General features: G+C 56.4%; 41 protein-coding genes (1 of these 41 only partly in view). 35 read left to right on the forward strand and 6 right to left on the reverse strand.

Annotated features, from left to right (window positions below; all coding sequences use genetic code 11):
- Together AC3WRR_RS18140 and AC3WRR_RS18145 are read left to right on the forward strand one after the other, a co-directional pair.
- Positions 1-279 carry the 3' portion of a dihydrodipicolinate synthase family protein gene (locus AC3WRR_RS18140; RefSeq protein WP_492297686.1) on the forward strand. It extends 636 nt beyond the left edge of the window, so only the last 279 of its 915 coding nucleotides appear in the window; its start codon lies beyond the left edge, outside the window; the stop codon is at positions 277-279.
- A gap of 113 nt (positions 280-392) precedes the next feature.
- Positions 393-1070, forward strand: a complete 678-nt coding sequence (locus AC3WRR_RS18145; protein WP_492297688.1) for a DsbA family oxidoreductase — start codon at positions 393-395, stop codon at positions 1068-1070.
- A gap of 569 nt (positions 1071-1639) precedes the next feature.
- On the opposite strand, the gene AC3WRR_RS18150 is transcribed toward AC3WRR_RS18145, so the two are convergent.
- Entirely contained in the window at positions 1640-2206 is a 567-nt protein-coding gene (locus tag AC3WRR_RS18150) for a helix-turn-helix domain-containing protein (protein WP_492297690.1), read from the reverse strand.
- A gap of 222 nt (positions 2207-2428) precedes the next feature.
- Here AC3WRR_RS18150 and AC3WRR_RS18155 point away from each other — a divergent pair, with 222 nt between their 5' ends.
- The 9 genes from AC3WRR_RS18155 to AC3WRR_RS18195 all read left to right on the forward strand — a co-directional run bounded on the left by AC3WRR_RS18155 (position 2429) and on the right by AC3WRR_RS18195 (position 11266).
- Positions 2429-3799, forward strand: coding sequence for an LLM class flavin-dependent oxidoreductase (locus AC3WRR_RS18155; RefSeq protein WP_492297692.1), 1371 nt, complete (start codon positions 2429-2431; stop codon positions 3797-3799).
- A gap of 45 nt (positions 3800-3844) precedes the next feature.
- Entirely contained in the window at positions 3845-4354 is a 510-nt protein-coding gene (locus tag AC3WRR_RS18160) for a flavin reductase (RefSeq protein ID WP_492297694.1), read from the forward strand.
- 14 nt (positions 4355-4368) lie between these two features.
- Entirely contained in the window at positions 4369-5613 is a 1245-nt protein-coding gene (locus AC3WRR_RS18165; RefSeq protein ID WP_492297696.1) for an MFS transporter, read from the forward strand.
- 39 nt (positions 5614-5652) lie between these two features.
- Positions 5653-7086, forward strand: a complete 1434-nt coding sequence (locus tag AC3WRR_RS18170) for an NAD-dependent succinate-semialdehyde dehydrogenase (RefSeq protein WP_492297698.1) — start codon at positions 5653-5655, stop codon at positions 7084-7086.
- A gap of 128 nt (positions 7087-7214) precedes the next feature.
- Positions 7215-7439: a DUF3311 domain-containing protein gene (locus AC3WRR_RS18175; protein ID WP_492297700.1), complete on the forward strand. Its 225-nt coding sequence runs from the start codon at positions 7215-7217 to the stop codon at positions 7437-7439.
- Positions 7436-8911, forward strand: a complete 1476-nt coding sequence (locus AC3WRR_RS18180) for a sodium:solute symporter family protein (protein WP_492297701.1) — start codon at positions 7436-7438, stop codon at positions 8909-8911. The genes AC3WRR_RS18175 and AC3WRR_RS18180 overlap by 4 nt, the downstream gene beginning before the upstream one ends.
- Before the next feature lie 90 nt (positions 8912-9001).
- On the forward strand, positions 9002-9496 hold the full coding sequence (locus AC3WRR_RS18185; RefSeq protein WP_492297703.1) for a 6,7-dimethyl-8-ribityllumazine synthase: 495 nt from the start codon (positions 9002-9004) through the stop codon (positions 9494-9496).
- Positions 9489-10721: a M20 aminoacylase family protein gene (locus tag AC3WRR_RS18190; RefSeq protein ID WP_492297704.1), complete on the forward strand. Its 1233-nt coding sequence runs from the start codon at positions 9489-9491 to the stop codon at positions 10719-10721. The genes AC3WRR_RS18185 and AC3WRR_RS18190 overlap by 8 nt, the downstream gene beginning before the upstream one ends.
- The gene (locus AC3WRR_RS18195; protein ID WP_492297706.1) at positions 10718-11266 is read left to right on the forward strand and encodes a GNAT family N-acetyltransferase; all 549 of its coding nucleotides are present in this window, start codon (positions 10718-10720) and stop codon (positions 11264-11266) included. Before AC3WRR_RS18190 ends, AC3WRR_RS18195 begins: the two co-directional genes overlap by 4 nt.
- A gap of 134 nt (positions 11267-11400) precedes the next feature.
- Here AC3WRR_RS18195 and AC3WRR_RS18200 read toward each other — a convergent pair whose 3' ends face one another.
- Positions 11401-12516, reverse strand: a complete 1116-nt coding sequence (locus AC3WRR_RS18200) for a helix-turn-helix domain-containing protein (protein ID WP_492297708.1) — start codon at positions 12514-12516, stop codon at positions 11401-11403.
- A 564-nt stretch (positions 12517-13080) separates the two neighbouring features.
- On the opposite strand from AC3WRR_RS18200, the gene AC3WRR_RS18205 reads away from it, so the two are divergent.
- From AC3WRR_RS18205 to adk, 13 genes are all read left to right on the forward strand, one after another.
- Positions 13081-13872, forward strand: coding sequence for a crotonase/enoyl-CoA hydratase family protein (locus AC3WRR_RS18205; protein WP_492297709.1), 792 nt, complete (start codon positions 13081-13083; stop codon positions 13870-13872).
- 298 nt (positions 13873-14170) lie between these two features.
- Positions 14171-15169, forward strand: a complete 999-nt coding sequence (gene acuI, locus AC3WRR_RS18210; RefSeq protein ID WP_492297711.1) for an acrylyl-CoA reductase (NADPH) — start codon at positions 14171-14173, stop codon at positions 15167-15169.
- 47 nt (positions 15170-15216) lie between these two features.
- Positions 15217-16047, forward strand: coding sequence for an enoyl-CoA hydratase/isomerase family protein (locus tag AC3WRR_RS18215; protein ID WP_492297713.1), 831 nt, complete (start codon positions 15217-15219; stop codon positions 16045-16047).
- A gap of 41 nt (positions 16048-16088) precedes the next feature.
- Positions 16089-17702, forward strand: coding sequence for a long-chain-fatty-acid--CoA ligase (locus AC3WRR_RS18220; protein ID WP_492297715.1), 1614 nt, complete (start codon positions 16089-16091; stop codon positions 17700-17702).
- Between the two features lie 76 nt (positions 17703-17778).
- Positions 17779-18330 (forward strand): OsmC family protein, encoded by a 552-nt coding sequence (locus AC3WRR_RS18225; RefSeq protein WP_492297717.1) that lies wholly within the window; start codon positions 17779-17781, stop codon positions 18328-18330.
- A 453-nt stretch (positions 18331-18783) separates the two neighbouring features.
- Positions 18784-20196: a TIGR00366 family protein gene (locus tag AC3WRR_RS18230; protein WP_492297719.1), complete on the forward strand. Its 1413-nt coding sequence runs from the start codon at positions 18784-18786 to the stop codon at positions 20194-20196.
- Between the two features lie 73 nt (positions 20197-20269).
- Positions 20270-21829, forward strand: a complete 1560-nt coding sequence (locus tag AC3WRR_RS18235) for a class I adenylate-forming enzyme family protein (protein ID WP_492297720.1) — start codon at positions 20270-20272, stop codon at positions 21827-21829.
- A gap of 28 nt (positions 21830-21857) precedes the next feature.
- Positions 21858-22688 carry an enoyl-CoA hydratase/isomerase family protein gene (locus AC3WRR_RS18240; protein ID WP_492297722.1) on the forward strand — a complete coding sequence of 277 codons (831 nt, stop codon included), beginning with the start codon at positions 21858-21860 and terminating at the stop codon, positions 22686-22688.
- On the forward strand, positions 22685-23878 hold the full coding sequence (locus AC3WRR_RS18245; protein ID WP_492297724.1) for an MFS transporter: 1194 nt from the start codon (positions 22685-22687) through the stop codon (positions 23876-23878). The genes AC3WRR_RS18240 and AC3WRR_RS18245 overlap by 4 nt, the downstream gene beginning before the upstream one ends.
- Positions 23879-24079: 201 nt before the next feature.
- Positions 24080-24799, forward strand: coding sequence for a TetR/AcrR family transcriptional regulator (locus AC3WRR_RS18250; protein WP_492297726.1), 720 nt, complete (start codon positions 24080-24082; stop codon positions 24797-24799).
- A gap of 321 nt (positions 24800-25120) precedes the next feature.
- Complete coding sequence (soxC, locus tag AC3WRR_RS18255) at positions 25121-26524, forward strand: sulfite dehydrogenase (protein ID WP_492297728.1); 1404 nt, start codon at positions 25121-25123, stop codon at positions 26522-26524.
- Positions 26508-27077, forward strand: coding sequence for a c-type cytochrome (locus tag AC3WRR_RS18260; RefSeq protein WP_492297730.1), 570 nt, complete (start codon positions 26508-26510; stop codon positions 27075-27077). The genes soxC and AC3WRR_RS18260 overlap by 17 nt, the downstream gene beginning before the upstream one ends.
- Positions 27078-27133: 56 nt before the next feature.
- Entirely contained in the window at positions 27134-27799 is a 666-nt protein-coding gene (gene adk, locus AC3WRR_RS18265) for an adenylate kinase (RefSeq protein ID WP_492297731.1), read from the forward strand.
- A 297-nt stretch (positions 27800-28096) separates the two neighbouring features.
- Here adk and AC3WRR_RS18270 read toward each other — a convergent pair whose 3' ends face one another.
- On the reverse strand, positions 28097-28585 hold the full coding sequence (locus tag AC3WRR_RS18270; RefSeq protein ID WP_492297733.1) for an Lrp/AsnC family transcriptional regulator: 489 nt from the start codon (positions 28583-28585) through the stop codon (positions 28097-28099).
- A 616-nt stretch (positions 28586-29201) separates the two neighbouring features.
- Between AC3WRR_RS18270 and AC3WRR_RS18275 the strand changes: the two genes are divergently transcribed.
- The 4 genes from AC3WRR_RS18275 (at position 29202) to AC3WRR_RS18290 (ending at position 33210) form a co-directional block, all read left to right on the forward strand.
- Entirely contained in the window at positions 29202-30794 is a 1593-nt protein-coding gene (locus tag AC3WRR_RS18275; protein WP_492297735.1) for a flavin monoamine oxidase family protein, read from the forward strand.
- A gap of 20 nt (positions 30795-30814) precedes the next feature.
- Positions 30815-31225 carry a c-type cytochrome gene (locus AC3WRR_RS18280; RefSeq protein WP_492297736.1) on the forward strand — a complete coding sequence of 137 codons (411 nt, stop codon included), beginning with the start codon at positions 30815-30817 and terminating at the stop codon, positions 31223-31225.
- A 3-nt stretch (positions 31226-31228) separates the two neighbouring features.
- A complete protein-coding gene (locus AC3WRR_RS18285; protein WP_492297738.1) occupies positions 31229-31825 on the forward strand; it encodes a RidA family protein in 597 nt (198 codons plus the stop codon).
- Positions 31826-32898: 1073 nt separating this feature from the next.
- Positions 32899-33210 (forward strand): H-NS histone family protein, encoded by a 312-nt coding sequence (locus AC3WRR_RS18290; RefSeq protein ID WP_492297740.1) that lies wholly within the window; start codon positions 32899-32901, stop codon positions 33208-33210.
- A gap of 718 nt (positions 33211-33928) precedes the next feature.
- Here the strand turns inward: AC3WRR_RS18290 and AC3WRR_RS18295 are convergent.
- A complete protein-coding gene (locus AC3WRR_RS18295; protein ID WP_492297742.1) occupies positions 33929-34483 on the reverse strand; it encodes a DUF6471 domain-containing protein in 555 nt (184 codons plus the stop codon).
- Between the two features lie 163 nt (positions 34484-34646).
- On the opposite strand from AC3WRR_RS18295, the gene AC3WRR_RS18300 reads away from it, so the two are divergent.
- The 6 genes from AC3WRR_RS18300 (at position 34647) to AC3WRR_RS18325 (ending at position 42974) form a co-directional block, all read left to right on the forward strand.
- Positions 34647-35198, forward strand: coding sequence for an HAD domain-containing protein (locus AC3WRR_RS18300; protein WP_492297744.1), 552 nt, complete (start codon positions 34647-34649; stop codon positions 35196-35198).
- 383 nt (positions 35199-35581) lie between these two features.
- A complete protein-coding gene (locus tag AC3WRR_RS18305) occupies positions 35582-36841 on the forward strand; it encodes a hypothetical protein (protein ID WP_492297746.1) in 1260 nt (419 codons plus the stop codon).
- Positions 36842-37377: 536 nt separating this feature from the next.
- Positions 37378-38415, forward strand: coding sequence for a TnsD family Tn7-like transposition protein (locus AC3WRR_RS18310; RefSeq protein ID WP_492297747.1), 1038 nt, complete (start codon positions 37378-37380; stop codon positions 38413-38415).
- Between the two features lie 27 nt (positions 38416-38442).
- Entirely contained in the window at positions 38443-39924 is a 1482-nt protein-coding gene (locus AC3WRR_RS18315) for a TniQ family protein (RefSeq protein WP_492297749.1), read from the forward strand.
- Complete coding sequence (locus tag AC3WRR_RS18320) at positions 39908-40663, forward strand: hypothetical protein (RefSeq protein ID WP_492297751.1); 756 nt, start codon at positions 39908-39910, stop codon at positions 40661-40663. The genes AC3WRR_RS18315 and AC3WRR_RS18320 overlap by 17 nt, the downstream gene beginning before the upstream one ends.
- Before the next feature lie 25 nt (positions 40664-40688).
- Entirely contained in the window at positions 40689-42974 is a 2286-nt protein-coding gene (locus AC3WRR_RS18325) for a TnsB C-terminal domain-containing protein (RefSeq protein ID WP_492297753.1), read from the forward strand.
- 505 nt (positions 42975-43479) lie between these two features.
- On the opposite strand, the gene AC3WRR_RS18330 is transcribed toward AC3WRR_RS18325, so the two are convergent.
- Positions 43480-43974 carry a hypothetical protein gene (locus AC3WRR_RS18330; RefSeq protein WP_041687915.1) on the reverse strand — a complete coding sequence of 165 codons (495 nt, stop codon included), beginning with the start codon at positions 43972-43974 and terminating at the stop codon, positions 43480-43482.
- A gap of 366 nt (positions 43975-44340) precedes the next feature.
- On the opposite strand from AC3WRR_RS18330, the gene AC3WRR_RS18335 reads away from it, so the two are divergent.
- A complete protein-coding gene (locus tag AC3WRR_RS18335) occupies positions 44341-44748 on the forward strand; it encodes a PPC domain-containing DNA-binding protein (RefSeq protein WP_011616453.1) in 408 nt (135 codons plus the stop codon).
- A 96-nt stretch (positions 44749-44844) separates the two neighbouring features.
- Here AC3WRR_RS18335 and AC3WRR_RS18340 read toward each other — a convergent pair whose 3' ends face one another.
- On the reverse strand, positions 44845-45363 hold the full coding sequence (locus AC3WRR_RS18340) for a DUF1697 domain-containing protein (RefSeq protein ID WP_081050322.1): 519 nt from the start codon (positions 45361-45363) through the stop codon (positions 44845-44847).
- Between the last annotated feature and the right edge of the window lie 456 nt (positions 45364-45819).

The raw sequence follows: 45819 nt of genomic DNA on the forward strand, positions 1-45819 counted from the left end.
GCTGCAAGTTGCGTCCTGCCGCGTGAGCAAAGTCGGATATTCGACTTGATTCAGCAAGGAAACGTGGAAGAGGCGAGGGAAATTTTCTATGAGACAGTCTGCCCACTGAATGCCGTGGCTTTCGCTAACGTACTGCAATATCCCCAGTGCTACAAGCGGGCCCTAAAGTGGATGGGTGTAATTGAGCACGACACCTGCAAGGTGGCTATGGAACCGTTGGATGAAGTTCGCACGTCTGAATTGAAAGCGGTGTTGCATCGCATTGGGATACTTCACTAGACGTGGCCTTGTGGAGAAGACTGGGCGTCGCGCGAGAGTCTGGTACTGAATTCGACGAGGGCGCTGGAAGCTGCTTGCTCTCGTTAAGGAACGATTTTCCTAAGGAGTGATGGATGAAGCGAGTTGAGGTAGAGGTTTGGTCTGACTTTGTTTGCCCGTGGTGTTGGATAGCCACGAGGCGCCTGGAGAAGGCGGCGAAGTCCTTGTCGAAAGAGGTGAAACTTGTTGTCTCATATAGGGCATATCGCCTCGCTCGCGGGATGGTCCCGGAAAATTTCAAGCTTGCGCTTTACAACAAGTTCGGAAGTCGTGTGGCGGCCGAAGGAATGATGGATGCCGTTGCTGCGAACGGAGCGATGGAAGACTTGGTATATAACTTCGATAGCATGCGGTTTGGCGACACGACAGATGCTCACGTGTTGGTAAAGTCAATTAGCTCAGGGGAAGCAAGGAACCGGCTCATCGAGCGCCTATTCGCTGCAAGCACTACCGAGGGACTCGATATATTCGATAGAGGCGTTCTGCGTACTATCGCCGGAAGCGTCGGATTTTCCGAAATGCCCATTGATTTCGATGATGCCGCGCTGGTGTCGGAGGTGGCGCGAGACGAGAGGCGATTGGGCGCGGTTGGTAGTGGGGTGCCGCTATTTGTTTTTAATGGGAAATCGTTCGTATCGGGTGCGCAAAGGGAGGAGGTGTTCAGAAGAGCCTTGCAGCAAGCTGCCGTTGACGCTGATGATATGAATGAGGAGTCGGCGGCAAGCTGTAGCATCGACGGATGCTGCAACTAACTCTGCTGGAACGATGCGGGGAGGGAAGGGGCCTGGCTCCAGAGTCTCTTACGAAGGCTTTAATGTTGTCGTCCCTTCGTAGTTTGCTCCTTTGCTCCTGCCAGGTGCCCTGCTAGGCCGTCAGGTCAAAGGTAAGGCGTCTCACATAGCGGCGGGGAGCAGTCAGGTCGGGACGAATCACTCTGCGATTCTTTACGAAGGCGGCTCCACACACCGGCATCAACGCGCTAGCGCAGGCTCATCGGTCTGATTGACGGTGAGCCTTTTTTGCGTTGTCGCCCCCGCCAAAAGGGCCTATAGATTCCCATCATTGTGTCATGGTAGTTCACGCCTAGCTTCAACTATGACGCTGCAGAGTGGCCGTTGACATAGCTCCTTCTGCAGAGTACGTAATTCTACTCGAGGGCGGAACGTCAAAGTAGTCCTGCTGCTATTGCCGAATCCCTGCATTGCATAGCTCTGATGCTAGCTCGATTGCTACGGTAGCCGCTCAGCGAGAGTGGCGAGTAGCGGCAGGAACCCCTGCCACATGGTTTGACAGAAGTTGAATTCCGCCACCGGGGTGTCCATCATCGCCGGACTAATGCAACCACATAGACGCACCGCTCTGCTCCCGGATTAAAGAACGTGCATGGGGCCGGAGGCCCCAGTTGCAGACAGTCTCCAGCCTCTAGCCGGTGGGTTAATTCGCCCTCCTCGAATACGAGAGTGCCGTTGCGTACCCAGATTTGCTGGTGCTGAAACGAAAAGGCTGACGATGGGTACGAAACTCGTACTTGGGCGGGCAGAGTGACCTCCAGCAACTCCAGCATACCGCCAGTGCGCGGTGACACAGCGCGCCGCGTATAGCCGGTTTCGGGGTCTTCCCAAACCGGCTGGTCCGCCAGACGGCTCAGCCGCTCCCCAGTTTGTTCGGCCAACGCAAGCAACATCGATAACTGAAGCCCGAAAGCGCCGGAAAGCCGGCCGAGGACCGTGGCCGTGGGACTAGCTTCGCCTCGCTCGATTTTGCTAATCATGGCCTTTGAGACGCCGGAGCGCTCAGCCAGGTCGGCCAAAGACCAGCCTCGCGATTCGCGTTCGACGCGCACGCGAGCAGAAATGGCGTTCGTCGGGTCGGTGGGTGTTCGGGACATGCTGTGGGCGGCAGATGTGGTGGGGTGTGACATGAACGCCATTATAAGAGCGACATTTCAATACTCGGCGGCTGAGGTGCGCCGAGCGTCTCGTACTGGTCTCTTTCGACCTCCGTGTTAACCCTAGTCATTTTTCTCTTTTTTGGTAGTCGAGCGTCCACTATAGTAAACGACATGCGCGGGATGTTCCCGCAACCCTTCTTCGCCAGAACAGGAGTCGACATGCCACGTGAAATCCATCTGAACGCTTTTGACATGAACTGCGTGGGCCATATCCAGCAAGGTCTGTGGACGCACCCGCGCGACCAGTCGAGCCGCTACAGCGAACTGCAATACTGGGCCGACTATGCGAAGAAGCTGGAACGGGGCTTGTTCGATGGCATCTTTTTCGCCGACGTGGTCGGCGTGTACGACGTCTACGGCGGTAATGCTGACGCAGCGCTGCGTAGTGCAGTCCAGGTGCCAGTCAATGACCCAATGCTTGTAATCCCTGCTATGGCTGCGGTCACCCGGCATCTCGGCTTCGGTGTTACGGCAAACCTCACGTACGAACAACCGTTCCTGTTTGCACGACGTATGTCAACGCTCGACCACCTGACTGGCGGGCGTGTCGGGTGGAATATTGTTACCGGCTATCTGGATAGCGCGGCTCGAGCCATCGGCATCGAAGGGCAAATCGCACACGACGACCGCTACGACTTGGCCGACGAGTACATGTCTCTCATGTACAAGCTGTGGGAAGGAAGCTGGGATGATGATGCAGTTCGCAAGGACCGCGCTGAAGGTATCTATTCTGACCCTTCCAAGGTGCGAGTAATTCGTCATCACGGCCCGCAGTACAAGGTCGAGGCAATGCACCTGTGCGAGCCTTCGCCGCAGCGCACGCCGGTTTTGTATCAAGCCGGTTCCTCCACACGTGGCCGGCTCTTTGCCGCAACCCATGCCGAATGCGTGTTTGTGAATGGTCAAAAGAAGGAAGGCGTGAAAGAAATCGTTGACGACATTCGTGCGCAAGCTGTCGGGTTGGGCCGCAGCGCTAATGATGTCAAGGTCTTCCTCGGCGCCACACCAATTATTGGCCGCACGGAAGCGGAAGCGAAGGAGAAATTTGAGGAGTACCGGCGCTATGTTAGCTCGGAGGGCGCACTGGCGCATGCCGCTGCCTCTCTGGGCATCGACTTCGCACGCTACGACATCGACGAGCCCATCGAGACGGGTAAGAGCCAGGCAATCGTATCAAACGTAGAAGCCATGACCCGAGCGGCTGGACCGCAATGGACACGCCGCAAGCTCCTGGAGCAGTTGGTCCTCGGCAGCCGGCAGACACCGTGGGTCGGGTCGGCCGAGCAGGTGGCCGACCTAATGATGGCGTGGAGTGAAGAGACTGGGGTTGACGGGTTCAACCTGTCTCGAACTGTCGTTCCCGAGTGCTTCGACGACGTGATTGACCTCGTGGTGCCAATCCTCCAGGAGCGGGGTGCGTACAAAACCTCCTATCGCGAAGGCAGCTATCGCGAAAAGCTTTTTGGTCACGCTCGGCTCCCCGCTACGCACGCCGCTGCGCAGTATCGGTCCGGCGGCTCTCAGCGCTAAGGCAACGGATATCCCTGACAAGGAACCCTGCACAGGGTCAATACCATGGTAGACAAGATTACTTTCCGAGATGCAATGGCGGGCCTCGGGGCGGCCGTTAACGTCATCACCACTGATGGGGAAAGCGGGTTGGCTGGATTCACTGCCTCCGCCGTGTGCGGGGTCACCGATGAGCCGCCGACCCTGCTGGTTTGCATCAATCGAGCAAGCCGTAACAACACCGTTATGCGTGAGAATGGCCGACTGTGCGTGAACGTCTTGGCCGCTGACCAGCAGGATGTGGCAATGCGTTTTGCCACCAAGGACATCGCCATCGAAGAGCGGTTTGCAAGCGCGAACTGGGAGCGGCTGGAAACGGGGGCGCCTGTGTTGCGCGGTGCCGTAAGCGCACTCGATTGCGAGATTGTATCCGTCAACGAGGTCGGCACGCATACGGTGTTCTATTGCGAAATCAAGGCTGCGTGCACTAGCGGAAATCGGGATGGGCTCATTTATTTCGCCCGCGACTTCCATCGCGTCACCACGCCGGCGCGCACGCTACCTTCCGCGGCATGACGAACTCGCCTCCCGTGGACACATCTCGCACGACGCTGAAGCCCGATGCGCTTGGCGGGCGCAGCAAAGTTGCTTCCCTATGCATCTTGCTGCTGGCCGAAGTGGCAGCAATGGGCGTCTGGTTCTCGTCGAGCAGCGCTGTTGCCATTATCAAGCAAGCTCACGCCATTCGCCCCTTCGATGAAGCTCTGCTCACTAGCGCTGTGCAGCTTGGCTTCGTGGCGGGAACGGTCGCGTCCGCTTTGCTCTCGTTGGCCGACCGCTACGATTTGCGCCGCTTGTTCGCAGGGTCGGCACTCGTGGCCGCAGTGGCTACCGGCGCGTTGGCGCTCTTGCCTCCTACCGGCGCGGCCGTCGTATCGCTGCGTTTCCTGACTGGCATGTGCATGGCGGGTGTGTATCCGGTGGGCATGCGACTTGCCGCGACGTGGGCTCAGGGTGATATGGGGCTGCTGATTGGTTTGCTTGTAGGAGCCCTGACACTCGGCTCTGCGAGTCCGCACCTTGTTGCGGGGATGGAGGGGTTGGACTGGCGTGCCATATATGGTCTAGCCGCCTTGTGTGCAGTCCTTGCGGCCGGCGGGATTTGCCTTGCTGGCATTGGCCCGAACATCCGGCGAGCTGCGCGCATAGATATATCCGCAGTTGCACAAGCCTGGCGGAATCCAGCGGTGAGGCTGGCGAACCTTGGCTATCTCGGCCATATGTGGGAACTGTACGCAATGTGGGCATGGCTTGCGCTGTTCTTACAGCAGACTCTCGCAGACCATGGCGTGGCCGAGCCTCGTTTGGCCGCCGAGTGGATGACTTTTGGCGTCATCGCGTTCGGCGGGGTTGGCGCTTGGTTTGGCGGTTGGCTGGCAGACCGAGTAGGACGCACTGCCGTCACGATGGGGGCCATGGCCGTTAGCGCATCTTGCGCCACGCTAATCGGTTGGCTTACCAGCGGTCCCATCGAGGTGCTGGTTGCCATTGCATTGGTTTGGGGGTTCTCCGTCATAGCAGACTCAGCACAGTTTTCGGCAAGCGTGGCAGAGCTCGCAGAGCCTTCGTCGGTGGGCACATTAATGACGGCTCAAACCTGTGCTGGCTTCCTGCTGACGCTGGTGAGTATCCATCTTGTTCCAGATGTGGTGGCCCATCTCGGCTGGCGAGGTGGCTTCGGCATGTTGGCTATCGGACCCGCATTGGGTTGCCTTGCAATGTGGCAGTTGCGCCGCCATCCGGAGGCGGTTCGTATGGCAGGCGGCCGGCGCTAGGGTCATCTCCTTCTTTCATCGCAAGTATCAGGACACGTAATGAGCTTATATCCCGAAATCCGCATGCTGATAGGCGGCGATTGGCGAGGCGCACAAGGCCGGCCCATCATAAATCCGTCGGACGAAAGCACAATCGGCACGGTTCCGCTGGCGGGCATTGTTGACCTCGATGATGCACTGGCAGCCGCCGCGAAGGGTCAGCGCACATGGCGATACACTCCGCCGGCCAAGCGGGCGGAAATCATGCTGCGTGCTATCGACCTCTTGACGGAACGCGTCGAACCTATCGCCACCGCTATTGCCATGGAGCAGGGTAAGACGTTGGCCCAGGCCCGCGCTGAGGTACTCCGTGGTTGCGACCTTATGCGATGGGACGCCAACGAGGGCAAGCGGCTATATGGCAGGGTGATTCCCGGCGAGTTCGGTATGCGCCATACCGTGGTACGTGAACCGGTCGGCGTGATTGCCGCCTTCACACCGTGGAATTTTCCCTTGAGTTCGCCTGCTCGCAAAGTCGGAGGTGCGCTCGCCGCAGGCTGCGCCATCATCCTGAAGGCCGCGGAAGAGACCCCGGCTGGCGCGGTACTCCTGGCTCAGGCCTTTCAGGATGCGGGTCTACCGGCCGGGGTTCTGAACGTGGTCTTCGGCGACCCCGCCATGGTTTCTTCTCACCTGATAGCAAGCCCGGTTGTGCGCGCCATCACGTTTACGGGTTCGACGCCAGTAGGGAAGCACTTAGCCGGACTTGCGGCACAGCAAATGAAACCGGCCATCCTCGAATTGGGCGGCCACGCCCCGGTGATTGTTTGCGAGGACGCCGACCCGGAAGCGGCCGCACTAGCCTGTGTCAAAGGTAAGCTGAACAACGGGGGGCAGGTGTGTGTCGCTCCGACGCGCTTCTTTGTGCAGCGTGATGTGTACGAACCGTTTGTTGAGGCGTTCGCGCGCCATGGCGCGGCCATTCGCACGGGACATGCCTTGGAGCGTGGCAATGATATCGGCCCGGTCGCAAACCAGCGTCGGCTTGACTCGCTCGGTGAACTGGTACGAGACGCTTTGGACCACGGCGCACGCTTACTGTGTGGAGGTGAGCGCTTGGAAGGGTCAGGCTACCTATTCCCCTTTACAGCGTTGGCCGATGTCCCGCAGGCCGCGCGTGCTATGCACGAGGAGCCATTCGGTCCGCTGAGTCTCATCGCGCCTGTCGACAGCGTCGACGAAGCTATCGCTCGCGCTAACGGTGTCCCATATGGCCTCGCAGGCTATGCGTTTACGCGGTCCGCAGAGAATGCCTTCCGTATTAGCGACGAACTGGAAGTTGGCAACCTCGCCATCAATCACTTGGTATCCGCCGTATCGGAAACTCCATTCGGTGGAGTCAAGGAAAGTGGCTATGGACGCGAGGGCGGCGTGGAAGGCCTGGAGTGCTACACGGTCGTCAAGAACATCTCCCATCTGATGACCTGGCGCTAGCCTAAACAATTCGCGGTGTCAGGCTCACCTAGCCGCACCGCATTTCGCGACGAGTATCGATAGTACGGTGCCTCTAAAGAGGCGCCGCGGAGGTGCTCGTCTTTTCAATCGCTGCAAAGAGACAAGCTATGCGCCCCATTCACGCACTTGCATTGCTGCCGTTCGCCGCCGTCCTCGTCGGTCCGTTCTTTCTTAATCGGGTCACGCCTTACATTCTCGGCATGCCATTTTTGCTAGGGTGGCTCTCCCTCACGCTGGTCATTACCTCAGCAGTAATGTTTCTAATCTACCGAGCAGATAGCGTGCAGCTCGACGTCACTCGCGACCCTGAGTACACCGGGGGTCAAGTATGAATAGCGCACTCATTTTCATCTTTGCCGCCATGGCGTTGGCTCTGGGGCTTGGCATTCGCGCCCGGCGAGGCAAAGACATGAGCCTGGAACAATGGGCCGTTGGCGGTCGTGGATTTGGCACGGCAATTGTGTTTCTCCTCATGGCGGGGGAAATTTACACCACCTTTGTGTTTCTTGGCGGCAGCGGTTATGCCTATGGGCACGGCGGGCCTGCCTACTATATGCTTGGTTATGGCAGCCTTTGCTACGTGCTTTCCTACTGGTTGCTGCCACCAATCTGGCGCTATGCCAAAGAGCGAGGACTGATATCGCAGCCAGACTTCTTTGCAGCAAAGTACCAGAGCCCCGCGCTAGGCATGCTGGTAGCTGTGGTCGGCATCATCGCACTGATGCCATACCTTGTACTCCAACTCAAGGGCCTGGGCATTATCGTCAGCGTCGCTTCGTACTCTGCTTTGTCGGCGACACAAGGAGTCTGGATTGGCGCTTTTGTGGTCGCACTGTATGTTGCCCTATCCGGCGTTCATGGCTCGGCGTGGACCTCAGTGGTCAAAGACATCCTCGTGATGTTTGTGGCCATCTTCCTGGGCTTGTATCTGCCCTATCACTACTATGGTGGCATCGGCAACATGTTTGCCGCCATTGAAGCGGCCAAACCAGGTTTCCTGGCCTTGCGCCCTTCTGGCGAAAGTCCGGTGTGGATGGTATCCACCGTACTACTGTCGACCCTGGGCTTCTACATGTGGCCGCACATGTTCATGGCGACCTATACCGCCAAGCGTGAGGAAGTCCTGCGCAAGAATGCCTTCGTGTTGCCCATTTACCAGCTGATGTTGCTTTTCATCTTCTTTGTCGGCTTCGCTGCTGTATTGCAGGTGCCGGGCCTGCAGGGCAGCGAAATTGACCTAGCGTTGTTCAAGATATCCTTGCAGACTTTTGACCCATGGTTCATCGGCGTTATCGGCGCGGCCGGGGTGCTAACCGCATTGGTTCCCGGCTCGATGATTCTGATGACCGCAGCGACGCTGATTGCCAACAATGTCTACCGACCACTACGGCCGCAGGCAGATACCGTCCACATCGCCCGCGTTGCCAAGTGGATGGCGCCTTGCGTAATGGCCGTTGCAATCTTCTTCACGCTGCAAGGCGGAAAGACAATTGTTTCCCTGTTGCTGATGGCGTATGCCTTCGTTACACAGCTGTTTCCAGTACTTGTGGCGAGCTTGCTGCGCAACAACCCGGTCACTCGACCGGCTGCCTTTGCAAGCATTCTGGTCGGGGTGGCGACGGTGGCGTGGGTGTCGCTGACGAAATCGTCGGTTGCTGCTCTGTTTCCCTTTTTGCCTGAGCCGCTCAAAGACCTAAACGTAGGCATCGTGGCGCTGTCTCTCAATCTGATTACGCTCGTGCTTGTCTCAGTTCTCACACGAAAGACGGAGAACTCCTCCAACGTACAAGTCAGCGTTTCCTGAGTCTTTGGTTAGTACATCGGCCGGTTGGTAGGCGGTCCCTACTGTCGTCCTACCGGCTCATGAAATACGTAATCGCGCATTCTTTCGAGTATGAACCATCCCGTTGAAGTCCCGGTCGCTGGGCGACTGGCTCTTATCAAGTCCTGTTGGCATGCCGAGCTGCTTGCCGGCGCGCATGACGCTTTTGTCGCTCGTCTTGGGGAGTACGGCATCGGTCCGGACCGGATTGACTGCTTCGAGGTGCCAGGGGCATTCGAAATACCACTGTTCGCACGTCGTCTTGCGCGGAGCAGCCGTTATGCGGCGGTTGCAGGTGCTGCGCTTGTGGTGGACGGTGGCATCTACCGACATGAGTTCGTGGCCCAGACGGTGGTGGACGCGTTGATGCGTGTGCAACTGGAAACGGACGTCCCTGCGTTCTCCATGGTGCTGACGCCTCACCACTTTCGTGAGGAGGGCGAATCGCACGCATTCTTCGCACAGCATTTGGTCATAAAAGGTCAAGAGCTGGCCGATGCATGCGTACGCACACTAGCGGCATTGGATGCTTTGCGACCTCAGTGTGTCGGAGTCGGCCATGAGTGATATTGAACATGCCTTGGAAGCCGGGCGCGCGTACTGGTGCGAACTCCGCCGGGACCTGCACTCTCACCCAGAACTTCGCTTCCAGGAGTATCGCACTAGCGACATCGTGGCACGAGAACTGGAAAGCCTAGGCTACACCGTTTCACGTGGCCTTGGCGGGACCGGAGTGGTGGCAAGCCTTCCCGGCGCCAACCCTGACCACGCCATCATGTTGCGAGCGGATTTGGATGCGCTTCCCATTCACGAAGCAAATGATTTTGGTTATGCCTCTGCAAATCCTGGGGTAATGCACGCCTGCGGTCACGATGGCCATACCGTGATGCTTCTTGGTGCTGCCCGTGTGCTAAAAAGCCTTCCCACCTTGCCGGGCACCGTACATTTTGTGTTTCAACCTGGCGAGGAGGGTGGGGCAGGTGCCAAGAAAATGATTGATGACGGCTTGTTCGAACGGTTTCCAGCGCAGGCTGTCTTCGGTATGCACAATTGGCCGGGCTTGCCGGCCGGCGAATTTGGCTTCCGAACCGGAGCCATTATGGCCGCCGGCGTGCGGTTTCGCATCACAGTCACTGGAAAGGGCGCACACGCCGCACAACCGCAGAATGGCTTGGACCCTGTTCCACTTGCCTGTAGCGTCGTGCTGCAATGTCAGACACTGGCCGCTCGACACAAGAATCCAGTCGAGCCTGCAGTTATTTCCGTCTGCATGATGCGCGCTGGCGATACTGACAACGTCATTCCGGACTCAGTGGAGCTTCGCGGCACTATCCGAACGCTGTCTTCGACCGTTCTCGATAAGCTGCAAGAGGATTTGCGTCGTATGTGTGATGGCATGGGTGCCGCCTATGGGGCGAACATTGCTGTGGAGTTCTTTCAGTACTATCCGGCGACTGTGAATACGCCGGCAGAAACCGCCCTGTGCGAGTCGGTCATCAGTGCGACCTTTGGCGATGACCGGACCCACGGCAACGTACCCCCAAACATGACGTCCGAAGACTTTGGGTTCATGTTGGAGGCCCGCCCCGGAGCTTATGTGCTAATTGGAAACGGGCGGCACGATGAAGCTGCTGTAGGGCTGCATCATCCGTCCTATGATTTCAATGACGAAATAATTCCGACAGGCGTACGATATTGGGTGGCTTTGGCGCATGGGTATTTCAAGCAATCCCCCGCTCAATCATCCGCTATCGACCCTGAAGACGTTGCAAGTAAGAAGGAGTTCAAATGAGTTCAGCTGACTCGAATGATGATGTGCGATTGGTCGACTGTAATGAAGCCGAACATGCATCCACCATTCTCGACATCTTGAATGAGGCTATTGTTAATTCAACGGCGCTGTACGACTATGTGCCGCGGCCTCCAGAATCAATGGCGACGTGGTTCGCCGCCAAGCGTGCCGGTGGCTTTCCGGTCGTGGGTGCTTTTGATACGTCAGGCAAACTGCTTGGCTTCGCAACCTGGGGAACATTTCGCGCATTTCCCGCTTACAAGTACACTGTCGAGCATAGTGTGTATGTGCACCATGAACATCGCGGACGCGGTCTCGGCGAGCGTTTGATGCGGGAGGTCATTCGGCGGGCACGCGAAGCACAGGTGCATGTTGTTGTGGGTTGCATCGATGCGGCCAACGCAGGTAGCGTTGCACTGCATACACGGTTGGGCTTTGTCCACGCGGGTACCATTTCCCAAGCTGGGTTCAAATTCGGCCGTTGGCTGGACGCGGCGTTCTACCAGCTGACCCTCGAAACTCCTGAGCATCCAGTGGATGGCTGAGCGTTGTCGAGAGTGCACCCGGCTGATATAACGGCGCGCTAGCCGGCGCAGACAGCAAGCACGTGGCGGTCTGCCGGTGGCGTGCGCCCCTTGGTGAGAAAGTGGTTCCAATGTCCTGATGGCGGCAGACGCTGTCAGGCACCTTCTGGTTCCACGCTCGCCTCTAGTGGAGACCCTATCAGTTGCTGCTGCGCAGTGCGATACACGCCCGGAGTCATGCCTGTCCAATGGCGAAAGGCGCGGTGGAACACGGCTGGTGTGCTGAATCTCAAGGCATAGGAAATCTCAGCTAACGATATATCGTGGCGCGCAAGGCTCTGGATAGCCAAGTCCCTGCGTAGCTCATCCTTAATTCCTTGAAAGGACAAGTTCTCGTCTTGCAATCTGCGAATTAGCGTCCGCTCGGACATGTGAAGCTGCCCCGCGACGTCGTTCAGTGTGCGACGCAAGTCCACGTACAGAAGTTCACGGACCTTTAGTCGCATTGCATGCTCGCGATAGGAGGTAAAAATCCAATCGCGGGGCGCGCGTTCCAGGAAGGCGCGTACCTCAGTTGCGGTACGGCCCGGTCGGACCTTCCCAAGGTCGGTTCCGAACGAGATTTTCGAGATTGCTCCTCCAAACTCAATTGGCGCAGGAAAGAGAATTGGGTAGTCGGTTGCGAAGTGTGGACGTGGGAAGGCGAACACGACTCTCTGGACCGGGACTTCACGACCTACCAGCCATGAGACGATGCCGTGCGTAAGTTTCAGAATCAACGCATGGCCGAAGCGGTTCACGCTCGCTGTCGCGGTACGGCGAATCAGCTCCACACTCATTGTGTTTTCACCTTGAGCAAGATTCAGCCGGTAATCGTCCAGCAGCAGATTCCAGACCTGTGTGAATCGGTACAACGCTACATTGATTGTGGGCGCATCCATCACTGCCCGCACAATGTATTTCAAAGAGCCGGTCCGTATGGGGCGGCTCCACAAGCCCATCATCTCGTCACCGGTTGCTGCAGCACATTCCTTGTAGAGCCTGACGAGTTGGTCGTGCGTCAAACGAGAGGCAGGATGGTCAATGAACTCCTTGACGATGCCCGCTTGTTTCAGGCAATCGTCCAAAACACGGCTTGAGCACGATGCGCGCAGGCTGGTTAGCAAGTCTTGCACCAATCCTATCGAGACTGTCGCCGCCGAGAAGGTTTGAGCAGGCCCGTTCGTCCCGCCTTCATCAATTGCCAAGGTTGTGTTGTCCTTCGAGCGCATGTCTCAATCGAGCAACTGATGGAGTCCTAGGCGCGTCCGCTGTAGCAAAAGGGAAGTGCGCCTGTAAGGGGCCACGTGTCACGCGAACAAGTGTCCTCCCTCCCACGTGTGTCTCTACTTGCCGAATGAGGCGACATCTACATACGTAAGCCGGAAGTGTACGTTGGGTGACATTCCCGCCAACAGTTTACCCAAAGCTCCTCGGCAGGTCACTTTCATTGTGGCAGTTTTTGCATACTGGAAGTCTCCATTGGCAATTGGGATGGGTGGTGAAGTCACGTATAAAGAAGCCAGACTGAAACGAGACATGAAAGGCAGCGCACCAGTATGGGATGACCAGGCTGGCTCACGGCGTAGGCATTCGAAGAGCTGAAAAACAAGCCGTGCTCCTGCATGGCCCCCCAAGCAAATCTGGTCGGCGCGTGGCGATTTTTGCATCTTTATCGGTCTGCGCGAGCGAGCGCACGCGTCCAAGAGCGCGCGCCCATAGGGCCGTGACTCGTCGCGGTAGGCGATTTCTACCGTCCTAGCTGTCCCTCCGTTCAATTCAAGGGAGTAGACCAAGTGAGTCCGTTTTTATTGACGTCCGAGCAGGGCAACATCGGCATCATCACTCTCAATAGGCCGCACAAGCGTAATGCGCTGGACGAGCGGGCAATAGAGGAAATAGACGCGTACTTTTCAAACGTCCCGGGACACATCCGCGCCGTTCTCATGACTGCGGAAGGGGAGCATTTCTGTGCCGGTTTGGACCTGAAAGAACACCACGAGAAGGAACGGAGCGCAGTTGAATTTCTGCGTGTGTGCCAGGGATGGCATCGCGCTTTCGACAAGATTCAGCACAGTGGCATTCCTGTCATCGCTTGCTTGCAGGGCGCCGTCGTGGGCGGAGGCCTCGAACTGGCGAGCGCTGCGCATGTACGAGTAGCTGACAAGAGTACTTTCTTTGCGTTGCCTGAAGGAACGCGGGGCATCTTCACGGGCGGAGGAGCCACGGTGCGCACCGCCAAAATTATCTCGGCCGCTCGGATGGTGGAAATGATGCTGACGGGACGCGTGTTGAATGCCATAGAGGGAGAGCGACTTGGTTTGGCGCACTACGTTTGCAATACCGATGGCAATCCCAAATCCGCGTACGACCTCAGCATGGAACTTGCGCAGAAAATCGCCAGCAATGCGGCGCTGTCCAACTACGCCATCGTAAGCTCTATCAACCGTATCGCGGAAATGGCGCCTACCGAAGGCTTGTTCGCGGAAGGATTGATGGCTGCTGTGGTGCAGACTGGGCGCGACGTGCAAGAACGCTTGGGCGAATTTGTTAGCAAGAAGGCGTACAAGGTTCGGCCAGGCTGTTGAGCGCTGGCCACTGAACTCCGGGGCCCACACCGCGTAAACCCGGGGTTCTTTCTGCCTTGACGCTAGGATGGTCAGCCAATATAGTTGACTGACTGTCTGGAAAAACGCTTCTGAGGCGCTGCGATTGCGAGCAAGGCAGGGAGGGTCGATGGGCTTGAGCCTGCGGACCCCCTGAAGATAGTTGACTGGCCATCTAGTTAGCCTCGCACCCAGCCGAATACGCTGCGTTATCGGTCTGGACCAAGCCACTTTTCATGAATGTCCGCTCGTTCAGCGGCTCAACCCAAGGATGCCCTATATGTCCATCGAACAGTTCCGTGCCCTGGTTCTCCGGGAAGAAGAGCGAAAGACCAAAGCGTCCATTGAGACACTCGGACGCCAGGACCTTCCGAACGAAGACACGCTGGTGAAGATTGACTATTCGACGCTCAACTTTAAGGACGCGTTGGCCGTCACCGGGCGCGGAAAAATCGTCAAGGCTTGGCCTCTTGTGCCCGGAATCGACTTCGCTGGGACCGTGGTGGAGTCGTCCAATCCGCAGTTCAAGGCAGGGACGAAAGTTGTCCTGACGGGTTGGAGTGTCGGGGAAAAATACTGGGGTGGGTATTCGCAATACCAACGTGTCAACAGCGATTGGCTCGTCCCGCTGCCGGAGGGGCTCAGCACCCGCCAGGCAATGATGGTGGGTACGGCCGGCTTCACAGGGATGTTGTGTGTAAACGCACTTGAGCGCGCTGGCGTGAACCCGAAGAGCGGTCCTGTCCTGGTGACCGGTGCAGCGGGCGGCGTGGGCAGTGTCGCGGTGGCCATCTTGAACAAGCTGGGCTATCGCGTGACTGCGCTGACAGGAGACCCAGCGAAGCACGATTACGTTGCAACCCTGGGTGCCGCTGAGTTCGTCGACGGTCCGCAATGGGCAGACAACCCACGTCCCCTGGAGGGACAGCGGTGGGCCGCGGCTATCGATACGGTGGGGTCCAAGGTCCTGGCTCGCGTTCTGGCAGAAATGAACTACGGCGGTGTGGTTGCAGCGTGCGGCCTGGCAGGCGGTGCAGACCTGCCTACTACCGTCATGCCGTTCATTCTGCGCAACGTCAACCTGATTGGCGTGGACTCGGTGATGTTGCCCACGCCCGAACGCGTGATGACCTGGAAACGAGTTGTTTACGACCTCCCCATTCAGATGCTGGAAGGTATCACAGCGACCACCGTTTCCCTGGAACAGGTAATGGGTGCGGCCGAGCGAATGCTCGACGGCAAGTTGAAAGGCCGAGTCCTGGTCGACGTCAACGCCTAGTACCCGCACATAAGCGAACTCGAACCAAACTACAAAAGGAGACTGACATGAGTGAAGCCGTTGTCAAAGTTGAGCTGCGAGGTCCCATCGCATGGGTGACGATTAATCGGCCGAGCAAGTTGAATGCGCTCTCGTCGGAAGTGGTAAAGACGATGACCAACACCATTCGCGAGCTAGAGGCGAACGATGAAGTTCGCGTCATCGTACTCACGGGTGAAGGGAAGAACTTCTCAGTCGGGTACGACATCGCCGAGGAGGTGGACGCAGGAATCGCTCGACCCGAGGACTGGCACGGGGCACTGACACGAAATGTCGGTCTCTCGATGGCCGTGTGGTCTGTGACGAAGCCGACCATCGCCGCAGTGGACGGCTGGTGCCTCGCCGGTGCATGCGAGCTGGCCATGGCCTGCGACATGATTATCGCGACGGACAGGGCAAACTTCGGGGAGCCGGAAATCCGTTTCGGGTCGGGGCCCGTCACACTGCTGATGCCCTTCCTGATTGGACAGAAGAAGACGAACGAGCTGCTCTTGACCGGCGATGTCATCACGTCGCAAGAGGCAGAGCGCCTCGGCATGGTGAATCGGGTTACAGCACCCGAGGACCTGCGAGCAACGGTGACGCACCTGGCAGAGCGCATCGCTATCACTCCTCCCATCACCCTGAAGCTGACGAAGATTGCGCTGACGCGGGCATACGAAGCGATGGGGCTGCGGAACGCTGTCAACGTGAACCTCGACCTGGCTGCGACCCTCAACGCCGCATACTCGCCCGAAAAGGCGGAGTTTGGCGAGCGAGTGAAGAACGATGGACTTCGCAGCGCGCTGAACTGGCGGGATTCCCGCTACGGGAAACTCGAAGCCGGCTCGAAAGAGTAACGGAACTAGCGCGAGCATCATTCGTGGAACGGAGAAACCAAATGCAATCCACGATGCAAGCGCAGCAGCTTGGCGTCCCCCTGCTGTTGCGCCACATCCAGCGCGTCACCGGCCGCTCGCGAGTCTACACACCGCAGAAGGCTGATGGCGTTCCGTTTACTATCATCGCCGAGCGAGCCGGGCGCCTTGCCAATGCGCTAAGCGGTCTCGGTTGTCCCAGCGATGCTGTTGTAGGCACGCTGTGTGCGGCAACTCAAGAACACCTAGAGGCATATCTGGGGGTTCCTGGGTCCGGGCGTGTACTCCATACGATTAACGTCCGGTTGCATGATGACCAAGTTCAGTACGTGATTAATCACGGTGGCGACGAGGTTATCATTTGCGACGCCGCTCAAGTAGAGCGTCTGCTTCAAATTCTTCCCACGTGCCCAACGGTCAAAGCGGTCATCGTTGTGGGTGCCCAGGCACAGGACCTACCGAAGGCGTCCGGAATCATCGTGCGCGACTACGAGGCATTGCTGGCAACGGCCTCGCCTCGAGTAGAGTGGGATGATGTGAAGGAAGATTGTGCTGCAATCGTCTGCTACACCGGTGGCACGACCGGTATGCCAAAGGGCGTTGCGTACAGCCATCGCTCACTTTGGCTTCAGGCAATGTCGCTGTGCACGGCCAACTCCTTGGCCATCGGAGCAGCCACCCGCATCCTGCCAGCCGTCCCGCTTTACCACGTCAACGGTTGGGGAATTCCTTTCGCTGCACTGATGGGTGGCGCTGAGATGGTTCTGCCAGGTCAATCGCTGCACGCGAAGGACCTGCTCACGCTCATCGAACGCCACGCTCCCACTTTGGCTGCGGGTGTGCCAACAATCTGGGCGGACGTCCTGGAAGCACTTCGGTCGCGGGGCTGGAAGGACTTGGGAAGTATCAAGGCCATCAGCTGCGGTGGCGCCCAAGTACCTACGAGCCTAGCATCCGCCTACGCCGAGTTGGGTGTCGAGATGTACCAGGCATGGGGGATGACGGAGACATCATCGATGTCTGCTATCTGCAAGACACCCCCTTGGGCAAACTGCGACACGGAGCGGGAGCGCTATCGCGCAACGCAAGGCCGCATTGTTTGCGGTCTGGAGGTCCGCGTTGCGGAGCTGGGCGGAGGTGCTCTTCCTAATGACGGGAAGACCGTCGGCGAAATCCAGATTCGTGGCCCGTGGGTAACCGCGAGCTATTTGGGCAGCGACGACCGCGAAAGCTTCGATGGCGAATGGCTACGTACCGGCGACCTCGGCACCTTGGACTCGGATGGCTATGTTTGTCTCTCCGACCGGGCGAAGGATGCCATCAAGTCCGGTGGCGAGTGGATTCCGTCCCTTGCCCTTGAGGAGGCTATCAGGTCGCACCCTTCCATCGATGACGTGGCAGTTGTCGCAGTGGAGGACTCTCGGTGGCAGGAGCGGCCCGCAGCGGTAATTGTTCTCAAGTCCGGCGTCACGGCGAACTCTGAAGAACTGTCCGGCTGGCTGCAAACAGTGGTTGCCCGTTGGTGGGTGCCAAGCCAGTGGGTAGTCACGGAAGCACTGCCGCGTACTTCGGTAGGAAAAATTGACAAGAAGCGCATTCGTCAGATGCTGAGCCAAGGTGAATTTGCAAACTGCTAGTGGGGTGCTGAGTGCGTAACTCCCGAGCTACGCACGGACGAGCGCCTTCCTTTTTCTAATCTTCTGGAGAGTTCCAATGAGCAATCAACCCTATCTGGACCCCAAAGCCCTTTCCGAAACGGTTGCCGCTGTGCGCGAGAACCCTAAGCTAGGGAAAGTTACCTTCTCGCTGGAAAGCACGTCCAACGGTGGCCTGCGCATGCAATCGCAAACCGGTGCATTGAGTCAAGCTGGCGAGGCTGACAAGAGCCGCCAAGGAAAATTCAGTCTTCAGACGGACGAGCCGGTTTCTCTGCTGGGCACCGACCAGGCGGTCAGCCCGGCGGAGTATGTGCTGCAGGGGCTCGCTGGTTGTTACGGCGTCACGCTGGCGGCTTGCGCAGCAACCCGCGGAATCCAACTCAAGCGTATCGACCTCGACCTCGAGTTCGACATCGACCTGGTTGGCTTCCTTGGCATCGACAAATCTGTGCGCCCCGGTGCCCAGGAAATCAAGGTGAAGGTTCGCCTCGATTGCCCCGAAGCATCGCAAGCACAGCAGCAGGAACTCATCGCGGCTCTCGAAGCAGCGTCGCCAATCCGCGACACGCTCGCAAATCCGGTGAAGGTTACGACGCTGCTTGCATAACTGATGCAAGAAGCCAGTGGACTAGGTGGCGCCATTCCTAGTCCACAATGGGCTTATCTTCATCTACCGAGTCCAAGAGACTCACCGCTCGTGTCCAAGGCACGGGTAAGCCATCAAAATAATAAACCAGGAGACAAACATGTACGTAACCGCAAGGGTTCCCCGGCAGCGCAGAGGCGTAGTGATTCGGACAGCTTCCTTCGACTAAACCTGCATTAGGACGACGATAGAAGCTGCCCTCAGTGCGAGGTGACAGATGCATCGGCTGCTCTTACGCTGATGTAAGCCTTTCCATACGGGCAAGGAACTATAGGATTGCCCGATTTCTTGAGTGAAAAATGCCTTTGGTGGTCCTCTGTTTCAGAAAAAATAGATGACTAGTCAACTGGTGACATCGGGTTGCCTGTCAAATTAGCAGGCACTGATGTCTACTGCGCTAAATGGAGACAAGCGATGGCCTTTTCCGATTCGAACTCACACGCCGGAATACCCACAGATTCTGAGGCGATTGTTGGAGGTAGCTTCATTCGGCGTCTAAGCCGACTATGCGTGCGCCTGGTAGAGCAGGTCATGCCCGACCCATATGTCATTGCTGTGCTGCTCACCGCGGTGACTTGCGTGTTGGCTTATGCAATTGCCCCTAAGGGCACTGTCCCAGAAATCCTCACGGGCTGGTACGACGGTGTCTTCAAAATTGCCAGCTTCGCCTTTCTTGTCGCTCTGACTTTGGTTACCGGGCATGCGTTGTCCACTTCAAAGCCGGTGGCAAAATTGCTGTCTGCAACCGCAGATAGGGCTACTACTCCGGCGGGAGCGATGGTCCTGACGTTCTTCGTCTCCTTGGTTAGCACCCTGTTGAACTGGGCGTTTGGGCTGGTGGTCACGGCGCTGTTTGCCCGAGAGGTTGCCAAACGAGTTCGAGTTGATTTCGCCTGGTTGGTGGCAGCGGCATACGCAGGGTGGTCGTTCTACGTGTGTGGTATTTCGAGTTCCATTGCGCTGCTGAGCGCAAGTAGTGGTTCTCCGATGAACATCATTGAGAAGCTCACCGGCAAGGTACTTCCGATGAAGGACTTTCTGTTGTCGCCGCTTAACTACATCCCGCTTCTGGTGCTTGCGGTCCTCATCCCGCTCGTCTTCTGGCTGATGATGCCCAACGCGAAGGAAGCCGTCCCCGCAGACCCGGAGAAGCTGAAGAGGGAAGACACCATCGCAGCGGACCCCCCGGCACCGAAGTCCATCGCTGGCTGGTTGAACCACAGCCGGCTGGTCAACCTCCTGCTTGTGGGCGTTGGTGCATGGTATATCGGCATGAAGGCAGCGAGCGGTTCTTTCAAGCTCGACCTCAACATGCTTGTACTGATTTTCCTGCTGCTGGGACTGCTGATGCACGGCTCGTCACATGCATACCTTAAGGCTGTCAACAATGCTGCTCGGGTTGCCGGCCCGATTCTGCTGCAGTTTCCCCTGTATGGCGGGATTATGGGAATCATGACCGCCACTGGGCTGGCGGACTGGATGTCAGAAATCTTTGTCCAGTACTCCTCGACTAATACGCTGTCGTTCTGGACGTTCATCTCGTCTCTCATCGTCAGCGTATTCGTGCCAAGCGCTGGCGGTCACTGGGTTGTGCAAGCTCCCTTTGCAGTCCCGGCAGCGACCAGCCTGGGAGTGCCGCCGGCGGCTGTAGCTATCGCGGTTGCACTAGGCGAGGGTGCTGCGGATATGATTCAGCCGATGTGGGCAATCCCGCTGCTCGCCATTGCTGGCGTGGGCCTCGGCCGGGTTATGGGCTACACGCTAATCATCTTCTTTGTCATGTGTGCTGTAATGGGCGGCGTGCTACTCGCGCTTCCGCACGGCTAGTCCGCACTCGGACTACGGGCATTGCTCCAGCGTGGGCTTCGGGTTGCATACGGGAAGGAATTCTTGCTACAGGATGTTCCTGCGTACCCGCCTGAGGTCCCAACTGAAACTCATCGAATCGGTGACAATAGTGGACAGAAATCTCGCAACCAGTCTCGAGAAAGCCGCCCTCGCAAACGGAGACCGTATGGCGCTATGCGGTGAGGGATACAAACTCACCTATGCGCAGTTCCTGGCTCAGTCTCGCGAAGTAGCTACACAACTACGCGAAGTCGGAATCGAGGCATATGACCCAGTAATGGTGAAGTGCTCGAACCATCCACTGGATTTCGTAGCATTTTTCGGAGTTTGGATGGCCGGAGGGGTTGTCGCACCGGTACATCGCACCACACCTGAAGCGGTAACGGCCGCCATGCAAGGTAAGGCGAAGTGCCGCTTTGCGTTGGACCTCCTATCCGACAGCGATAGCCTCGTCAACTTGTGGCAACGCGGCGAGGCACCCAATGCAGACGAAAGCCGGGGAAAGACGCTTCGGGATGGTGCGCTGATTATCTTCACGTCGGGCTCGACTGGACTGCCAAAGGCTGCTGTGCTTTCGCACACTGCTTTCTCTGGAAAGCTCGACCAAAACCAGCGGCAGTTCTCTCTGTCACCTGAGACAGTGACCATGCTGGTGCTGAACAATACTTTCAGTTTTGGCATATGGGTGGCGCTGCTGACTCTGTTGGCTGGCGGCCGGTTGGTAACTCAGGCGCGATTCTCGCCGGCTGAGTTCCTCGACGCGCTGGCACGCGAGCGGGTCTCCTTTCTAGGCGTCGTGCCAACCATGGTGCGAGCAACTTTTAGCGCCCTGACGGATGAGCAGCTTGCACACGCGAAAGCCCGCCTACAGGATGTAAGAAGTTTGAGCGCCATGGTCATCGGCGGCGAGCCGCTCGGGAAGGACCTTTCGGTCGCGCTGCGCGCCTTCATTCAGCCCGCATCTCTCTATGATGTCTACGGCCTGACGGAAACATCAACAAGCGACTTTGTTCTCGAGCCTAGGGACTATCAGTCGCACGAGGGAACCATTGGCAAGCCATTCCCGGGAATTTCGTTCCGCGTCGTTAGCAGCGATGGGGAGGGCGCAGAAGATGCGCCGGGCGAACTACAGTTAATGAGCCCCTACCTGATGAACGGCTATCTTGGCGATGAGGAGCTCACGGCCGCAGCTTTCGAGGACGGTTGGTTCCGTACCGGTGACTTGGCAATTCGTCACGACGACGGATTCGTATCCATCGTTGGCCGCTTGAAGGACGTTATCGTCCGCGGCGGAAACAAGGTAACGCCCGTCGAGGTGGAGCGCGCGCTGACCAGTTGCACCGGCATCGCAGCTGCCCTAGTAACGGGCACCACTGACCCAGTGATGGGCCAGCGAATCCAGGCACTGTTGATACCCAAAGCAGGTGTTAACCTTGACGCAAGGGTGATGCGAAGCGAACTCTCATGCGTGCTTGAGAAGTTCAAGCATCCCGACATCTGCTACGTCGGTACGGAATTGCCTACGGGACGTACCGGCAAGGTCGACCGTGGCCAACTCTCAAAATGGCTGGCAACTCAGCCGGTCCAGCAACTTCCCTTCTGGAGCGCCTGAACGGGTTCTCCTACTACGCCACGACATCATGAACTCTATCGGTCAGTTCGAATCAATCCAGGTTGAAGTAAGCGATGGCGGTGTCGCTCACTTGGTGCTCAATCGACCACAACGGCTCAACGCATTGTCCAAAAGCATGCTGCTTGAAATCTGCGACGCGATGACGCAGTTTGAGAGTGACCAGCGCGTGCGAGTGATTGTCCTTAGTGGAGCAGGCAACGGCTTCTCCTCCGGCTTTGACTTGAAGGACCAAATGGAGCGACAGCCGAAGGGGCCTCAGGTCTGGAGAGAAATCTTGGACCTGGATTTCACCGCGACGATGAAGTTCTGGCGTAGTACAAAACCCACCATCGCGGCAGTGCATGGTCCGTGCGTGGCCGGTGCCTTTGAGATGGCGCTAGCTTGCGACATGACCATCGCCGCGGAAGACTCGTTTTTTGGCGAGCCTGAGTTGCGGTTCGGCGCTGGCATCGTCACGATGCTGCTGCCATGGATGACGTCTCCAAAGCATGCCAAGAGAATCATCCTCAGCGGTCAGGACCGGGTCAGCGCAAAGCTGGCGATGGAAATGGGCTTAGTCAGTGAGGTCACTCCTCCTGGTGAGCATCTGAACTGTGCTCTGCGAATCGCGCGAAACATCGCGCGGATGGACCCTGACCTAGTTCAGCAGACGAAGAAGGCTATCCAACGGACCTATGACATCCAGGGATTGGAAGCTGCTCTCGCAACAGCTCTGGATATCGACCACACCATTGAGTCGCACGGCTCGCCCGATAAAGCTAAGTTCATGGATATTGCCCGTAGCGGCGGATTGAAGGCTGCTTTGGAGTGGCGCGCTCAGCGCTTCGAAGAAGAATGAGACGTCTCTCCGAATACCCTATCGCGGTCATTGTCCTTGCTCAGCTCTTGGGGACGTCCCTCTGGTTCAGTCCAAACAGTGCGGCGGAGGACTTGGTGCGAGCCTGGTCGCTGTCGACCTCACAACTAGGTCAGCTGACGAGCGCAGTGCAAGTTGGCTTTATCGTAGGGACGCTTCTTCTGTCCACCTCTGGGCTTGCTGACCGCTTCCCTGCTAGCCGAATTTTCTGCATTTCTTCCCTCCTTGGCGCTGGATTCAACGCATTGTTTGCGCTAGCACCCTTGTCGTTCCACCAAGCACTGTTGGCCCGGTGTGCCGTTGGCGTATGTCTCGCCGGCATTTACCCGCTTGGCATGAAGATGGTCATCTCTTGGTCTAAGGAGAATGCTGGCCATACCCTTGGACTCCTGGTCGCGATGCTTACCATGGGAACGGCACTGCCACACGCCGTCCGGGCAATGGGTGGCGGCTGGTCTTGGCAAGCGGTTGTCCTCACATCTTCCGTTTTGGCTGTATTCGGCGGTGCAGTCATTGCAGCCCTTGGAGAGGGGCCATATCTAGTCCGGGGGCAGGCTGGTCGTAAGGCATGTTGGGGTCAAGCACTATCCGTATTTCGTGACCCGACTTTTCGGTCTTCCGCAATCGGCTACTTTGGTCACATGTGGGAGCTCTACGCGTTCTGGACTGCCGTGCCATTCCTTGTAGCGGGTGTACTCACGGCGGCCTCGCGCGAGATGTCCGCGCTTGTGTCCTTCTGCATCATTGCCTCCGGCGCGCTAGGGTGTATCGCGGCTGGGCGAATGAGTCAGAGCATAGGAAGCGCCCGAGTTGCTACTGTGGCGCTAGGCATTTCTGGAAGCATGTGCCTGATATACCCAGTCGTTGCGGCATTCTTCAGTCCGTCACTGTGCGTTCTTGTCCTTCTCGTCTGGGGTGTCTCTGTCATCGCTGACTCGGCTCAATTCTCTGCCATCTCGGGGCGAGCGTGCCCGCCGCAGCTGGTAGGAAGCGCCTTCGCTATTCAGAACAGCATTGGTTTCCTCATAACCGTGCTGCCCATCAATTTGGTGACCGGAAATATCGAACATCTGGGCGCCAACGTAGCCTGGCTACTTCTGCCGGGACCTGTCGTAGGGTTGATGTTCTTTCGCGGGTTACTTTCACCCCAGATATCGAAACAACCCGGATAGTCCGGGGGAGGCAACTGCAGGTCTCGCCCAACGTAGGGGCGCGCGTGCAATCCAAGTCTCTCGCGTACGTGCTTTATGCAGCACTCATTTGAAGTCGTGTAGGTAGTACTAGTTGACCAGTCAGCCAAGTTTCACTATTATGAAATCGTTACATTGCGACTACTGCGTCTTGTGCGCAGTATTGCCAGATAGGGGAATCCTTTGACTGAGAAACCTAAAGGACCGGAAAAGCCGGCGCGCGGAAAGCGCGATGCGAATAAGCGTGAGGACTTGCTGCGTATTGGTGTGGCGGTCTTCACCGAGAAAGGCTTTCACAACACCCCGATTGATGAGCTAGTCGCCGCCGCGGGTGTGCCAAAGGGCTCGTTTGCTTATTACTTTGGTAGCAAGGACGCTTACACGCTCCTCGTTATCGAGCGTTACGCAGAGTATTTCAACAAGAAGCTGGACCGTAATCTGTCCGACGGTTCGATTGAGCCGATAGACCGTATCAAGGCTTTCATGGACGAAGCGACCGCAGGCATGGAGCGCTTCGAATTTCGACGCGGTTGCCTCGTGGGAAACCTTGGCCAGGAGCTCGCAGCGCTTGATGAGGCATTCCGCAAAGCTTTGCTAACAACAGTACGAGGATGGCAGTGCCGAATTCGGCTATGCCTGGAAGAGGCACAGCACGCTGGTCAGCTATCCGTCGATGCTGATGTCGAAGCCCTCGGCAGGCTATTCTGGTATGCGTGGGAGGGTGCCGTCCTTGGAGCAAAGCTTGAGAAGTCTCGCGAGCCCCTGGATGCCGTGAGCCACGCGTTCATCGGACAGCTTCGAGCTCTCAAGCCGCATACAGGGCAGCCATCCTCGAACGCCGCCAATGTCGAGACGGGAAAGCAAACTTCTCGCAAACGCGCGAGCGCGTCGCGTGCAATGTGAGCCAAGTGGGCGGTAGACGAACAAACCGTTGGTTTCTAGTTCATAGCGCTGTGCGGGCCACCACCTAGGCTGTCCGCAAGGATGGATGGTTGCGCAATAGCTGCCGGTCTCGCAAGCGGCAGCGGAGTGCATTCGGCCCCCGCAAATGCCGAATGGGAGTAGAGAAGAGCAGTAGGAAACCCTGGACGGCAGCGTTTTTGGTTCTCCGGGCCTAGTTTTGTTCTGTCTATTGGAAGGCAGGTCGACTTGAACTGCCATTTAATAGGCAGGGCGCTGCTATCAAGCATCAGAAAAGCACTTCAACAAATATGGAGACAACTGATGGCGTTGACCAATACCCATTCGCGTCGGACGGACCCATCTTGGGCAGGTCCTTCCACGGAGCAAAGGCAGGAGCGCGAGGAACTCTTCCTGGCTGCCGAACGTAGCAATCCGGCGTCACCATATTACCTAGGTTCCGAGCAGCCACACGCGCTTAGTCGTCGGTCCTTCCTGGCGAGCGGAGTGGCCGCATTGGGAGCTGGTATTGCTACAAGTGCGCGTGGTGCCGCCCCCCCGGGAGCTAAGGAGCGCGATGTCCCGAATGACGCCACAAAGGTTCAAGGCGAGGAAACGTGGGCTGACAGCGGGTATGGTACCCGTTCGCAGTTCGAGACCGAAAGTCGGACCCGGTTCAAGACTGCCACGAATCAGTCGTCGTGGACGATGACGCCGCTCCAGAATGGGATGGGGATTATTACGCCATCAGGGCTTCATTTCGAGCGGCATCATGGCGGCATTGCCACTATCGACCCGTCGAAGCACGTCCTGTACGTGCATGGAATGGTGAAGCAGCCGAAGAAGTTCGGGATGCATGATGTGAAGCGCTTTCCGTCGGTGTCGCGCGTGCTGTTCATCGAATGCTCGGGTAACGGTCTGACCGAGTGGATTAAGCCAACGATGAAGACTGTACAGGGCACGCATGGACTCACCTCGACATCGGAGTGGACGGGGGTGCCGCTGGCCACGATTCTTAATGAGGTGGGTGTAAAGCCTGGCGCCAAGTGGCTATTGGCAGAGGGTGGCGATGCCGCAGTGATGACACGCAGCATTCCGCTCGAGAAGGCAATGAAAGATTGCTTTCTAGCGTATGGTCAAAATGGTGAAGCCATCCGCCCTGAGCAGGGCTACCCGTTACGACTCATCGTTCCTGGCTATGAAGGCAACATGCACATCAAGTGGTTGCGGCGCCTGGAAGTGTCCGACCAGCCGTTCATGACGCGGGAGGAAACGTCCAAGTACACGGACCTGCTACCAAGCGGAAAGGCAGTTCAATTCTCCTTAGATATGGACGCCAAGTCGGTCATCACCTATCCGTCTGGGGAGATGTTGCTTCGCGAGCGAGGATTCCATGAGATTACAGGCCTTGCTTGGTCTGGCCGCGGAAGTATCCGTAAGGTTGAAGTCAGCACTAATGGCGGGAAGACGTGGGCAGAGGCAGCCTTACAAGGGCCCATTCTTCCAATCTGCCATACCCGGTTCAGGTTCCCGTGGCACTGGGATGGCAAGGAGTGTGTCCTGCAAAGCCGGTGTATTGATGACACCGGATACGTGCAGCCGACTCTCGGAGAACTCGTGAAGGTCCGCGGTACGAACGGCCCCACCGCATCTGTGTATCACCTGAATTCTATTCAGAGTTGGAAGGTCGCATCCGACGGGAGGGTCTCAAATGTCCATCACGGTTAAGTCTCTGCGGACGGTTGGCTGGCTGGCATCCCTTTGCCTCACGCTCGCTTCGGGCATTGCTTTGGGCGCTGAGAATGGGAAGCCGTTTGGCTTCGGAGCTGCTGCAAGCGCGAAGGACCTGGAGCACTTTGTGTCGCCCACGCCGGATGGGAAAGGATTGCCGCGGGGCACTGGAACTGCACAAGAGGGCAAGCAAATCTTTCAGCAAAAGTGCGCGGCTTGCCATGGGGTCAATCTCGAAGGTGGACTCGCCGACCGCCTCGTTGGTGGCCGCGGCTCGCTTGTCAACAACGACCCGAAGAAGGCGCCCGTCAAGACAGTGGAAAGCTATTGGCCGTATGCGACTACGCTGTTTGACTACATCAAGCGGGCAATGCCCTTCAACGCTCCCGGAAGCTTGACGAACAATGAGGTCTACGCGCTTTCCGCCTACATCCTGTCTGAAGGGAAAATATTGGATTCTTCCGCTACGCTAACCGAGAAGAATTTGGCCAACATAAAGATGCCCAACCGCGACGGGTTCATTCCAGACCCGAGGAATCAACGCCGGTGACAGGTAAGTGGCGGCGATTTTCGTAAGACTAGCATTGAAACTCAGAGGGGGCGAGAATGCGTTTAATCCTGTTGGGCGCGCCGGGCGCGGGGAAGGGCACCCAAGCAAAATTCATCTGTGAGAAGTTTGGCATCCCCCAAATCTCTACCGGCGACATGCTGCGTGCAGCTGTCAAGGCGGGAACAGCCTTGGGAATGCAGGCGAAGAAGGTGATGGATGAGGGAGGGCTGGTATCAGACGACATCATTATTGGCCTAGTCAAGGACCGTCTGCGGCAGGATGATTGCAAGAATGGCTACCTGTTCGATGGTTTCCCGCGGACCATCCCGCAGGCCGCGGCAATGAAGGTCGCGGGTGTGCCAATCGACTATGTCCTGGAACTTGATGTGCCTTTTGACGCTATCGTCGAACGCATGAGCGGGCGCCGCGTTCATGCGGCTTCCGGCCGCACCTACCACATCAAGTACAACCCTCCGAAAGTTGCAAATACCGATGACGAGACGGGGGAGTTGCTCATCCTGCGAGATGATGACAAGGAAGAAACGGTCAAAAAGCGCCTAGACGTTTATGACCGGCAGACGCGTCCGCTCGTTGATTACTATTGGGAGTGGGCCTCATCTCGCAGGACGTTGGACTCGTTGTCGCCGCCCGTGTATCGGAAAGTGTCTGGACAAGGGAGTGTCAGCGACATTACCTCGCGAGTTTTCGAAGCACTGAAATAGCCCACCCCTCTTCCGAAGAGACTGGAAGGCATCGGAGGGTGTGCAGGGGTTTTGATGCCGACGTTGAAGTGAAGGAGTAGCTGGTGACTCCTCAACGCGCCGGACGGCCAGAATGGCTGTCCGGCGCTTATGTCTTTGTGCCCTCGATTGGCGGAGTGGCACAAGCCAGTAGGTCCACGCAGAAGGCATCAGATTGCCCGTCGCGCCTCTTCTGACGTAGCGTACTTTCAGGCTCGGTCAGTCCTTGAGCAGGCACCTCCCAATCGCTCACTTGTCCGCCCCCATCACGTGGGGTGATTAGCGATTGCCAGCGCCACCGATAGGTAGGACACGGTCATCTTTGACCGCTTTGAGAGAGAAGCTGGAGTACAGCTCCTTTACCCCTGGGAGTGCCTGAAGTTCATTACGGCAGAATTCGCCGAAAGATTTCAGGTCCACGGCGACTACCTCCAGCAGGAAATCATACCGGCCTGAGACGTTGTGGCACGCAATGATTTCTGGGATTCCTGCAACGCACTTCTCGAACTGCCGGCCGACGTCTTTCGTATGGTCGCCCATCATCACATTCACAAACGCCGTCACACCATACCCTAGCTTTTCGGAGGAAAGGACGGCCCGATATGCCTGCACCAACCCTAGTTCCTCTAGGCGCCGAATGCGGCGCCAGCACGGCGATGACGTCAGTGCGACTCGCTCAGCTAGCTCCGCGACTGTCAGCCTAGCATTCCCTTGTAGTAGCCCCAATAGCGCACAATCCGTGCGGTCCAAAGTGACTTCGGCACTCATGGGCAAATCCTTCTATTTCGTTTTGGTTTGATAGGGAAATCATGCTCTCTGGTCGTGTAATGGTCAAGATTTGGACAGCAATTTCCGCAGCCAAATGCATAGACTTGCGTCATCGAAAAGACGCAGATATCCGACCCCGATGGTCAATCAACATGCTAGTCACGGCCACAGGCCTATCGACAATCAAGCTGCGCTCGTCCCATCGATTTACGTTTCGGTTCGTCGCATATGTTTCCTGCGCTGTCTAAGGAAAGCGTCATCGAGGAAGCCATGGCTATCCGTGGGGTGTCTGCTGCGCGGGCGAGCAAAGAAACTCTTGATTTCTGTCCGGCAACTTTGTTCTGGGCTCGGGGGCAAGGACCGAGTTGCCGGACGTTTCTTCTTATTTCATGACAGAGGAGCAGTTACGCAAACCTAGTTTGACTCTTCGCTGCGCAGTGCCGCCGAAGCATATGGAGACACGGCATGTCCAGCACTCAGGAGAGCTGCCTTTTCGGCCAGAGAGAGCGGTTCTCCAACTCCAGCAAGGCAAACCTATCCAAGGTCGCGTGAACGGAAAGCCCTATCCCGCATTGGGACAGCTTTTTGGTCTCGCACTCAACAGCACAAGAAGAATATGAGCTTATTGAACGATAAGTCTTTTAGCCGACGTGACCTGCTCAGCATGGTCGGAAAAGCGGCTGGCGGCGCAGCGATGTACCATGCCATGACCTCCCTAGGTTTGGCGGCTGAGTCGACCTACAAGGGTGCTCCGCAGCTGCGGGGCGCCAAGCGAGGAACGTCCATTCTGATTTTGGGGGCTGGACTGGCTGGCATGGTGGCTGCGCTTGAACTCCGCCGCGCGGGCTACAAGGTGCAGGTGCTGGAGTACAGCGGACGCGCTGGGGGCCGCTGCTGGACCATACGAGGCGGTGACAGCTTCCATGAGTTGGGCGGAGAGGTTCAACATTGCGAGTTCGCGAAAGGCGAATACCTGAACCCCGGTCCGTGGCGCATTCCGTACCACCACCACGCCGTGCTCGACTACTGCAAGAAGCTAGGAGTCGCCTTGGAACCGTTCATTCAGGTCAACTACAACGCGCTACTGCATTCGTCCAAGGCATATGGTGGCAAGCCGCAAAAATATCGTCACGTCCAGGGAGATTTCCAGGGCTACGTTGCGGAGTTGCTATCAAAGGCCGCTGCACATGGCAATCTGGACACCGCAGTTTCCAAGGAAGACCGCGAAAAGTTGATGGAGGGGTTACGCCATTGGGGCGCGCTCGATACGCAGTTCCGGTACCGCACATCATCGCTGACTAGTGACAGGCGTGGATATGAAATCGACGCGGGTGGTGGGCTGATGCCCCTTGCAAAACCGTCCGAGCCCCTTAGCTCGCGCGACCTTCTCGATTCCGGCCTCTGGCGTCACATCGTTACCGGACAAGAATATGAGTTCCATAGCACCATCTTTCAGCCGGTAGGTGGCATGGACATGATTGCTAAGGCCTTCTCGCGAGAGGTCGGCAGCCTTATCCAATACCAGGCGCAGGTCACCAAGATTGAACAAAACGATAAGGGGGTCACTGTCACCTATAAGGATGGTGCGCGTGGCGGAAGCATTCGCCAAGCCAAGGCTGATTGGTGCCTGTGCACCATTCCGCTGTCGGTCCTGAGCCAACTTGACGTGCAAGTCAGCGATTCGATGCAACAGGCAATCAACGGCGTTCCTTATGACGCAGCGCTTAAGATTGGCCTGCAGTTTAAGCGACGCTTTTGGGAAGAAGACGAATCGATTTATGGCGGTATCAGCTATACCGACCTGCCCATCAACCGTATCGCCTATCCAAACACGCGATATGGCGCAAAAGGTCCTTCGGTGCTGCTAGGGGCGTACACGTTTGGCCCTAACGCCTTTGAGTTTACCGCCATGTCCCCGAAGGAGCGAGTTAGCCGGGCGGTGGAGCAAGGCAATCAGTTGCACCCGCAGTATGCCAAGGAGTTCCAGAACGGCATTGCCGTCGGATGGCATCGCGTGCCAACAACCTTGGGATGCTATGGGATGTGGACCGAAGACACTCGGCAAAAACATTACAAAAACCTCTGCCAGATTGACGGACGAATTGCGCTGGCCGGCGAGCATGCTTCGTACGTTCCCGCCTGGATGGAGGGCGCGCTCCTTTCGAGCTTGGACGCAATTGAGCGGCTCCACGCCCGCGCGTCGATGTAACCGTACAAGGGAGATTATCAATGAAGGTTTCCTCTGCTGTGCGCACCTTCGCTGGCCCCATTGCCATGTTGGCATTCACGCTAGCAGGTACGGGTCAAGCTCACTCTGAGCCTGTATTTTCTGCGGGTCAGAAGTTCCAGCAAACCAGTGGTGAAGGAATTTTCCGCGCTATTTGCCAGGGTTGTCATATGCCGCAAGCTCAAGGCGCGACCGGTGCCGGAACATATCCGGCTCTCGCGTCAAATCCGCGCTTGGCGAGCCCCGAGTATCCCCTGTACGTAGTGCTTCACGGACAGAAAGGTATGCCGGCGTTCGGTACTATGCTGGATGACAAACAAGTCGCCGCGGTGGTTACTTATGTGCGCTCGCACTTCGGCAACAAATTCCCAGATGCGATTTCGGCCGAGCAGGCTACAAAGCTACGTCAGTAACGCATGTCGTGGTTGATGCAGGCGGACTGCCATGGCATCAACCGCCGTTTACACGAAGCGCGCTTTCGCTTCCATTCGGAGCACTTAAACATGTCCTGTTTCCTGAAGTCACTCGTACTGGCTTTCTCGGGTGCTATCGCATGTAGTCACGCCATTGCGGCCGATGAGGTTGTGCGTCACCCCATCCCGAACTCGACCTTTCCGATTTCGGCGGTTGTAGAAATTCCCACGTCATTCTCAACCGTATATCTGTCCGGGCAGGTGCCCCCTGTTCAAGACTCTACGCTTGCCACTGACAATCCCCTGGCTTATGGGGGAAATACTAAGGCTCAGACCGTGGGTGTTCTCCAGTCAATTGGTAAGACGCTTGCGGGGCTCGGACTCGGTTTTGGCGACGTCGTCAAAATGCAAGTCTTCCTAGTGGGAGACCCACAAAAAGGGGGAAAGATGGACTTTTCCGGTTTTATGGATGGGTATACGCAGTACTTCGGCACGAAGGAACAGCCAAAGCTGCCTACTCGCTCTGTTTTTCAGGTTACTGCGCTGGCGAACCCTGCGTGGCGGGTCGAAATTGAGGTGATTGCGGTGCGTCGCAAGTAACGGTTGAGAACTTAGCACCGTCGGAGGGCGAACCGGCTGCCGTTGCGGGCCGGCTCTGTCATTCCGGAGCCGTAGCCAGTCGCTTGTATCGCTTAAGACGACGTCCCACTCTCGACGACGTCCGAGGCATTTCTTGTAAACTGCAAGCCGCGGCGGCCCAGATAATGGTTCGGGCGGGGCGGTCCAGCGTGTCCGGTAACTCCATTTTCCGGTCGAGTGTATCCAGTCCTGCCCGTCCTTGACCTTTTAGGCAACCATCTTCGCTGGATGGCCTTCGGCTTCTTCTCAACTGGGCCGTGGACATGAAATAGTCCGGCCGCGGGATACTCATCTTCTTGACGATATCGCTCAGAGTCAGTGGATTGTGGTAGCTGCTCAAGTACGCGCGTGAGAGGTTATCGGCCGGGACGGCACTTGTGGTTCACACCTCGCTCTCGCCCGTTACTCCACAGTCTCAGAATCATGTCTTGTCGTTGCTACGGGCGCGGGAATACCTCTCGGCTTCGAGCGCATTCAGAAGCCGTCGTTCGAGTCGTGCCCCTGTAGGATGGCGCTGTGACGGGAATGTCGGCGCTTTACGCCCTAGACAGCGTCCAGTAAGGAGGTGCAAACAATGGACCGTCCCATCGTACGCCATGCGACATTGCATATTCCGGCCTTTCTATACACGACCCCAGATGTCTGCACGATGAGAAAATGCGGGTGTGAATTTCCCTTGTTTCCGACGAAACGTGGCCTACTTCGCTATACGCTTGCCCCGTATCACCATTGCTACCCCCGCGTTTCACCCCGGTGACGCGGGCTTTTTTTTGTGGCAGACGCCGCGTGGAGTGTCGCGAGGAGGGATGTACAAGGAGTTGCTGTTCCCGAAGCTTTCGGCCCGGCCATGATTTCAGTGCTCAATCGGTCGTTTTCGCACATTCGCCTCAGGTTCTTTGGATGGGGATTCGGCGACTCCATACAAGCCTCGGCCTCACTCATATGTGGACAATGTGAAAGTTATTTTGCGCCGCAGAGCAGAATGGGCTTACACTGGCACAGTAATCGCAGCCCTACACTGAGAAAGGAAAGCAATGGCAACTTACAAAGAGCTCATGGCTCAGAAGGCGGCACTCGAGGCTCACCTTGAAGAAGTACGTGCTAATGAAGTCGCTGGGGTTATCGAACAGATTCAAAATCTGATGTCTGAATACGGCCTGACCGTCGACGACATCACTAAGCGCCGACGTGGGCGTCCCGCGGGCGGCGGTGCAAGCAAGCCCAAGTCGGAACTGCCCCCGAAGTATCTTGACCCAAAGACCGGCAAGACTTGGTCAGGTCGAGGTCGCAAGCCAGCTTGGCTTGGCAAGAATCCCAACAAATTTTTGATTGCGGAAGAGGCTTGAGCCTTGGCCTCGGCACGCTGAGACCGAACGGATTCCAACCCCTGCCAAGCAGGGGGTTTTCTTTTTGGGAGCAGCGCCATGTCCTTAGAAGCGATTTACGCCAAAATTATGCTCGCTCGGCCATAGCAAGCGCAACTCACATATCCCGGCCACATTAACAGCTACAAAGGGAGACCGTGGCTCATGATGCATCAAGGCAACTGCTCCAAGTTGGCTGATTTCACGGAGTGGACGGTCTGTTGCACGAGCCGTACGGCTGCCTCGGGGGCGCCGCCCAACGCTTGGGAAACCACTGCCAGTCGACCGTCCCAAGCGCAGAAACGGGTACGCCCCACCCCGGGTTCGGTTGCTGACGATGTGTGGGCGCCAACTTCCCGGCCAGGTTGGGCAGAAACATGTCAGTCAAGCCTTCAAATTCGGCAATGCGCCGCGGGTCGTCGGAACGAATTGCATCGAGCATAGCTAGGCATCCCAGTCATTCGCCATAGCGGAGAAAAGCAGTGGGGTTCCGGTGACGAATGTGCTTCTGCCAGTGGGACTCAACCTTGCCGAGCAGTTTTCGAGCCGGAGTACGCACAGCTGAGCGAATCAAATGAATCGTGAGTTCCAGCCTTGCGTTTACCGAAGATTGGTCTAGGCTGTAGGTATGACATTTGCCATACCGAGGATTGGGGAGTACCACTACCGAGTTGCAGGCTTCCCACCTGTGTTGGGAAGCCTATTTCATCGGCAAGGCTGCTTCTCTTGCTGCTTTTGCTATGTCAGAGGCGTCAACGAACCTGTCCAGGCCGGCTATCGGTGCTATGAGGGATAGCTGCAATAGGAGGGTAAAAGGGAAGGCACCAGTTGAGAATTGCTGTTCGATATGCTCACGCGAGAGGGCGATACCGTGCTTCGAGAACCGCCTCTCTAGTTGATTAACCGTCAACGAGTGCACGGCAAGGGTATGCGCGGCGATTTGCGTGCATGCGTCTTCCCAGCTCTCCCGGTGGTCAACGATGCGCTGAAGGTGAGGTGGGAGGTCTGCCTCGAGGGCGCAGAGGAGCTGCAGGAAGAAACTACATCTGAACCCACCTCGCTGAACTTTGCCAACGACACCTTTGAGACTCTCGTCAACGCCAAGGGATTGCAGGCACGTGAGCAGCTCTTCGTAGGTGACGCCTTTGCGCGATAGCAGCCCCCGAGCTGTGCGCGAGGCCAGGCGCGTCCATGGCGTTTCAACGTGGCTCACGGTTGAGTTCCTGGTGCGAGCTGCATCATTCGCTTCGCTCATCTGAAAGCGAAGACCCGGTCGACTCTAAAAAGCAGAACTATAGCAAGCCACATCCGGCAGAGTCGGTCCCCTCCCTGAACGGGCATCGCGCCTCATTTTAGCCTGAGATTCCCTGCGGGAGCGAGACGGCGGTCGGCATGCCCCATTTTCAGCGAGGCCTAAAATGGTGGCGACTGTCTATCTAAACCCGGATGGGGTGCTCCATCCTAAACCCCTAACTTTCGAAGGACGCTGCCCACCGCGCCTAAGCGTGCCCGGCCACAAGCTTTTCGAAAATGCGGAAGTGCTCGAGGCCCTCTTAGCGGCATTTCCTCCGTGCCCTGTCATCCTGCATTCCTGGTGGATATTCTTTCTCGGCTACCGCAAAACATTACAACTCTTCCCCCTCCCTTTGCGCTGCCGAATTGTTGGAGCGACCCTGCACGGAAACAGGCAAGCGCCCTTTCGACAGTCTTTTGTTCGGCCGCGCCGGGATTGGCTGCGCTCCGACCTGAGGCGCCGAAATCCTGCTCACCCGGTTCTACTGGACTGCGATTGGAGGCAGGTATTACCGGAGCTATCCGACGCTAGTCTGATAGTGGAAGACGCCGCCGGAATCGCGCCCGTGCATGTGCAAGTCGCACTCTATGAACTCCTTCATTGTGCGTGCTTCGAAGCGGAAGTTGGCTCTCCAACCAGAGAATCCCACATTATCAATTGGGCCATAGGTCGATAAAACAATTGCTGCTGTTTGAGTAAATAACCATTATCGTCGCTATTTTTATGGTGCGAAAAATTATTTGTATTAATCAAATGTCATTAGTGAAACTGAGGTGTTATGAATGAGAGGTATTCGTATTCATAGGGGGTGAGGAGTAAATTTTTGCCCCTTTTAAGATAACGTTATGCATAACGTTAAGTTACGTTAAGTTGTGCGCGCAACCATTCTGAAATATTCTAATTGTCAAGATAAAAATGGATGCGAAAACATATTGAAATTGCTTTCTTGACTTACTAAATTTCCCATGTGTCTTCTCGTGCTAGAGCTCATGTGATTCCATGCCCGTCGCTGGCATGGAGAGAGCGTCTTTTTCTGTCAGTATCGAAAAGGAGGGAGTGATGGATACCGCGACGCCGGTGACAAATAAGTCTGCATTAATTGAGCTGCTCGACCACACCTTACCGAGCAACTACTTTCTGGAAGGGTTGGCTCTTCCAGATACGTTGTCTGGAGTAAGAAAGCTACTGGTTCGAGATAGCCAGCAGACTGCCGCGCATGTTCGTGAGGCTTGCACTACCGAATACGAGCGCACTTGCAAGCGAATCGAACTATTTTTTTACCCGTGCACGGCAGAGGTTGAATTAACAGTGAAAATCTTTCGCCTTCTTTCGTATTTCTATCGCTGTCTCGCCGTAGGTCGGAATTGGGTGAGGGCAATTAACTCGCAGGTTGCAGCGTTCACGAATCAGAAACTTGAAGTTCTGCCGAGGCCAGCGAATGCGCCCCCATGTCTTCACTTAGTTGATTACTCCGCAGGAATGGATGGTGCATCCTTCGTGCGTCGGTTGGATGAACTACTTGGAAAAGGAATTACGCGAGAACCGATTCCTGGAATGCCATTGCTTTCTCAGATATCACTTTTGGTGGTTATGTATTCGTCCCGAGCGAATATTAAGGCATTTGCTGACCGCTTGTACTATGCGTTGGACGAAAAAATCCATTCGCATCATCTGATGCCTAATCCGCGGACTGCCTTTGCCAAAAGGCATCCAGAAATCTATATTCAGTTCCTATTGCAAGTTTATAACGTGGGTGCCCTTCTGGTGTACGTGCCGGAGGGTGAAAATTTCAATGTTGATGTTGGACGTCGATTTCTGTTGTTTCTAAAGGAAACCACAGAGACAACCGGAGTTCCTGTCTTTCTGCTCGGCCCTCCCATTGTTTCGAAAACTGCCGCGGCTCTACCAAGTCTTGTCCAGGGCTTGCTTGGAAATATTTCGCGAGTTCATAGATACTCAAATTCGGACGGCTGTAAGCTAGCGGAGGGATACGTTGGTGAGTTAGGTGCTGATATTGCGGAGCTGCTTGATAGAAACGCCATTACGCTACTTCCAGAAAGTGGAGCGTATCAACGAGATATTATCCATGGCGCGATGAGCTACGCAATAGGCGAGGCATGTGCAAGATTGGAGAACATGGGAAAATTGGCGGAGTACATTAGTGCTTACATTGCCGCGCAATACGATTTGATTTGTGCTGTCGATTTCGTTAGAAAACATAAGAGTACCAATGAATCCGACTTGAAAAATTATTCTCAATATCTACCTTGGGATGTGAAAATTAGTGCGAAAACCGGAAAGCCACGGCTCGAGAAATAGGGGTAGATATGGATTCATTCGGAACTGTAGCGGTACCAGGCGAGACGCTATTCAGTTTAGGGCGCCATGTGCTTGTCGCCGAGCCCAGTCTGTTTGGGCGTCTGTCGCAGTCGGTGATAGGTGGTCCTCTGTTACATAGCGTGACCATACCGATTGCTCAATTCTGCAAGTGCACCAACGACCGATATGGCAATCCTACCGAGCTAGTGCGGATGCGAACCGACATCAACTACCTCTCGGCAAGTTGCAGTCAGTGCCTCATTGGTCGTCTCGAGCGGAGACTGGTGAACGGAGGGAGTGTGCGCTATTCGGTGCCACGGCTCGGTTCGCCAGTATTTCTTCAGCGCGCGCAGGATATGCACTGTCCCGAATGCGCGGCGTTGGTCGAGTCCTTGTTTGGCCGCGATGCAACGTTACTTGCCCACGTTCTCCCTCTTGTGGAGGTCTGTTCCCTACACGGACTGCCGCTACGACCAGGAAACAGCCAAACGAGAGCCGACCTGCTCAGTCGGTGTGCCGGCCATCGGGCTAATGCCATGGCCTTTGCTTTCCTATCCGCATCTCTACTTACTCCAGCAGAAGACGCGAGGCTGGATGGCAACGCTTTTCGAGACAACATCGTGCGCATGCTGAGAGAAGCTTCATACATGGATGCGGAAGGAATTCATGCGCACCAGCTCGACGTCGACTATACGAAGTACTTCCTGTCAGCTCCAGTCGACCGGCGCCTCAAAACTCTCGCCGGGCAAGAACACCGCGCCAGGAAGACTCTGTACACATGCCTATCTCCCAATTCATCCCAACATCCCGTTCTGCAAATACTGTTGGCGCTGTTTCTGCAGGAGACCTCCCGCGACTCATATGCTGCTTTCCACGGTCCGGCCCGCGAGAGAATTGAAGAACGAAGCCAAGTTGTCAAGCCTTGTAGGCGCGAAAGGTTAAGTGCTGCAGCGGTGGCGAAAGCACCTGGCTGCGGTGAGTCACCGTCTGCCCGACGCGAGCGAACGCGAGGAGGAAGCCGAATCTACGAGCTTTTGGGACGGAATCTAACCCCGAAAGTTGTCGCCAGAATACTGGGCACGCCTGTTGACGCAATCTATTACTACATCCGCCATCACGACTTATGGAACGAAATCAAGGCTAGGCGCCTGGCCGCACTTCAAGAGCGCTACCGCCGCCACTGGACGGAGCTAGCGGCGCACTATCCGGAGATGGGGATGACGGCACTGCGCAAACGCTCGCCCCGGACTTATAGGTGGCTCTTTCAGAATGATAGGGATTGGATGCATGCAAATCGCAAGCCAACCCCACGCTACTCCTCAACCCCCAAGCACCATGCTAGGCCGTATGGGCAGGACTATGTCGTTGCCCGGCGGGTGCACGACGTCGGTGTGGCCATACGGCGCGCGACGCCTCCCGTTCGTTGCACGGGAGCAAGAATTAGAAGAGCCATCGGTATAACCGAATACGCCTTCAATGAAGCGCTGCGCTGGAAGCGGGTATCGGCGGAATTTCTGGCGGCTCTCGAGAGCCGTAGCGAGTATGCCGAAAGGAAGCGGAAAATGGGTTATTGAGGTCATCGAACCGAATGGAGACACTTTATGACCCGCCCCGCGTTTGCTCCCGGTGAATCCGTATTCGGGTATTTGCAGCGTACTAGCGTCCCGACGGAGAGGTCGAATCTAACGTACGAGAACGGGGGAAAACTATCAACTCTATTTCCCAGTTCACTAACAGTAAACTTTCCATGGCTATCTACTGTTATTCCTTTCAAAACGATTTTGGCGAAGCATTTGCCATATAACGTATTTTCACCCTACTTATCTGAGGATTGCAGGATATTACTGAGGCGCCATTATCTGACTGAAGGAGTTCCGGGAGTCGCTCAGATGACAGGAATCTCAACGAACGGCCCATCGAGGGCGGGCCGCCTGAAGTTTTGTCTCGAATGCCTTCGAAGCGATATTCAATGCGGCGAAGGGGTCGGAATTTGGCGAACAGTTCATCTTCTGCCGGGGCTCATCCATTGCCCAATTCACTCAATTCGACTAGTCGAATATTGTGGATGCTTCAACGGCTTCAATAATTCAAATGCCGTGAGATTGCTGAAGCCATCCTGTAGGTGCGGAGCACAATTGGTAAAAATCGGGCCAAGACTAGATGAGCTTCCAGAAGCCGCCATGCTGGCTTTATCCGAAGATGCATTAAGGTTGCTTAATAATATGTTGGACGGAGTTACGACAGCGGCAATGTTGGATGCTAGGTCAAGGCGAACGAAGGAATTGGGATTGATTTCGTTGAATGGAAAGATTAATTCTGAAAAGCTAAAAAATGAAATTGAATGGGCGGGCCTGAGTCCAGTGGCAGCAGTCTTGGGATTCAGTGTGGGTCGAGGATGCCGCTTGGAAGCAGCCATATGTGGGAAACGAGTCCCAAGCAACTACCTCGTCAATTTGTTTGCCGACCTCTTGCTGTTTAGGGGTGTCGACGGGCTCAAGGAATATCTTGCGTGCACAAGGGAAGAGATACGTACAGAACGGGAGAGAGAGATGGTAGAGCAAGGAAAGATGCAAATTTTGCGGGCAATTAGTAAATATCCGAACATTACGAGAAAATATATAGGTCACCGTGTATCGACTCGCAAATTGAAGTTGGTCATTGCCTATGCCTCGTCATGGCTTGACAAAGTCCTTCCGAAGAAAGCTCGGCCTCCCTCTGCAAGCAAGACGATTAAAAATAAAAAGAAGAGATTTACAGACCATGAGATGGATATCAGGCTAGTTGAATCCATTAAGGGGAAATATCGAGAAGCTATCTCTGTCAACGGTCTTCCTCCGGTGACTATGAGCAGGCTCTTAAGAGGGTACCCATGCGCCTCCATATTTCGCTCGCGGAGAGGCCGTCTGCCTTTGGCCGCGTTATTGCTGAAGCGACTGTGTGAGAGCACGGGCAGAGATAGTTTGAGTCGAAGGCGAATCAAGGTCTGGATGCCAGAAGTGCGAGAGGCATACAAGCTGAGTCGTAGTGCACGAAAAAAGCTACTTTGCAAATATAGGAGGCGCTGCCGTGAAGATGACGCTTGAAGAATTGAGGGCTCATTGCATCCCAAATCCAGAGGTAAGATTGCCGCAGAGGGATGCGTTCGGTATTCCTCATGCGCCGGAATACAAGCCTGACGTAGCGGATTTTGCGTCTCTCGGGAGCTATACGAGGTTTCATAAGCCCCTTGGTTCGTCGACTGCAACAGTGTCCCGCTCACGGCTTGAAACAGTAATGGACTACAAGCTTATGTTTTGTCCGTTCGCTGTTGAAGTTCGTCGCCTATATCCGATACCTGGGGGTTATATCGATAGAGTGGTGACTGTGATGAGACTCGACAGCGGTCTCGTTCATCTTCACGGGCTGAATTTAGGCTCGCGCCGCGGTGGAGACGAGAGGGCCCGTGACAAGTGGCGAAGCGAGGAGCGCCAGTTCCTGGAGTCTAGAGGGTACTCTTGGGAGTACCGAACCCTTGGCCAGGAAGCGGAATTCACGGGCACGAACTTTAGACGTTTGAAAACATGGTGTCGGCGTTCAGACGATGCTGGAGGAAACAACTGGCACCTCTGCTATGCCGAGGAGGCGTTGGAGTTCGCAGGGCGCCTGCTCCGTAGCACTGCAAAGGGAGTCATGAACCGCAAAATGTCAATCTGTGCCAACCGACAGAATTGTGACCTTGACTACGCATACAAGCTCTTCGCGGTAGCCGTCGGCCGAGGTTACCTGGAGCTCGACAACCGATACGAGCTCAGTCCGCTGAAGGCTTTGCATCTGTTGAGATAGCGCAAAGCCGAGAAAGGAGGTAGCGATGGAAGCAATTAGGGAGGTTGTTTTCGCTGCCAATGACCTCGTGTATGGGTATTCGCATAGACAGAAATTGGAATATTTGCGATTTCTACGATTCGACCTTAGCTCGGCTAAGTATGAATTCTTTCCTTTGGGCGATGGGAAATCCATTCCTCGAGACGAATTTATTGTTGAGCGTTGGACACAAAGCGAAGTCATTGAGGCGCGGGAAAGTGGAGCGCTTCAACTTGTAAAGGATTGCCTTCGCGAGAACTTCGTGGACAAGAGCGAGATAGAGCGGTTGCCGGGTGTCAAGCGAGAGATGGAATTCCGTGAGCAGGAAATGAAAGAAATGCTCGCTACGGGTGACGAGGCTGGCCCGCGTCATAAAGAAGATATATATGCAGACCCATCGCTGCTAAGCCGTATGTCTGAGCGAATGGAAGCAAGAGGAAATAGAAAAAAAGATTGGTATAAAACCGTGTTTATACGATGGGTGGCCCTTGGGGGAGACAAGTATGCGCTCGCACCTACTACTCGAGGGCCCAAGCTAGGTTCTTCCAGAATTGGTAGGAAGGGGAAAAAGACCGGGCCAAAGACGTATGAACTCAGAAGAAATGGACGGCTGGAGGAAGTGTCGACGCCCAGGATAGGTCATTATTGGCTCAGATTGTTGCGGATGGCCGTCGAGCGTTTCTATGAAGATAGAATTAAAACTCCATTTCCGCGGGTGTATGAAAGAATGGTTGAGGAATTGTGTTTCCAGAAGACCATCATTAACGGCGAGGAAATTTCTGCCCCCATTGCAAAGAAAAAAATTCCGCCGTATGAAATGTGTTATAGATATTTAATTAGATTTGCGAAATCTATTGGGAAAGATATTGAAAAACCGTTAAAAATGAAACCTGTCGGGGAGCGGGGCGGGAAATCTACCGATATAGCACTCGGCGTTCAGGTAGGAGATGTGGATGCCTCTTATTTTGAAGACTTCGAAATTGTATACACTAACAAAGATAAAACCGTCGTAATTCCGAGCCCGGTGGTTCTTTACCTCGTGGCGCGCGGAAGTGGAGCTATACCCAGCTGGCAAGTCTCTTTAGGGAGGGAAAATTCTAATCTGTATCGCTTCCTTCTCATGTATGCATCCGACGACAAAGTCGCGAAAATGAACAGGGTCGGGTTTGACGGAGACCGTTCTGGTATTGTTAGTGGCGAATTTGATGCAATCTGCGGCGACCACGGGCCACTGAAACAGTCGGAATTAATGAAGGTGCTAACAGATGCCGGCCTCGAAGTCGCTTTCCCTCTTCCCGGTACGCCGAAAGGAAAAGGCGACGGGGAGGGTAATTTCAGTGTCGTCAAGCGTATATTTAAGAAGATAAAGAAAGAATCGAAGAACTTGGGCAGGGGTATCGTCAGCTTAGAAGACAGAACCGGTGGACGTAGACGGAGGCGGCCACGGCAGAGGATTAGAATCACACTTGACGCGTTTGAGAGAATTATCATCGAACAAGTGAGTGCGTCAAATAGGCTTTCAGTTCGAAGAGCCAAGGTGCCTCGCGATATGATAGGTCCTGACTTTCGTTCTGCATCTCCGGCAAGTATTTTTGAGTGGCAGCAGTCGATACGCCATGGCGACTCTGCTCGTCCTAGGGACCAGCGTTCAAATACGTCTCGGTTTCTCAAGCGGAAATCTGGAACATCAAATAACGGTCTCGTCAAGGCAGAAGGGGGGGAGTACTGGTCGGAAATGCTCGAAAATTTCGAACGAAAGGTTAGAATTGCGGAAGCGTGGCCTGCAAACAGAGGTCTGAAGATTACGTACGTTGTGCCACCAGAAGGCGGAGTGATTTTATGGGAAAAGTCAAAGGAAGAGTTCATTGAACTCAAGCCAACCGGCCAAACGATTGAAAAATTTGGAAGGAAAGAGCCTTATGTGCTCATTTCGTTTAGAAATAAGTTCGATGCAAGTGTGACTCGGAATAAAGAGGACGAAACGAAGGGAGAAGTTGTTGGTAAGCGGGTGAGGAGGGAAGTTAAGGCAAGCCGTGAATCTTTAGGGAGCGCGTACAGGACGGCTCCTGCTGCCACTAGGAGCGATGTGAGGGCAGCGCGACAGGGAGTGGAGGCGGAAGCGTTAAAAGAAATGGCGGAGAAGGCTGGCCTCAAGCGCGATATCAATCAGAACAGGGCTCCGATGTCGGCGCCGCTAGTGGAGACAAATGGCGTCGATGAAGAGGATGAAGCGCCAGGAGGCTGGATGGATAAGCTTCCGACTAAGACGTCGCGGGATGAGGCCGGCCAATAATGCGTCTTGGAGGGGGTGCGGAGGCACCTATTTCAGGCTGCAACCTGCGCACTGATTGACTTCGCAGCACTAGAGGCTTGCTTTTAACAAAGAATCGAAACGAATGCTTTTTTTGCTCGCTAGAGAAGGGGTGTGCGCGCGGCACGCTTGGGGGGTGTCCTGGGGGCGAGTTTGCCTGGAGGGGGACCCCATCAAGGATTTCCGGTCTGTGAGGATGAATCATGTGCAGCTTCACGGGGTATCTAATGCAGAGCTACATGTGTTCTTGTCTAGCCGGAACAAAGTCCCGCAAAACCCCGAAAGAAGTTTTGCATCCGCGGGTAGCAGCTCCATTTAGCGACGTGCACGAAGGCGGACACGCAGGAGCCATCAGGAGATGGCACCGTCCTCGGCCTGCACTTCCGCCTGGCCCCACGTAACCCGGGGGACCTTTCTATTTTTCCGAAGCGCAAGATCGCCGGCTCTTGCCAAGCGCCTTGCCCGCTCCGGTGCCAGCGTGAACGGCTTACGCGAGCACGTGAAACGGGCGCTGGAAGGCTACGGACCCGGCGTCTTGCCCGAGCGGGGCTTCCGCAGAAGGCGGAAGGTCCAGCAGCGCGCGCACGTCCCGTTCTACCGTCGCGAGCGAAGCGGACCTGGACAGGGAGCGGGCAAAGCGGCTGTCGAGGCCTGGTGGCAGACGCAGCCACATATTGTCCGAGACCAGCAGCAGGCGCCTTGGCTTCAGCGCCAGGCTGGCCAGGCGCAGCAGGTGCCAGCCGTCGGCAAGATCCGGCGGCATGCCGAACACAAGCAATGCCGGAGCCGGCAGGCGCGCATTGCGTGCCGCCAGGGCGTCCGTTTCCACGAGTTCGACCCGGCCAATGCCCGGCATTTCTCCGAGCAGGCGCATGACTCCGTGCCGGTACACCGGCATGTCGTCGATCACCACGGCATGTGCCTCGCGGTTGCGCCCCAGGACTTGTTCCCAGGCGGCCGCTCCACGGTTCGTCCAGCTCATCCTTGTTTCCTCCGGTTTGTGCCGGCGTTGGCTTCGTGGCCAGCGCCCTGCACCAGTACCAGCAAGGGCAATGCCAACTCTGGCAAGGCCGCCTCGGGCCATTGCGCACAGGCGCGGGAGCCAGGCCCGCTGCGGGTTTCCGGGAGGTTGACGCGGACCTGCCGGCCTTTGCGGACGACTGGCAGCCGCGGCGGGGTGTTACGTGTAACGTAACGTGTTACGCGACCAGCCTCGGCCGGACGCCGGAGGCTGTCGAAACCAGCGTCCCGCGCAGAGCAGGACGCCAACGACCGAAAGCTGGTGCTCAATTGCGATCGGTCTCAATTCGCCTTAACCTGTCACATAGCCCCACCCTGGAACCGCGCGATGCAAGCACATCCCTTACGCCTCTCTCCCGGCGACGATCTGCGTGCCGCACTCGAAGACGTGCTGAGTCGGCTCAAGTTGCATGCGGCTTTCGTCATCCAGGGAATCGGGAGCCTCAGCGTTGCCCAATTGCGATTTGCCGGGGCGGAAGACGCTACCGAACTGCGTGGCGATCTGGAGATCCTGACGCTCGCCGGATCCCTGTCACCGGATGGAGCGCACCTGCACATGTCGGTTGCGGACTCGCGAGGTCGGGTGCTCGGTGGTCATGTGGCGCGCGGTTGCACGGTCCGTACGACTGCCGAGATATTGCTGGCGCTGCTTCCCGAACATCGTTTCGCCCGTGAATACGACCAGAGTTCAGGGTTCATGGAACTGGTGGTACGGAACGAGCCGCCGCTGGATTAGATTCGAAGCAACCCGGGCAGCGTGGATGAATGAGGTCGTTCGGCCCGTTTCAGCCACTCGGTGCGAGTGTTCGGGCGACCGCCTTACGCATGAAGCCTATGCCTTGGCACACTTGACGACGGTATCGAGCGTGCGAGTGGTGATGCCCTTCCCGAACGAGCGTTCGAGCAGGCGCATGAACACCGGGCCTTTCTTCGGATCGGGCACGTAGGCGCTGAAGACCTCCGTGGCATTGGCCTTGACGATGCTTGCGCCGTCGCGCTCGATGGGCAGCTCCACGTCTGGTGGCACCGGGTTGCGGAGAAAGGTGACAACCCGCTTGGCCGAAGGTGCAAGGCTGAGCTCGGCGAAAGGGTCCGAGTCGATGAGGTCCTGGAGATAGCGGGACGGCCGGACGAAGGTGTCGAAGCTGTGGCCCAGTTCAGACTGCATCGCCTTCTCGGCGCGTTGCTCCAGGCTGGCCAGTGACGACGATCGCGCGTTGAACACGATGTTGCCGCTGGAGAGCAGGGTTTTCACTTCGGAGAAGCCCGCCGCCTCGAAGCAGCGCTTGAGTTCGGGCATCCGGGCGTTCATCGGGCTGACGCCGCGAAGAAAGGCAACGTATCGGGACATGGCTATCTCGTGATTGCTGGCAAACCGCCACACAGCTCGCTCGCGGTCAACGGTAAACAGGCTGGTCAATGATAGACGAGTGCCAGCCAGCGGTTCAGCCCACCCACGTGTGAGCGCATGGCCGCCCTATGAAAAGGGGAGAATTAACAATCTCACAGGAGATGGCGAAACGACCTGCTAGCGCGCAGTTACGGACTCTCGAGCCGGGTACTTCATGGTTCAGTGCGCGAAGTACCCGCACGAGCGGCAGTCCGATGGCGCGAGTTGCGCCTGCAACGAAAATCTTCATGGCTTTTCTCCATTGAGCTGCGCAGGCCGGCAGCGCAGCGCAAAGTCGACGACACAGCGGAGCGGAGTGACGCCCCGTTCCGATTCGGTGTGAACCGCCCCGGTTTTCGTGGAGGCCCCTTGGCTTGAGTCAGGCCGACATGGCCTGCTGCTCAAGTTGGCAATAGT

The organism is Cupriavidus sp. FW305-3-2-15-C-LB2 (assembly GCF_058787575.1).

Coding starts and splice junctions, on each gene's coding strand:
- AC3WRR_RS18310 (WP_492297747.1), top strand. CDS start 37,378: ATGGCCTTTGCTTTCCTATCCGCATCTCTACTTACTCCAGCAGAAGAC.
- AC3WRR_RS18260 (WP_492297730.1), top strand. CDS start 26,508: ATGTCCATCACGGTTAAGTCTCTGCGGACGGTTGGCTGGCTGGCATCC.
- AC3WRR_RS18155 (WP_492297692.1), top strand. CDS start 2,429: ATGCCACGTGAAATCCATCTGAACGCTTTTGACATGAACTGCGTGGGC.
- AC3WRR_RS18230 (WP_492297719.1), top strand. CDS start 18,784: ATGGCCTTTTCCGATTCGAACTCACACGCCGGAATACCCACAGATTCT.
- AC3WRR_RS18285 (WP_492297738.1), top strand. CDS start 31,229: ATGTCGTGGTTGATGCAGGCGGACTGCCATGGCATCAACCGCCGTTTA.
- AC3WRR_RS18220 (WP_492297715.1), top strand. CDS start 16,089: ATGCAATCCACGATGCAAGCGCAGCAGCTTGGCGTCCCCCTGCTGTTG.
- AC3WRR_RS18195 (WP_492297706.1), top strand. CDS start 10,718: ATGAGTTCAGCTGACTCGAATGATGATGTGCGATTGGTCGACTGTAAT.
- AC3WRR_RS18335 (WP_011616453.1), top strand. CDS start 44,341: ATGCAAGCACATCCCTTACGCCTCTCTCCCGGCGACGATCTGCGTGCC.
- AC3WRR_RS18315 (WP_492297749.1), top strand. CDS start 38,443: ATGACCCGCCCCGCGTTTGCTCCCGGTGAATCCGTATTCGGGTATTTG.
- AC3WRR_RS18295 (WP_492297742.1), bottom strand. CDS start 34,483: ATGAGCGAAGCGAATGATGCAGCTCGCACCAGGAACTCAACCGTGAGC.
- AC3WRR_RS18190 (WP_492297704.1), top strand. CDS start 9,489: ATGAGTGATATTGAACATGCCTTGGAAGCCGGGCGCGCGTACTGGTGC.
- AC3WRR_RS18300 (WP_492297744.1), top strand. CDS start 34,647: ATGGTGGCGACTGTCTATCTAAACCCGGATGGGGTGCTCCATCCTAAA.
- AC3WRR_RS18235 (WP_492297720.1), top strand. CDS start 20,270: ATGTTCCTGCGTACCCGCCTGAGGTCCCAACTGAAACTCATCGAATCG.
- AC3WRR_RS18145 (WP_492297688.1), top strand. CDS start 393: ATGAAGCGAGTTGAGGTAGAGGTTTGGTCTGACTTTGTTTGCCCGTGG.
- AC3WRR_RS18275 (WP_492297735.1), top strand. CDS start 29,202: ATGAGCTTATTGAACGATAAGTCTTTTAGCCGACGTGACCTGCTCAGC.
- AC3WRR_RS18215 (WP_492297713.1), top strand. CDS start 15,217: ATGAGTGAAGCCGTTGTCAAAGTTGAGCTGCGAGGTCCCATCGCATGG.
- AC3WRR_RS18330 (WP_041687915.1), bottom strand. CDS start 43,974: ATGAGCTGGACGAACCGTGGAGCGGCCGCCTGGGAACAAGTCCTGGGG.
- AC3WRR_RS18305 (WP_492297746.1), top strand. CDS start 35,582: ATGGATACCGCGACGCCGGTGACAAATAAGTCTGCATTAATTGAGCTG.
- AC3WRR_RS18170 (WP_492297698.1), top strand. CDS start 5,653: ATGAGCTTATATCCCGAAATCCGCATGCTGATAGGCGGCGATTGGCGA.
- AC3WRR_RS18160 (WP_492297694.1), top strand. CDS start 3,845: ATGGTAGACAAGATTACTTTCCGAGATGCAATGGCGGGCCTCGGGGCG.
- AC3WRR_RS18200 (WP_492297708.1), bottom strand. CDS start 12,516: ATGCGCTCGAAGGACAACACAACCTTGGCAATTGATGAAGGCGGGACG.
- AC3WRR_RS18280 (WP_492297736.1), top strand. CDS start 30,815: ATGAAGGTTTCCTCTGCTGTGCGCACCTTCGCTGGCCCCATTGCCATG.
- AC3WRR_RS18290 (WP_492297740.1), top strand. CDS start 32,899: ATGGCAACTTACAAAGAGCTCATGGCTCAGAAGGCGGCACTCGAGGCT.
- acuI (WP_492297711.1), top strand. CDS start 14,171: ATGTCCATCGAACAGTTCCGTGCCCTGGTTCTCCGGGAAGAAGAGCGA.
- AC3WRR_RS18225 (WP_492297717.1), top strand. CDS start 17,779: ATGAGCAATCAACCCTATCTGGACCCCAAAGCCCTTTCCGAAACGGTT.
- AC3WRR_RS18245 (WP_492297724.1), top strand. CDS start 22,685: ATGAGACGTCTCTCCGAATACCCTATCGCGGTCATTGTCCTTGCTCAG.
- AC3WRR_RS18325 (WP_492297753.1), top strand. CDS start 40,689: ATGGAAGCAATTAGGGAGGTTGTTTTCGCTGCCAATGACCTCGTGTAT.
- soxC (WP_492297728.1), top strand. CDS start 25,121: ATGGCGTTGACCAATACCCATTCGCGTCGGACGGACCCATCTTGGGCA.
- AC3WRR_RS18175 (WP_492297700.1), top strand. CDS start 7,215: ATGCGCCCCATTCACGCACTTGCATTGCTGCCGTTCGCCGCCGTCCTC.
- AC3WRR_RS18150 (WP_492297690.1), bottom strand. CDS start 2,206: ATGTCCCGAACACCCACCGACCCGACGAACGCCATTTCTGCTCGCGTG.
- AC3WRR_RS18270 (WP_492297733.1), bottom strand. CDS start 28,585: ATGAGTGCCGAAGTCACTTTGGACCGCACGGATTGTGCGCTATTGGGG.
- AC3WRR_RS18340 (WP_081050322.1), bottom strand. CDS start 45,363: ATGTCCCGATACGTTGCCTTTCTTCGCGGCGTCAGCCCGATGAACGCC.
- AC3WRR_RS18180 (WP_492297701.1), top strand. CDS start 7,436: ATGAATAGCGCACTCATTTTCATCTTTGCCGCCATGGCGTTGGCTCTG.
- AC3WRR_RS18240 (WP_492297722.1), top strand. CDS start 21,858: ATGAACTCTATCGGTCAGTTCGAATCAATCCAGGTTGAAGTAAGCGAT.
- adk (WP_492297731.1), top strand. CDS start 27,134: ATGCGTTTAATCCTGTTGGGCGCGCCGGGCGCGGGGAAGGGCACCCAA.
- AC3WRR_RS18185 (WP_492297703.1), top strand. CDS start 9,002: ATGAACCATCCCGTTGAAGTCCCGGTCGCTGGGCGACTGGCTCTTATC.